The 57,671-nt window shown below is 57.5% G+C and carries 54 protein-coding genes and 1 pseudogene (1 of these 55 only partly in view); 12 read left to right on the top strand and 43 right to left on the bottom strand.

The window, feature by feature from the left end:
• Positions 1 to 20: 20 nt before the first annotated feature.
• Positions 21 to 965, bottom strand: coding sequence for an IS481 family transposase (locus tag LN244_RS05110; protein WP_239040410.1), 945 nt, complete (start codon positions 963 to 965; stop codon positions 21 to 23).
• Positions 966 to 1,047: 82 nt separating this feature from the next.
• The gene (locus LN244_RS05105) at positions 1,048 to 1,311 is read right to left on the bottom strand and encodes a hypothetical protein (RefSeq protein ID WP_239041769.1); all 264 of its coding nucleotides are present in this window, start codon (positions 1,309 to 1,311) and stop codon (positions 1,048 to 1,050) included.
• A 243-nt stretch (positions 1,312 to 1,554) separates the two neighbouring features.
• On the opposite strand from LN244_RS05105, the gene LN244_RS05100 reads away from it, so the two are divergent.
• Complete coding sequence (locus LN244_RS05100) at positions 1,555 to 2,037, top strand: site-specific integrase (protein ID WP_338037884.1); 483 nt, start codon at positions 1,555 to 1,557, stop codon at positions 2,035 to 2,037.
• On the opposite strand, the gene LN244_RS05095 is transcribed toward LN244_RS05100, so the two are convergent.
• The 6 genes from LN244_RS05095 to LN244_RS05070 all read right to left on the bottom strand — a co-directional run bounded on the left by LN244_RS05095 (position 1,989) and on the right by LN244_RS05070 (position 7,939).
• Entirely contained in the window at positions 1,989 to 2,360 is a 372-nt protein-coding gene (locus LN244_RS05095; protein ID WP_239041767.1) for a thiol-disulfide oxidoreductase DCC family protein, read from the bottom strand. The genes LN244_RS05100 and LN244_RS05095 overlap by 49 nt on opposite strands.
• Positions 2,361 to 2,537: 177 nt before the next feature.
• Complete coding sequence (locus tag LN244_RS05090) at positions 2,538 to 3,470, bottom strand: bifunctional OB-fold nucleic acid binding domain-containing protein/MaoC family dehydratase (protein ID WP_239041766.1); 933 nt, start codon at positions 3,468 to 3,470, stop codon at positions 2,538 to 2,540.
• Between the two features lie 3 nt (positions 3,471 to 3,473).
• Entirely contained in the window at positions 3,474 to 4,685 is a 1,212-nt protein-coding gene (locus LN244_RS05085; protein WP_239041765.1) for a thiolase family protein, read from the bottom strand.
• 17 nt (positions 4,686 to 4,702) lie between these two features.
• Entirely contained in the window at positions 4,703 to 6,532 is a 1,830-nt protein-coding gene (locus LN244_RS05080) for a long-chain-acyl-CoA synthetase (protein WP_239041764.1), read from the bottom strand.
• Between the two features lie 38 nt (positions 6,533 to 6,570).
• On the bottom strand, positions 6,571 to 7,200 hold the full coding sequence (locus LN244_RS05075; protein ID WP_239041763.1) for a nuclear transport factor 2 family protein: 630 nt from the start codon (positions 7,198 to 7,200) through the stop codon (positions 6,571 to 6,573).
• A gap of 7 nt (positions 7,201 to 7,207) precedes the next feature.
• Positions 7,208 to 7,939: an SDR family NAD(P)-dependent oxidoreductase gene (locus LN244_RS05070; protein ID WP_239042366.1), complete on the bottom strand. Its 732-nt coding sequence runs from the start codon at positions 7,937 to 7,939 to the stop codon at positions 7,208 to 7,210.
• A 221-nt stretch (positions 7,940 to 8,160) separates the two neighbouring features.
• Between LN244_RS05070 and LN244_RS05065 the strand changes: the two genes are divergently transcribed.
• Positions 8,161 to 8,991, top strand: a complete 831-nt coding sequence (locus tag LN244_RS05065; RefSeq protein WP_239041762.1) for an alpha/beta fold hydrolase — start codon at positions 8,161 to 8,163, stop codon at positions 8,989 to 8,991.
• 51 nt (positions 8,992 to 9,042) lie between these two features.
• Positions 9,043 to 11,172, top strand: coding sequence for an oxidoreductase (locus LN244_RS05060; RefSeq protein WP_239041761.1), 2,130 nt, complete (start codon positions 9,043 to 9,045; stop codon positions 11,170 to 11,172).
• A 95-nt stretch (positions 11,173 to 11,267) separates the two neighbouring features.
• Here the strand turns inward: LN244_RS05060 and LN244_RS05055 are convergent, their stop codons facing one another.
• Positions 11,268 to 13,028, bottom strand: a complete 1,761-nt coding sequence (locus LN244_RS05055) for a sensor domain-containing diguanylate cyclase (protein WP_239041760.1) — start codon at positions 13,026 to 13,028, stop codon at positions 11,268 to 11,270.
• Between the two features lie 363 nt (positions 13,029 to 13,391).
• On the opposite strand from LN244_RS05055, the gene LN244_RS05050 reads away from it, so the two are divergent.
• Complete coding sequence (locus LN244_RS05050; protein ID WP_239041759.1) at positions 13,392 to 13,841, top strand: DUF2846 domain-containing protein; 450 nt, start codon at positions 13,392 to 13,394, stop codon at positions 13,839 to 13,841.
• 7 nt (positions 13,842 to 13,848) lie between these two features.
• Here the strand turns inward: LN244_RS05050 and LN244_RS05045 are convergent, their stop codons facing one another.
• The 9 genes from LN244_RS05045 to LN244_RS05005 all read right to left on the bottom strand — a co-directional run bounded on the left by LN244_RS05045 (position 13,849) and on the right by LN244_RS05005 (position 23,751).
• Positions 13,849 to 15,522: a methyl-accepting chemotaxis protein gene (locus LN244_RS05045; RefSeq protein ID WP_239041758.1), complete on the bottom strand. Its 1,674-nt coding sequence runs from the start codon at positions 15,520 to 15,522 to the stop codon at positions 13,849 to 13,851.
• Positions 15,523 to 15,676: 154 nt separating this feature from the next.
• Entirely contained in the window at positions 15,677 to 16,810 is a 1,134-nt protein-coding gene (locus LN244_RS05040; RefSeq protein WP_239041757.1) for an acyl-CoA dehydrogenase family protein, read from the bottom strand.
• Positions 16,807 to 18,015: an acyl-CoA dehydrogenase family protein gene (locus LN244_RS05035; RefSeq protein ID WP_239041756.1), complete on the bottom strand. Its 1,209-nt coding sequence runs from the start codon at positions 18,013 to 18,015 to the stop codon at positions 16,807 to 16,809. The genes LN244_RS05040 and LN244_RS05035 overlap by 4 nt, the downstream gene beginning before the upstream one ends.
• Before the next feature lie 24 nt (positions 18,016 to 18,039).
• Positions 18,040 to 19,206 carry an acyl-CoA dehydrogenase family protein gene (locus LN244_RS05030; RefSeq protein WP_239041755.1) on the bottom strand — a complete coding sequence of 389 codons (1,167 nt, stop codon included), beginning with the start codon at positions 19,204 to 19,206 and terminating at the stop codon, positions 18,040 to 18,042.
• 9 nt (positions 19,207 to 19,215) lie between these two features.
• On the bottom strand, positions 19,216 to 20,391 hold the full coding sequence (locus LN244_RS05025; RefSeq protein WP_239041754.1) for a lipid-transfer protein: 1,176 nt from the start codon (positions 20,389 to 20,391) through the stop codon (positions 19,216 to 19,218).
• A 16-nt stretch (positions 20,392 to 20,407) separates the two neighbouring features.
• Positions 20,408 to 20,809, bottom strand: a complete 402-nt coding sequence (locus tag LN244_RS05020; protein ID WP_239041753.1) for a MaoC family dehydratase — start codon at positions 20,807 to 20,809, stop codon at positions 20,408 to 20,410.
• Positions 20,799 to 21,932 (bottom strand): acyl-CoA dehydrogenase family protein, encoded by a 1,134-nt coding sequence (locus LN244_RS05015; RefSeq protein WP_239041752.1) that lies wholly within the window; start codon positions 21,930 to 21,932, stop codon positions 20,799 to 20,801. The genes LN244_RS05020 and LN244_RS05015 overlap by 11 nt, the downstream gene beginning before the upstream one ends.
• 9 nt (positions 21,933 to 21,941) lie before the next feature.
• On the bottom strand, positions 21,942 to 22,913 hold the full coding sequence (locus tag LN244_RS05010) for an OB-fold domain-containing protein (protein ID WP_239041751.1): 972 nt from the start codon (positions 22,911 to 22,913) through the stop codon (positions 21,942 to 21,944).
• 55 nt (positions 22,914 to 22,968) lie between these two features.
• Positions 22,969 to 23,751, bottom strand: a complete 783-nt coding sequence (locus tag LN244_RS05005; RefSeq protein WP_239041750.1) for an SDR family oxidoreductase — start codon at positions 23,749 to 23,751, stop codon at positions 22,969 to 22,971.
• A gap of 137 nt (positions 23,752 to 23,888) precedes the next feature.
• Here LN244_RS05005 and LN244_RS05000 point away from each other — a divergent pair, with 137 nt between their 5' ends.
• Together LN244_RS05000 and LN244_RS04995 are read left to right on the top strand one after the other, a co-directional pair.
• Positions 23,889 to 24,680 (top strand): enoyl-CoA hydratase, encoded by a 792-nt coding sequence (locus tag LN244_RS05000; RefSeq protein ID WP_239041749.1) that lies wholly within the window; start codon positions 23,889 to 23,891, stop codon positions 24,678 to 24,680.
• 77 nt (positions 24,681 to 24,757) lie between these two features.
• A complete protein-coding gene (locus tag LN244_RS04995) occupies positions 24,758 to 25,510 on the top strand; it encodes an SDR family NAD(P)-dependent oxidoreductase (protein WP_239041748.1) in 753 nt (250 codons plus the stop codon).
• 92 nt (positions 25,511 to 25,602) lie between these two features.
• Here LN244_RS04995 and LN244_RS04990 read toward each other — a convergent pair whose 3' ends face one another.
• Complete coding sequence (locus tag LN244_RS04990; protein ID WP_239041747.1) at positions 25,603 to 26,496, bottom strand: LysR family transcriptional regulator; 894 nt, start codon at positions 26,494 to 26,496, stop codon at positions 25,603 to 25,605.
• Positions 26,497 to 26,611: 115 nt separating this feature from the next.
• On the opposite strand from LN244_RS04990, the gene LN244_RS04985 reads away from it, so the two are divergent.
• Entirely contained in the window at positions 26,612 to 27,406 is a 795-nt protein-coding gene (locus tag LN244_RS04985; protein WP_239041746.1) for a glutathione S-transferase family protein, read from the top strand.
• 177 nt (positions 27,407 to 27,583) lie between these two features.
• Positions 27,584 to 28,321 (top strand): class I SAM-dependent methyltransferase, encoded by a 738-nt coding sequence (locus LN244_RS04980; protein WP_239041745.1) that lies wholly within the window; start codon positions 27,584 to 27,586, stop codon positions 28,319 to 28,321.
• 56 nt (positions 28,322 to 28,377) lie between these two features.
• Here LN244_RS04980 and LN244_RS04975 read toward each other — a convergent pair whose 3' ends face one another.
• From LN244_RS04975 to LN244_RS04915, 13 genes are all read right to left on the bottom strand, one after another.
• Positions 28,378 to 29,619: an NADH:flavin oxidoreductase gene (locus LN244_RS04975; RefSeq protein WP_239041744.1), complete on the bottom strand. Its 1,242-nt coding sequence runs from the start codon at positions 29,617 to 29,619 to the stop codon at positions 28,378 to 28,380.
• 11 nt (positions 29,620 to 29,630) lie between these two features.
• Positions 29,631 to 30,827 carry an acyl-CoA dehydrogenase family protein gene (locus tag LN244_RS04970; protein WP_239041743.1) on the bottom strand — a complete coding sequence of 399 codons (1,197 nt, stop codon included), beginning with the start codon at positions 30,825 to 30,827 and terminating at the stop codon, positions 29,631 to 29,633.
• Positions 30,824 to 31,990 (bottom strand): acyl-CoA dehydrogenase family protein, encoded by a 1,167-nt coding sequence (locus LN244_RS04965; protein WP_239041742.1) that lies wholly within the window; start codon positions 31,988 to 31,990, stop codon positions 30,824 to 30,826. The genes LN244_RS04970 and LN244_RS04965 overlap by 4 nt, the downstream gene beginning before the upstream one ends.
• A gap of 58 nt (positions 31,991 to 32,048) precedes the next feature.
• A complete protein-coding gene (locus tag LN244_RS04960) occupies positions 32,049 to 33,428 on the bottom strand; it encodes a DUF1329 domain-containing protein (RefSeq protein WP_239041741.1) in 1,380 nt (459 codons plus the stop codon).
• Positions 33,429 to 33,445: 17 nt separating this feature from the next.
• Positions 33,446 to 35,074 (bottom strand): DUF1302 domain-containing protein, encoded by a 1,629-nt coding sequence (locus tag LN244_RS04955; protein WP_239041740.1) that lies wholly within the window; start codon positions 35,072 to 35,074, stop codon positions 33,446 to 33,448.
• A 128-nt stretch (positions 35,075 to 35,202) separates the two neighbouring features.
• Positions 35,203 to 36,033, bottom strand: coding sequence for an SDR family NAD(P)-dependent oxidoreductase (locus tag LN244_RS04950; RefSeq protein ID WP_239041739.1), 831 nt, complete (start codon positions 36,031 to 36,033; stop codon positions 35,203 to 35,205).
• A 78-nt stretch (positions 36,034 to 36,111) separates the two neighbouring features.
• Entirely contained in the window at positions 36,112 to 37,269 is a 1,158-nt protein-coding gene (locus LN244_RS04945) for a helix-turn-helix transcriptional regulator (RefSeq protein WP_239041738.1), read from the bottom strand.
• 104 nt (positions 37,270 to 37,373) lie between these two features.
• The gene (locus LN244_RS04940; protein ID WP_239041737.1) at positions 37,374 to 38,309 is read right to left on the bottom strand and encodes an electron transfer flavoprotein subunit alpha/FixB family protein; all 936 of its coding nucleotides are present in this window, start codon (positions 38,307 to 38,309) and stop codon (positions 37,374 to 37,376) included.
• Between the two features lie 11 nt (positions 38,310 to 38,320).
• The gene (locus tag LN244_RS04935) at positions 38,321 to 39,070 is read right to left on the bottom strand and encodes an electron transfer flavoprotein subunit beta/FixA family protein (RefSeq protein ID WP_239041736.1); all 750 of its coding nucleotides are present in this window, start codon (positions 39,068 to 39,070) and stop codon (positions 38,321 to 38,323) included.
• Positions 39,071 to 39,085: 15 nt separating this feature from the next.
• Positions 39,086 to 40,183, bottom strand: coding sequence for an alkene reductase (locus LN244_RS04930; protein ID WP_239041735.1), 1,098 nt, complete (start codon positions 40,181 to 40,183; stop codon positions 39,086 to 39,088).
• A gap of 10 nt (positions 40,184 to 40,193) precedes the next feature.
• Positions 40,194 to 40,964, bottom strand: coding sequence for an SDR family NAD(P)-dependent oxidoreductase (locus LN244_RS04925; protein ID WP_239041734.1), 771 nt, complete (start codon positions 40,962 to 40,964; stop codon positions 40,194 to 40,196).
• A gap of 206 nt (positions 40,965 to 41,170) precedes the next feature.
• Positions 41,171 to 42,211: a ferredoxin--NADP reductase gene (locus LN244_RS04920; RefSeq protein ID WP_239041733.1), complete on the bottom strand. Its 1,041-nt coding sequence runs from the start codon at positions 42,209 to 42,211 to the stop codon at positions 41,171 to 41,173.
• A gap of 10 nt (positions 42,212 to 42,221) precedes the next feature.
• Positions 42,222 to 43,493: an acyl-CoA dehydrogenase family protein gene (locus tag LN244_RS04915; RefSeq protein ID WP_239041732.1), complete on the bottom strand. Its 1,272-nt coding sequence runs from the start codon at positions 43,491 to 43,493 to the stop codon at positions 42,222 to 42,224.
• A gap of 220 nt (positions 43,494 to 43,713) precedes the next feature.
• Between LN244_RS04915 and LN244_RS04910 the strand changes: the two genes are divergently transcribed.
• A complete protein-coding gene (locus tag LN244_RS04910) occupies positions 43,714 to 44,694 on the top strand; it encodes a WD40/YVTN/BNR-like repeat-containing protein (protein ID WP_239041731.1) in 981 nt (326 codons plus the stop codon).
• 2 nt (positions 44,695 to 44,696) lie between these two features.
• Positions 44,697 to 47,153, top strand: coding sequence for an efflux RND transporter permease subunit (locus LN244_RS04905; RefSeq protein WP_239041730.1), 2,457 nt, complete (start codon positions 44,697 to 44,699; stop codon positions 47,151 to 47,153).
• Positions 47,154 to 47,183: 30 nt separating this feature from the next.
• Here LN244_RS04905 and LN244_RS04900 read toward each other — a convergent pair whose 3' ends face one another.
• Positions 47,184 to 48,077 carry an alpha/beta hydrolase gene (locus LN244_RS04900; protein WP_239041729.1) on the bottom strand — a complete coding sequence of 298 codons (894 nt, stop codon included), beginning with the start codon at positions 48,075 to 48,077 and terminating at the stop codon, positions 47,184 to 47,186.
• Between the two features lie 285 nt (positions 48,078 to 48,362).
• Here LN244_RS04900 and LN244_RS04895 point away from each other — a divergent pair, with 285 nt between their 5' ends.
• Complete coding sequence (locus LN244_RS04895) at positions 48,363 to 48,785, top strand: cupin domain-containing protein (RefSeq protein ID WP_239041728.1); 423 nt, start codon at positions 48,363 to 48,365, stop codon at positions 48,783 to 48,785.
• Between the two features lie 48 nt (positions 48,786 to 48,833).
• Here the strand turns inward: LN244_RS04895 and LN244_RS04890 are convergent, their stop codons facing one another.
• From LN244_RS04890 to LN244_RS04880, 3 genes and pseudogenes are all read right to left on the bottom strand, one after another.
• Complete coding sequence (locus LN244_RS04890) at positions 48,834 to 49,280, bottom strand: nuclear transport factor 2 family protein (protein WP_239041727.1); 447 nt, start codon at positions 49,278 to 49,280, stop codon at positions 48,834 to 48,836.
• A 180-nt stretch (positions 49,281 to 49,460) separates the two neighbouring features.
• Entirely contained in the window at positions 49,461 to 49,826 is a 366-nt protein-coding gene (locus LN244_RS04885) for a hypothetical protein (RefSeq protein WP_239041726.1), read from the bottom strand.
• A 50-nt stretch (positions 49,827 to 49,876) separates the two neighbouring features.
• Positions 49,877 to 50,755, bottom strand: a pseudogene (locus tag LN244_RS04880) (IS3 family transposase); the annotation flags it as partial.
• A gap of 636 nt (positions 50,756 to 51,391) precedes the next feature.
• Here LN244_RS04880 and LN244_RS04875 point away from each other — a divergent pair.
• Positions 51,392 to 52,342 (top strand): IS110 family RNA-guided transposase, encoded by a 951-nt coding sequence (locus LN244_RS04875; RefSeq protein ID WP_239040020.1) that lies wholly within the window; start codon positions 51,392 to 51,394, stop codon positions 52,340 to 52,342.
• Positions 52,343 to 52,379: 37 nt separating this feature from the next.
• Here LN244_RS04875 and LN244_RS04870 read toward each other — a convergent pair whose 3' ends face one another.
• The 7 genes from LN244_RS04870 to LN244_RS04840 form a co-directional block, all read right to left on the bottom strand.
• Complete coding sequence (locus LN244_RS04870; protein WP_239041725.1) at positions 52,380 to 52,892, bottom strand: hypothetical protein; 513 nt, start codon at positions 52,890 to 52,892, stop codon at positions 52,380 to 52,382.
• 8 nt (positions 52,893 to 52,900) lie between these two features.
• On the bottom strand, positions 52,901 to 53,281 hold the full coding sequence (locus LN244_RS04865; RefSeq protein ID WP_239041724.1) for a hypothetical protein: 381 nt from the start codon (positions 53,279 to 53,281) through the stop codon (positions 52,901 to 52,903).
• 473 nt (positions 53,282 to 53,754) lie between these two features.
• The gene (locus LN244_RS04860; protein WP_239041723.1) at positions 53,755 to 54,198 is read right to left on the bottom strand and encodes a nuclear transport factor 2 family protein; all 444 of its coding nucleotides are present in this window, start codon (positions 54,196 to 54,198) and stop codon (positions 53,755 to 53,757) included.
• A 4-nt stretch (positions 54,199 to 54,202) separates the two neighbouring features.
• Entirely contained in the window at positions 54,203 to 54,595 is a 393-nt protein-coding gene (locus LN244_RS04855; protein WP_239041722.1) for a nuclear transport factor 2 family protein, read from the bottom strand.
• A 61-nt stretch (positions 54,596 to 54,656) separates the two neighbouring features.
• Positions 54,657 to 55,535, bottom strand: a complete 879-nt coding sequence (locus LN244_RS04850) for an SDR family NAD(P)-dependent oxidoreductase (protein ID WP_239041721.1) — start codon at positions 55,533 to 55,535, stop codon at positions 54,657 to 54,659.
• A 122-nt stretch (positions 55,536 to 55,657) separates the two neighbouring features.
• A complete protein-coding gene (locus LN244_RS04845; protein WP_239041720.1) occupies positions 55,658 to 57,265 on the bottom strand; it encodes a FadD3 family acyl-CoA ligase in 1,608 nt (535 codons plus the stop codon).
• Between the two features lies 1 nt (position 57,266).
• A protein-coding gene (locus LN244_RS04840; RefSeq protein ID WP_239041719.1) for an SDR family oxidoreductase crosses the window boundary here: on the bottom strand, positions 57,267 to 57,671 show its 3' portion. It continues 354 nt past the right edge of the window; 405 of the gene's 759 nt are visible here — the last part of the coding sequence; its start codon lies beyond the right edge, outside the window — the gene reads right to left on this strand; its stop codon occupies positions 57,267 to 57,269.

Here is a 57,671-nt window from a genome sequence, read left to right as displayed (position 1 = left end):
TCATCGACTAGGTGTGAATACTAAACACCTTGTTCACGCAGCTTCGGTATTCGAGACACCGGCGGTAGATTTCCGATACTGCCATGAGGGCGCTGTTTATTGTAGTGGTTGATCCAGTCTGTCAGCGCCCAGGCCCTTGATATGTCGTTTGCGTAGGGCACTGCATATGCCCACTCCCTGATCATTGTTTGTATAAATCGCTCCGCCTTGCCGTTCGTTCTGGGCGTGTATGGGCGCGTGTATACATGCTTGATCCCTTCCCGTTGTAAAACTGCATTGAACCGACGGGAACGATAGGCTGGACCGTTATCGGTCATCAGGCGTTTCACCTCTACACCTATTCCGCGGTAGGCCGCTAGAGCGTTTTCCAAAAAGCGCGTTGTGGTGCCTTGCTGCTCATCTGGTAGTACCCGGGCAAACGCCCAGCGGCTGTGATCATCAATACAGATATGAACGCACTCATAACCCGCACCTCGGGTATTCTGGCGACGGTTGTTTGTCACGCGGTGGCCGGGCCTGTCGAAGCGAGGCAGCTTCTTGATATCCATATGCAGCATGTCACCCGGCGCGGGGTGTTCGTAGCGCTGCGCAGGTTGCACCGGCTCCAGGTGTGAGGCTCGATTGAGCTTAAGTCGGCGCAGTACAGCTGTCACTGTGGAGTAAGCCAGACTCAGTGCCTGTGCGATCTGCTTGGCAGTCCACTTGAGTGTCAGGCGCATCTTCTGAATCAGCTCAACCCACTGTTTCGGCATCTGCCTCGGTGAGGCGTGGGGACGGCTGGATGCTGACTCAAGACCAGCCTCACCTGCCTCTCGATAACGAGCAATCCACTTGTACACAGTGTGCGTGCTGATACCAAAAGTGCTGGCAATGTCTCGCACCGGCTGCCGCTTACGGAGGGCTCGATCAACGATCAGGGCTCGAATATGAGGCGTAGTTCGGGCATTCTTGTGAGGGTTGTTCATGTCGGTTGTTCTGTGCTGTTTGTTTGGCGATAACCAGCATCTCGAACTTAACCGGCGTGAACAACCTCCTTAGCACCCACAACTAGGGTTGCGGTAAAGTAAGGATTTTCGCCGCATTCAAATGTCCAGTTTTTCTGTCATGTCGCACTTCTAATAAGTTGCGATGAGCCTTACAGTTTTTTCTATAAAAGCATGAAACTATCTCGTCATCAGATAAGCCATGCTTTGCTACCAATGCCTGCAACATTAACTCTAGATTTTTATCGGTGATACTTCCTGATGGGATCATCAATTCGCTGACCTGGTCTAAGCCGTTCATTCCACGAATACGCCAATACCTTTTCATCTACGCATCCTTGTGCTGAGCATTAACATTTTAATACTGCGCATGCCTATTTTTGCTCAAATAAAGAGCAGTGAAGCGCTCACTAACTGACTGTATAGATTGGATAAATGATGAATCACAGCCATTCTCCTCCGTTGAAAACGAGCATGCGCAATTGCTTGAAAGGGTGTGCGCAGTATCCCACAACACAATATCCATAATTACCTGATACAGAACAATATTGCGTGTTGATTCTAGTCGCAAATGAGCACTCTCCTGCATCGGTTCGCACATAGGCATTCGACACACAAAAATACACTGTATACAAATACAAAATTATGCAATCAGTTATGCACAGGAGATGCTGACATGGGACGGAGCCTATTTCTGAACCATATTCGTCAAGAAATCAGGTTGCGTGGATACAGTATACGCACGGAGAAGACATACCTTCACTGGATCAAGCGTTATATCTACTTCCATAGGCTGACCCATCCGGAACAGATGGGAACACTGGAAGTACGTGCCTTTCTTACATGGTGTCTAACGAGCAACATGTATCTATCAATACACAGAAAACCGCTTTGGATGCACTGGCATTTCTTTACCACACGGTACTCAATAGTGATCTTGGCGACTTCGACCTTCTACGTGCCAGTAAACCCTTCCCGCGCGTGTCTGCTGGATTCACTATATGCTTATAGCCGTCCAGCCTTTCGCAGACGCCGGTTCACAAGCCAGCGGTAAAGACGGCTGGCAAGAGGCCGTATCAGCGGCCAGCCAATGAGGCGACCGAGCAATCGGTACCGTGGGATGCGGGCCATCAAAACGCGGTAGGCATCGAGTTCAGACAGGATGCGGCCATCGGCCGTACGGATATGCAGTTCGGTCAGCGCTTTGTGTGGATCGATGCCCAATTTCAGCAAGGCCTGTTCTTGACCAGTAATGTCAAACCACACGACCTGATTATCCGCTTCAGAATCGAGGTGTTCGTAATGTGCCCGATCACGAATGCACCTGGGGCAGGCCCCATCGTAAAAAACGGTAATCTGGTTGTCGGAGGCTGGCATGGTTGACTTCACTTCGGTGACTCGATTCATCCTTAAGAATAGTCAAATCTACCTGCCTGGGCGTTGAGACGGTGTGCTAACCAAACATCCAGCAAAATGCTGCCGCATTCCAAACCAAAAAAGCCGCCCCTCTCGCGAAGGGCGGCAAATCAAAGCACAGCATGAACAAGACAACGGTCAGCGATACAGGATCACAAGATCATTGATCACTGAAGGGCGGTCATTACCCACAACGTGGATATTGACCTCGAGCGTCAGCGCAGTGCCCTTGCGGGACTGCTGCACTGACTTCACCCGCGCACGGGCCTGGATCTCGGATCCGGCCGGAACGGGCGACGGGAAGCGCAGACGGTCAGAGCCGTAATTGACCATGGTCTGGAATCCCGTAATTTCAAACGGCAGCGCAAAGTTGAGGCGCGACTGCAATACCTGCACCAGCGAGCCGTGGGCGATGGTGGTGCCGAAGGGGCTATCCTTGGCGGCACGCTCCGGATCGGTGTGGATCCAGTAGTTGTCACCGGACAGCTCGGCAAAGGTGTTGATCAGTTCCTGATCGACCACAATGCTGTTGCTCCAGTCGGTGTATTCGTCGCTTACCAGTGCCTGCAAGGCGACCGGGTTGTCGACGCCGACCTGTACCTGGCCCTTGTCGTTGCGCGGCAGGCTGTCCAGCGGATTCACATACGGCAGGCTATCCAGGGCCTTGTCCGCAGCGGTGAAGCGCAGCAGGGTGTTGCCCTTGGCATCGACCTGATCCAGCACCGGCTTCAGCGCCATGCCGACCTTGATCTCGTCTTCGGCCAGCCCCACCAGGGTGGTGTTGACGCGCACGCCCTGTTCCAGCTCGACCACCGCCAGTGCCTGCGGCATTTCGTCGGCAAACTCCGGCAGCGTTGGAATACGGGTCAGCGTGTAGCTGTACAGCGTGCCCTTGCCGGACACCGGCTTCCACTCAAGATCATGGGCCAGGCAGTGCGTGCAGTGACGGCGCGGGTAGAACACCCAGCCGTCACAGGCGTTACATTGCTGGATACGGATCTCGCCTTCGTTCAGGCCCTGCCAGAAGGGCTTGGAGATCTCGGTCATCTCTGGCATCGGTTTCAGACTCATGACTTAGCCCCCCTGCAGAATCAATGCACCCTGTTCACTCATCACGCCGCCGGTTCCGGAGACGAACACCTGATCGCAACGCTTGAGCTGACGTGCATCGGCACGACCGGCGATCTGGGTGTAGGCTTCGATCACCTGCGAGAAGCCACCGGCACTGCCAGCCTGACCGAAGCTGAGCTGACCGCCGTGGGTGTTCAGCGGGAAGTTGCCCTTGAAGGTCAGGTCGTTCTCCTTGATGAAGCGCATCCCCTCACCTTTCGGACAGAAACCGGCATCCTCCAGCGACAGCAACACGGTGATGGTGTAGCAGTCGTAGATCTGCGCCGCGTCCATATCCTGCGGTTTGACGCCGGCCATTTCGAAGGCGCGCTTGGCCGCAGCCGCAACCGGGGTCACGGTCATGTCGTTGGCATAGGACGGTGACTTGAACGACAGACGCTCGCCAAAGCCCTTCACGAACGCCGGGCGGTGTTTGGTCTTGGCCGCCAGTTCCCTGGACGTCACGATCACGGCGGCACCACCGGCTACCGGCATGACGATTTCCAGCACGTGCAGCGGGTCAGCGACCATCTTCGAACCAAGGACCTCTTCGACCGTCAGCGGCTTGCCGAAGAACATGGCATCCGGGTTGGCCTGGGCATTGGTACGCTGATCAACACAGATCTTGGCCATCGCGGCCTGGTCGTAGCCGTACTGCGCCGCATAGCGCTGGGCGATCATGGCATAGCCGGTGTTCTGGCCCATGTGGCCGTAAGGCAGATCGAACTCGGCCTCCGGTGCACCGAAGGCGGTGCTGTGACCACCAAAGCGCATGGCACGGGCCATCCAGGCCGGATCTTCGCTCGGGCCGAACGGTGCAAGGCGCATCGGAATCACGCAGAGTACCGCCTGACACAGCCCCATCTCGATGGCCGCTGCCGCGCGCCATACCATGCCTACCGGGGTGCAGCCCCCCAGGTCGACCACTTCGGCGAAGTTCAGCTCAATGCCCAGATACTCGGCCGCCATGGCCGGTACGAAGACAGACGCTTCGTGGAACTGGGGACCGTTGATCACCAGACCATCCAGATCACTGGCCTTGAGTCCTGCATCTTCCAGTGCCTGGGCCGCCAGATCGGCCACCTGCTCGAGGTGGAACATCTGCGGCGCCGTGGCATATTTTTCAGGCTTGTACTGCGCCGCGCCCACAATCGCGGCATCTCCTCTCAATCCCATTGTTATCTCCCGACGCCTTATTGGTATTCGAACGGTGGCAACCCGACTGCGGCCAGTGCGTCAGCCGAGTAAGGCTTATAGGTGCCAGCCTTGTCATCACGTATATAGAGCGGATCCTTGCAGTGCTCCGGGCTGTAGCCCTGACGCTGCAGATCCACCTTGCGCAGCTTGAACGTGGTGGTCATATCGGCCGCTTCACTGACACGCACGAACAGCGGTGCCGCATAGCGGGGGATACGCTCTTCGGTCAGGTCATAAAACGCCTGGGGATCGAACTCGGCACCTTCCTGCATGACGATCGCCGCCATGCCGCCACGTCCTTCATGGTCAGGCACCCGCACGCCGTAGACGTTGATCAGCTCGACACCGGTGAAGTCACCCAGTGCAGCCGCCACTTCCTGAGTGGATACGTTCTCGCTCTTCCAGCGGAAGGTATCGCCGACACGGTCAACGAAGTAGAAGTAACCGTCTTCGTCATAGCGCAGCAGGTCGCCGGAACGCCACCAGCTGTCACCTTCGCTGAACACGCCACGCAGAATCTTCTGTTCGGTGGCGTCCCTGGACGTATACCCTTCAAAACGACCGCCACCGATTTCAGGATGGTTGATGATCATACCAACGGCTTCACCCACTTCACCCGGCTGGCACTGGACACAGTAGCCGTTCTCATCACGGACATAACTGTCGCTTTCCACGTCGTAACGAATCAGGCGCAGGTTGGTCTTGTTCCAGTCCGGCACGCGACCACAGGAGCCGATGTAGTTGTCCACGTTGATCAGGTTGGTGTTGGCCTCGGTCGAGCCCCAGCCCTCGTAGACATCCATCTGGCCGAAACGCTCGATCCAGCGGGACCAGGTCTCGTTCGTCAGACCGGCACCGACCATGGCTCGCATCTTGTGCTCACCACAATCGGTTTCCTGATTGAGCAGATAGCGGCAGATCTCGCCGATGTACTGGCACACGGTCACATTGTGCTCACGGACGTCAGACCAGAAACGGCTGACGCTGAACTTGCGGCGCAACAGGATGGTGGAACCGGCCTTGAGCGCGGTGGACGTCAGTGACGTCGCCGCCGCACCATGATAGAGCGGCAGGAAGCAGTAGAAGACGTCGTCAGGCGTGGCCGCGACGGTCACCTCCATGACATCACCGGAGCACAGCCAGCGCATGTGGCTGTAGATTGCCGCCTTGGGCAGACCGGTGGTGCCGGAGGTGAAGATCAGCAGTGTCGGCGTTTCCGCGGTAATATCGGCACGGTGCGACTTGTCCACCTGCTCGCGTGAAGCGGTTTCGAGCGCATTGATGTAGTCACGGCTCAGACCGGCCAGGTCTGCTTCAGCGGCAGGCTTCTCGGCATCCGGCAGCAACCACTGGGGCACGTTAAGATCCGGAGTCTGGGCGAACAGGTGAGCACATTCCTCACCGACGATCACGGCCTTGGCGTCGGTGGACTCCAGCGCGTGCTGTAGCGGACGCCCGTTGATCTGGTTGTTGATAAAGGCAACGACCACACCTATTTTGGTCAGACCGAACCAGGTGGTGAAAAACTCGGGACGGTTTTCCATCGCCATGCCACAGACATCGCCGGACTTGAGGCCGCAGGCCAGTGCCGCATGGGCGACCTGGTTGGCCCGGGCGTTCAGCTCGGCATAACTCAGGCGGGTATCACCGTAGATGATGAACGGATGATCCCCCAGCGTCTCGGCCTGCTGCTCGACGCGATCGGCAATCGTGTAGCGGTCCGCCGGCTTAATCAAAGCGGCCGCCTGGGATCGACGGTCCAGCTTGCGCTGGGTCTCCTCGCGCGGCACCACCGCCGGTGACGGCGCAGTTTGATTGGAACTCATGCGCTTATTCCTTCTTTTTATGTGACGGTCCGCTGAACTCAGCGTACCCGAATTCTCGGCGCGGGCGTATCACCGCGCATGGTCTGCAGGAAACGCTCCACGGGCGCCGGCGGCGCAACCTCTGGCAGCTCACCTTCCGGCGGGCGCTGACTCCAGAACTGCTGCCAGGACGGGAACAGGCCGTGGAACGTACCCTCGTAGGGTTCACGTCCCGGCCAGCGCATTTTCATGTCGCCGATGGGCGGCTTGTTCAGATCGGTGGCATACCAGTAGCAGGGCAGACGACGGCGGAAGTACCACTGCCCGTCGATGCGCTCATAGTCGTCCCAATACAGCATCTGCATGATCACCCACTCGGGGCCGGTCTCATGCTCGTTCTTGGAGTAGACGACGCCGATGGCATGATCGGCATCGACAAACTCGATGATATGCTGCCCCAGGTGGTGCGAGGTACCGGTGAACTGATCACGCAGCGTGGTATCTACCCACGCCTTGAGGTGCTCACGCCCGACCTTTTCACGTCCGACACGGATATCGGGTGCAAAAAGGTTCACGTGTGCATCCAGGTCGCGCATATCCAGCGACAACGAATATTTGCCCGCCAGCTGACGAATCGCCTCGATGGACTCAAGACGATCAATACGCTGTTCCAGTGTCATATCAGCCATGGTCACCTCAGATGAAAACCATGCCGCCGTTGACGGCAATGTTCTGTCCGGTGATGAAGCCTGCGTCGTCGCTGGCCAGGAAAGAAGCGACCTTGGCCACGTCTTCCGGCTCGGCCATGCGGCCCATCGGGATGGTGCTGATCATCTGCTGCATCCACTCTTCGGGAATACCGGCCATCATCGGTGTGTTGGTTGCACCCGGAACCAGGGTGTTAACGCGGATGCCGTTGGGCGCCAGTTCACGGGCGATACTGCGGGTCAGGCCCATGACACCGGCCTTGGACGCCACATAGTGGCTCGGGCCTTCTCCGGACATGACCGCAGAACTGGATACGTTGATGATCGCTCCGCTGCCGTTTTCGGCCATCAGGCGTGCGCCTTCACGACAGCACAGGAAGGTACCGGTCAGGTTAACGCCAATTACGCGCTCCCAGTTGTCATCCGGCGTATTGAGAAACTCGTCGACAGAGCCGATACCGGCGTTGTTGACCACCACATCAAGACGGCCAAAGGCGTCTTTGACCTGCTGCATCGCGCCCTTGACCGATTCGCTGTTGGAGATGTCACAGGCGATCGCAATGACCTCACCCTCACAGGATGCAGCCGTGGCTTCCGCGGCCTCCTTGTTGATATCGATGGCTGCCACTTTGGCGCCTTCGGCTGCAAACTGCTTCACCACAGCCTGACCCATGCCCTGACCGGCACCGGTCACGAATACCACCTTGCCTTGATGTTTCATCACACATCCTCCTGTGCACCCTCAGGCACACCGCTTTCAGGTTCTTGTTGTGTGATGCATCTTTGACCAGCCATGCAAGTCGAACATCGTCCATCAAGACTAAGCCGACCGGCCCCATGCTGGTCTGAACGGACGATGTCCTGACACCCTGCCGGTTAGAGGATAAGCAGGACTCGATCTATAGGCGGCCTGTGCGCCGCCTCCATAATAAGGAGAACACCATGGATCATCAGGACCTGCCACTGCCAATCGGCCATTACGCCCAACTCGAAAACGGCCTGACATTACACTATCTGGACGTGGGTGAAGGCCCGGTCGTGCTCTGGCTGCACGGCAGCGGCCCCGGTGCCAGCGGTTTCAGCAATTTCAAGACCAACTATCCCGTCTTTGCCGAAGCCGGTTATCGCAACATCGTGTTGGACCTGCCGGGCTTTGGACGTTCCAGCAAGCCGGAAGACGCCCATTACAACCTCGAATTCTTTGTCGAGTGCCTGAACCAGTTCCTGCAGGCCACCGGCATCGAGCGCTGCAGCCTGCTGGGCAACTCACTGGGTGGCGCCATCGCGCTGGGCCAGGCATTGGCCCATCCGGCTACCGTTGAACGCCTGGTGCTGATGGCACCCGGCGGTGTCGAAGAGCGTGAAACCTACTTCCAGATGGAAGGGATCAAGCGCATGGTCGAAGTCTATGGCCAGGGGCCTATGGGTGTGGAAGAGATGCGTCAGGTGATGCAGCTGCAGCTCTATGATGCGTCCCAGCTGGAAGATGCACTGCTTGCCGAGCGTGCTGCGGTTGCTGTCACTCAGCCGGCCAACCTGTTTTCCACCATGATGGTGCCGAACATGACCGAGCGTCTGGGTGAACTCACCTGCCCGATCCTTGGCTTCTGGGGCAGCAATGACCGTTTCAACCCGGTCGAAGGCGTGTTCAAGTTCCTCGACAAGGCACCCGAGGCCCGATTCCTCATGCTCAACCGTTGCGGTCACTGGGTTCAGGTCGAACATACCGATCTGTTCAACCGCACCTGTATCGACTTTCTGCAGCAGGGTTGAAGCCGGCTTTGCCGCACCTTCATACTCTGAGCAGATTCAGGAGTGATGCCTATGGCCGCTTATCAACACCTTTTTACCCCGGGCAAGATCGGCTCGCTTGAGCTGAAAAACCGCATATTGATGGCCCCGATGGGGTCCAACTACGCCGAGCAGGATGGCACCTGTGGCGAACGCATTCAGGCGTTCTACGAGGCCCGTGCCAAGGGTGGCGCCGGCATGCTCACCATGGGCGTGTGTTCCATCGCCTATCCGGCCGGCACCGCCGAGCCGTTTCAGGTGGGTGTATCGTCTGATGATTTCATCCCCGGGCTCAAGCAACTGACCGACCGCGTGCACAAGCATGGCGCCAAGATCGCCATGCAGCTTCAGCATGCGGGCAAAACATCGGTACGCGATCTGGCCGAAGGCCGGGAGCTTTGGGTACCGTCCATGCCGCCGGCCGCCAATACCGACATGTTCGCATCGCTGACGCAGTCGGAGCTAGGCCGCTTTATCAGCTCATCCAAGGGCCGGGAAAAATCCGGTGTCCGCATCCGTGTGATGGACAAGGATGATATCCGACAGATGGTGACCTGGTTCGCCGACGCCGCGGAGCGGGCCAAAAAAGCCGGTTTTGACGGGGTCGAGATCCATGCAGGTCACACCTACATCATTGCCGGTTTCCTCTCGCCCTATTACAACAAGCGCGATGACGAATATGGTGGCCCGCTGGAAAACCGTGCCCGCCTGCTGCTTGAAGTCATCCATGCCATCCGTGAACGTGTCGGTCGGGACTACCCGGTGTGGATGCGCATGGATGCTCTGGAACTGGACCTGCCCGGCGGGATCAGCCTTGAAGACGCGACCCTCACCGCGCAGATGGCGCAGGAGGCCGGTATCGACCTGATCAGCGTTTCGGCCTACGCCAACCTGAGCAGCGGTAACGCCTTCACCAAGGCACCGATTCCGCAGCAACGGGGCATGTTCCTCGACTGGGCTGCACACATTCGCAAGGCGCTGAATATTCCGGTGACGGCCGCGGGTCGTATCGACCCGGAAATGGCCGATAAGGCCATTGCCGATGGCAATTGCGACTTCGTTGCCATGGGACGCAAGCTGCTGGCCGATCCTGACCTGCCCAACAAGCTGAAGGACAATCGTGCGGCCGATGTGCGCCCCTGCATCTACTGCTACGCCTGTGTTAGCCAGATTTTTGTCAACGAGCGGGTCAAGTGTGCCGTCAACCCGCAGACCGGCCACGAATCCGAGTTGCAGCTGATCGCCAGCGACAGCCCGAAGAAAGTGCTGGTGGTCGGCGGTGGCCCCGCCGGTCTGGAAGCCGCCCGCGTCAGCGCCCTGCGCGGCCATCAGGTAACCCTGGTCGAGCGCAGTGGCCGTCTGGGCGGCACCCTGTTCTTTGCCGCCCTCGCCTATCCCGAGAACGGGGCTCTGCTCGACTATCTGATCAAGCAGGTACGTGATCTGCCGATTGATGTCCGGCTGAACACCAACGCGGACGATGCACTGGTCAAAGAGCTGCAACCTGATCAGGTGATTGTGGCCGTAGGTGCGCGCCGCAATGCCCCGGATATTCCCGGTGCCGATCAGAAACATGTCTGGTCAGGTGATGAGCTGCGTAAACTGATGACCGGTGAAGGTTCCGACATCGCCAAGCGCAAGCTCAGCGTCACCCAGCGCATGATGATGAAGTCCGGCTCACTGGTCGGCGTCACCAACAGCACCGAAGCAATGCAGAGCCTGTCCAAGCTGTGGATGCCGCTGGGCAAGAACGTCACCATCATCGGTGGCGGGCTGGTCGGCCTGGAGCTGGCCGAGTTCCTGGTCGAACGTGGTCGTAATGTGCATGTCCTCGAACCCGGCCCTGATCTGGGCGCCGAGCTTTCAATCGTGCGTCGCTGGAAGGTGCTGCACAATCTTGAGAGCCACGGCGTGCGAATGGAGAAAAACACCCAGGTGCACACCATTGGCAAAAAGGCGCTGAACTACTCGGATGCCGAAGGCAACAGCCACGAGCTGGCGGCGGATTCGGTGGTTCTGGCAATCGGTGCCGACACCAATCGCTGCCTGAGCAGCAGCCTTGAAAAGCAGGGTATCGAGGTGGTCAATATCGGTGATGGTGACGAAGTCGCCTATATCGAGGGCGCCCTTCGCTCGGGCATGAAAGCCGCTGTTAAGCTCTGACAGCAGACCGCATCGGGAGCCCTGCCGGGCTCCCGCATTACGGCCCTGGACGGATAGGACCGATTGTCAGCCGCGTTTCACGGTAGCGGCTTCAGTCAGGCGTGTGCCACGCACACACGGTTTCGTCCTTCATGCTTGGCACGATACAGCGCTTCATCTGCCGCACGAATCAGTTCCTGGGTGGTATTGATTTCACCCGCAAGACTGGCGACCCCCAGGCTGATGGTGATGCTGATCGCCTCGTCGCACTCAGACACCTGTGGTATCAACAGTTCCGCGACACGCTCCCGCAGACGCTCTGCCAACTCTTTTGCACTGGCCGCATCGGTCATGGGCAGCACCAGCATGAACTCCTCGCCACCGTATCGGCCGGCAATATCGCTGGTACGAATGAGTTGCCCGGTCACTTTCGCCAGGTCATGCAGCACACGATCACCCGCCTGGTGCCCATAGTGGTCGTTGACTTTCTTGAAGTGGTCCGCATCAAACATGATCAGGCTCAGCGGGTTACCATAACGCGTGGCACGTGCAACCTCGGTATTGAGCTGTTCCATCAGGACCCGGCGATTCAGCAATCCGGTAAGCGCATCATGACTGGCCAGGTTCTGTAAATCATCACGCAGGCGCTTTTCTTCGGTGACATCCGTTGCCACACCCAGCAAAAACCTGACTTTACCCGCACTGTCCCTGAGCGCGATCTTGCGCGCATGCAGATCACGTGGCCCTGCTGGCGTGTCGATTCTCAAATCCACCACGACTTCACGACGATTGGTCACCAGTTCGCTGTCCATGGAAGAAAAGCGGCTCGCCTGATCATGCGGGAACAGATCATATACCGTTTTGCCGATGACCTGATCTCGACTCAACCCCAGCAGGTTTTCTCCGGCCTTGTTCAGCCGCACGAACTTGAGGCTATCGGCATCTCTGAGGAACAACATGGCGGGCAGATTCTCGACGATGGCGTCGAGTTCCTGGTTGAACATCTGCAACTGTTCCTCGGCGACTTCTCGAGCCTCGATATTGGCCTCAAGCTGGCTGGACAGGTGATTCAGTGCCAGCGACAGTTGCGCGATTTCATCATCCCCCTTTATGGGCAGTGTGACGCCATAATCCCCTTTGTGGATCGACCGGATACCCACCATGACCCGATTCAGCGAACGGGTAATCCAGTGCGAATAGCTGATACCTGCGACACCTGCCAGCAGAATCGAAAGCCCTGATAACGCCAGCGCCAGATAGAACACCTCTTCCAGCGACGCAATAAAGCGCGCACTTTCCTCTTCAGCCTCTTCCTGAGTGTCGTCCCAGAGTTCCTGCAGGTTCAACTGCAGCTGGCGTGAAGGGTTTTCGAGCTCATGCTCAAAAAACTCATACATTTCCGACAGACCATCGGGCTTCTGCTGATAAAGGCTCAACAGCTCCCGGCTGGCACTAATGAAAGAGGCCAGCTGTTCCTTGACCTCCTGTAATTCCTCAAGCTCCTCGCGCTCATCTTCCACCAGCGCTTCGTCAAAATCATCCGAGTGGGAGAGGTCTCGATTGACGATCTCCAGCCAACTGGCACTCAAGTGCTCTAATTCAGCCAGTGATTCCGATACGACATCAAGGGTATAGATGATCTCATCCGTCTCCACTCCCACAGCTGCTTCAACGATGAGTTCACGCAGATTGGATTTGGTTCTCTGCAGCAACATGCTGGTTCTGGCGGCGTGATAAGTCTCCTGGCTGTTGATCTTCACCAGGTTATCAAAGCCACGCATGGCAACGACTTCTTTGCGTGCGATCACCAGACTGAAGGCACTCATGACCGCCGCGATCGCGACAAAGCCGAAGATAAGACGATATTTTAGAGTCATGCCAATCTCGTCGGAGAATCTCGATTATAAGTGTCTTATTTTAGCGACATTGGGATGTTTTTCTATATGGTCATTAAACAGTCAAAAGACCAAGAAATACATGTTTTTGTTACAGAACAGCAGCTTTTGAGACGAACTGGGCGGTATTCGCTGACACTTGTACGTAATGCACAGATAAAAAGTCTCATTTCTCCAGGCGCTGCGTCATAAAAGATGAGTGCAGTCTTGGGCCATGAAAATAAGCGCCCCCGATTGCCAGCGATAGCGGTTGCTCAGGATCAGGAAAAAACGTCCACAACCGTGCAAGTTTCGCCGGACTGTACCAAGCTCTGAGAGATACCACGTCAACAAGGAAGCACGGCCATGTCTATCCGATCTGTCTTCGCTGTTATCTCAGTCTTGTGGGTGATGCTGCTGGGCGGGTGTGCCAGCGTTCCCATGGACTCCATGAGCAGCGACAGTGAATCCAAGCAGTTCATTGTCCCCGCCGATAAATCGAGCATTTATGTCTATCGCAACGAGACCTTTGGCGGTGCCATTCCGATGACGGTGGCGCTGAATGGGCGAGTGGCCGGTCAGACGGGACCCAAAACCTACTTCCACTGGGTCGTAGACCCGGGCCGGCACGAAATATCCTCTATTACCGAGAACACATCGACACTGGTGATCGATACCCAACCCGGTGAAAGCTATTACATCTGGCAGGAAGTGAAGATGGGACTGTGGATGGCGCGATCGCTGCTGCAGCAGGTTGATACCCCCACCGGACAGGCGGGGGTACTGGAGTGCAAGAAGGCACACTCCAACCTGTAGCGCTCGCTTAGACCTTGAAGGTCATCACCAGCTGGCTCAGGCGCTGCTCCAGCTGCGCCATGCCGGCGGTGGTGTCCGCAAGAATACTGGCGTTGTGATCGGCCTTGTCGGCAATCGCCGCTACCTGCTGCACACTGCCGTCGATCTCATTGGCAACCGCTGTCTGCTGTTCAGCCGCGCCCGCAATCTGGGTATTCATTTCGCTGATCGTCGCCACTGAAGCGGTGATCTGCTGCAGTGAACGGGTCGCGTCCTCGGCACGCTCGGTCGTGGCGGCACTTTGCTCACGGCTGCGGCTCATCACCGTGACCGCTTCGCGCGCACCACTTTGAAGACGCTCGATCATGCGCTGAATTTCTTCAGTGCTCTGCTGCGTCCGACTGGCAAGCGTACGGACCTCATCGGCGACCACCGAGAATCCCCGCCCCTGATCACCCGCGCGCGCCGCTTCAATCGCAGCGTTCAGGGCCAGCAGATTGGTCTGTTCTGCAATCCCGCTGATAACCGACACGACACTGCCGATAGCGTCGGCATCGACACCCAGACGGGTAATGACCTCGGCCGAGCGGTGGACATCATCTGCCAGCTGGTTGATCGATCGAATGGTCTCCTCCACAACACGATCACCGTTGCGGGCGTTGGCATCTGCCTGCTGTGCCGCCTCGGCCGCCATGGTGGCACTGGACGCGACCTCCTGAACTGCGGCAACCATCTCCTGAATGGAGGCGGCGGTGCGTCCGGTATCTTCTCGCTGCTGACGGGTATCAGCCTGTGTCTGATCTACCACCTGGGTCATGGACGCGGTGGACTGGCTCAGTGAGCCCACCGCCACCTGAACTTCCTTGACCAGCTGATGAATTTTTTCGACAAAGCCGTTGAAGCCCCGCGCCACATCGCCGACTTCGTCACGGCTGTGAACATCCAGACGGCGCGTCAGGTCCCCCTCGCCTTCAGCAATATCCAAAAGAGCCTGAGCCGTCAGCTGCAGCGGTCCCAGTATCCGTCGTGACAACAACAGGTTGACCGCACTGACCAGCACGGCCAGTACCAGCCCGGAGGCCAGAATCCAGATCATCGTCTGAGTCACGGTATGGCCGATATTGGCCTCTCGCAGCGCAACCTGAGATTCAATGTCATCAATGAAGAAGCCGGTTGCAATCACCCAGCCCCAGACTTCGATTTCACGGGCATAAGTGAGCCTCAGCGCGGGCTCGCCACCCGCTTCTCGGGGCCAGCGAAACTGCACGAAACCGCCACCGTCCAGTGCTGTCTCGATAATGTCGCGAACGAAGGGTTTGCCATCCGGGTCTTTCAGATCCAGCACCGATTTGCCGATCATGTCGGTATTGCCGGAGTGGAAAACGATATTGCCATCGAGGTCATAGCCATAGATGAAACCGCCCTCACCAAAGGTCATGCCATTCAGCACTTCCTGCGCCTGAGCGATTTTTTCCTGGTAACGCATATCCAGGCGATGCTGCAAGGGACGAATCGCGCCCATTGCCATATCGATATAGTTTTTCAGTTCCTGTTGGCGAGTTTCCATCATCTCGCTACGGATCGTGTCGACTTCCTTGTTTTCAAGCTGCTGCAGCTGCCACTGCACCACCAGCATGACGGCCAGAACGACAATGATCATGGGTACGATCGAGATGGAGAGAAATTTTGTTCTTATTTTCATTCTTGTCCCTCTTCAGTGACACCTGAGTCATCGGAACGGCCAGCAATCCGGGCCTTAAAGCCCGAAGCACACAGGCATCGGAAAAAGGCCTCCACAGCATAGAAAGAGGCCACCAAGAGGCAGAGGAGACGAGCGCTCCCCTGCCGACAGGGTCTCAGGCAGATTCCAGCAGTGAAGCCGACCGGTCCAGATGGTAGTCAGCATCACCCAGCAGTGCCTGCAGCACACGGATGCGTTTGAAGTAGAGGCCCACATCCAGCTCATCGGTGACACCGATGCCACCATGCATCTGGACGGCCTCGCCACTCACCTTGTCCGCCATCTGACCGACCTTCCACTTGGCCAGGCTGACCAACTGACTGGCCTGGGCATCACCGGCATCCAGTGCTTCCAGCGCCGCCATCAGGCTGGAACGGGCCAACTCGATATCGACATGCATCCAGGCGGCGCGGTGCTGAAGTGCCTGGAAGGAACCGATAGGCACATCGAACTGGACACGGGTACGCAGGTAGTCGAGGGTGATTTTGAACAGTTCTTCACAGGCACCCTGAAGTTCTGCGGCAATGCAGGCGCGGCCACGGTCCAGTGCACGGTTCAACACCTCGGCACCACGATCCAGTTCACCGATCAGGTCATCAGGCGCAACCTGTACCTGGTTGAATGCCAGGCGAGCAGTATTGCGTGAGTCGATCAGGTTCTGGCGTGTGAGAGTTACGCCCTCGGCACCCGCCGGAACGATAAACAGACTGATGGCGTTCGCCGCATCACCGGTACGGGCGGCAACGATCCAACCGTCCGCGCCCAGACCGTCGACGACCATGACCTTGTTGCCGTTGAGCTCAAAGCCACTGTCATTGCGGCTGGCCGACAGCGCAATCTGCTCCGGGTTATGACGAGCCCCCTCGTCAACGGCCAGTGCAAGACGCTTGCTGCCGCTCATCAGCTCACTCAGCCAGTTTTCCTGCTGGGCTTCGCTGCCGCCAAGCTCCAGTACGGAGCCGCAGAGCACGATAGACGACAACAGCGGAGAGGCGCTCAGATGGCGACCGGCGGATTCGAACACCGCGCCCATGCCGGCATAGCCGAACTCGAGACCGCCGAGGCTTTCCGGGAAAGGTATCGCGGTCCAGCCCAGTTCGGTCATTTCCTGCCAGAGGTCCGGCTCGAAACCCAGCTCATCGCCGCGATCTCGCATCGCCCGCAGGGCCGACACCGGGCTACGCTCGGCAAAGAACTCCTGCGCCGTATCCAGCAGCATGCGCTGCTCTTCGTTATAAATCAGGCTCATTTGGCGCCTCCTTTGGGAGCATCGGGCAGATCCAGTACACGCTTGGCAATCACGTTCAACTGCACTTCCGATGAGCCACCGGCAATGGTCTGGGTGTAGCTGAGCAGCCAGGCCTTACTGATCGCCTGCTCTTTTTCGCTGAACTCCTCACCGTCCCAACCCAGAGCACGGTAGCCCATGGCATCGACCAGCAGCTCGAACTTCTGCTTTTCCTGTTCGCTGTGGACCAGTTTCATGATCGCAGCAATACCACTGACATCCTGACCGGCACGTGCCTGCTGGCCCATGCGCTGTACGGTCAGATTATAGGCATGCTCGTCCATGGCACAGGCACGAGCGCGGGCACGCAGGGCGATGTCAGATGGAGACTCAGACTGAGGCAGATAGTCCCCCAGAATGCTCATCAGATCGAAGTGGGTCGGCAGACTGAACTCACCGAACTTGGACATGGCGCTGCGCTCATGCTGCAGCAGGCGCTTGGCCAGAGTCCAACCGCCGTTCAGCGGACCGATCAGGTTTTCTTTGGGCACCTTGACGTTGTCGAAGAACACCTCGCAGAAGGTGGACTTGCCACTGATCAGGTCGATCGGGCGCGCCTCGACGCCTTCGGCATGCATATCCAGCACCACCAGACTGATGCCTTCCTGCTTCTTGGCGCTGCTGTTGTCCGTGCGCACCAGACAGTACATCCAGTCGGATTTATCGCCATAGGACGTCCAGATCTTGCTGCCGTTGACCACGAAGTGATCACCGGCATCCACGGCCGAGGTGCGAATATTGGCCAGATCAGAACCGGCGTTGGGCTCACTGAAGCCCTGGCACCAGCGCACTTCGCCACGGGTCATCGGCGTCAGCAGACGCTTTTTCTGTTCTTCCGTGCCGAATTCCAGCAGCACAGGCCCCAGCATCCAGATACCCAGGTTGATCTGTGGCGGGCGGCATTTAAGGCGCTTCAGCTCCTGCTGCAGAACAGCATCCTGTTCCGGTGTCAGGCCGCCACCACCATAGGCTTCGGGCCAGTCCGGGCAGAACCAGTTCTTGTCGCGCATGCGTTCGAACCAGAGACGCTGGTCTTCACTGCCAAACTCAACCTTGGAACCACCCCAGACCAGTTCGCCAGCTGCCGCCGCACCACGCAGAGACTCGGGGCAGTTAGCCTCGAGCCAGGCGCGGGTTTCGGCGCGAAACTCTTCAATCGTGCTCATTCTTATTCTCTCCTCGTCTCCGGCTCAACGACCACGCTGCATGCCGAGACCGAACTGGGCGATCAGCTCACGCTGGATCTCATTGGTACCGCCACCGAAGGTCAGCGTCACGGACGCACGCACTTCATATTCCAGTTCACCCATCAGCAAAGACGCAGCGGAGCCTTCGCGGATCATACCGTTGGCACCGACGATGTCGACCAGACGGCGCAGGATTTCGATCGCTGATTCAGAACCGTACACCTTGGTGGTGGAGGCCAGCGCCACATCCATCTGGCCCTTTTCCAGATCCGACGCGATGCGGAAGTTGATCAGACGCATCGCCTCCAGACGCGAGTAGCACTCGGCCAGCGCGGAGCGGACCCAGGCCTGATCCATGGCACAGCGACCATTCTCATCCCTGGCCTTGGCCCACAGGTAAACGCGACGGAACAGCCCCACCACCTTGTCAGACCAGGAACCCAGACCCAGACGCTCGTGGTTCAACTGGGAGGTGATCAGCTTCCAGCCGCCATTCAACTCGCCTACCAGCATCTCTTTTGGCACCTTGACGTTGTCATAGTAGGTGGCTGCTGTCGGGTTGGAGCAGGTCGGGATCACCGTGTGCGAGAAGCCCTCGGAGGTGGTGTCCACGATCATGATGGAGATGCCCTTGTGACGGGGCAGATCCGGATCGGTGCGAGCCGCCAGCCAGACGAAATCGGCAGACTCGGCACCGGAGGTCCACAGCTTGTTACCGTTGACCACAAAGTGATCGTCTTCGACACGGGCATGGGTTTTCAGCACCGCCAGGTCCGAACCGGCATTGGGTTCAGAGTAGCCGATGGCGAAGTTGATCTCGCCACTGGCGATACCCGGCAGGAATTTCTCTTTCTGAAAGTCGGTACCATATTCCATCAGCGCCGGGCCCACGGTACTGATGGTCACGAACGGCAGCGGCGCGCCCGCGATGTTGGCTTCTTCGAAGAAGATCAGCTGTTCGGTGGCGGCATAGCCCTGACCGCCATGCTCTTTCGGCCAGCCCACGGCCAGCCAGCCATCCTTGCCCATCTGGCGGATGGTATCGCGGAACTCGTCACCGCCTTCCTTGCCGCGCAGGGAGCTGCGCAGCTCCGGCGTCATCAGGTTGGTGAAGTAATCACGAATTTTCAGTCGCAGCGCATGCTGCTCGGGTGTCAGATCGACAAACATGTGACCTCCTTAGCTTGCGCTCAGAATCAGACCGCTGGTTGGCACACCGGTACCGGCAGTAACCAGGACGTTTTCCACGTCATCCACCTGGTTGACCGAGCTGCCACGCACCTGGCGCACGCCCTCGGCTACACCGTTCATGCCATGGATGTAGGCCTCGCCCAGCTGGCCGCCGTGGGTATTGATCGGCAGTCTGCCACCACGGGCATGATGGCCGGCGCGGATGAAGTCCTTGGCCTCGCCTCGCTTGGCAAAACCGAACTCTTCCAGCTGCGGCAATACAAACGGGGTGAAGTGGTCATAAATGACCGCGGTCTGGATGTCATCCGGCGTCAGACCGGACTGACGGTACAGCTCACGAGCGACGACACCCATTTCCGGCAGACCGGTGATGTCTTCACGGTAGTAAGACGTCATGATCTGCTGACCATCGGCGATACCCTGAGAACCGGCCTTGATCATCACCGGCTTCTGTTTGAGGTCCTTGGCGCGGTCGGCGCTGGTGATGACCAGTGCGACGGCCCCATCGGACTCCTGACAGCAGTCCAGCAGGTGCAGAGGCTCACAGATCCAGCGTGAGTTCTGGTGGTCTTCCAGCGTGATCGGCTTCTCGTAGAAAAAGGCATTCGGGTTGGTGGCCGCGAAATCGCGCACCGCAACTGCTACACGACCGAAGTCTTCAGAGGTCGCTACATAGGTGTGCATGTAGCGCTGCGCGAACATGCCGACCCAGGCCGCCGGGGTATGGAAACCGTGCGGCATGTACCAGCCGTAGTTCACGTTCTCGAAGATCGGGGTATCGGCAAAGCCGTAGCTGCCGGTGCCGAAACGGTACCAGGAGCGCTCGTTCATGGCGCGGTACACCACCACGGTCTTGGCCACGCCAGTGGCAACGGCCATGGCCGCATGCATGATCGGTGCACAGGCGGCGCCGCCACCGTGCGGGATCTGGGAGAAGAATTTCACTTCCTTGCAGCCCAGCAGACGAGCGATTTCGTACTCCGGCACCTTGTCTACGGAGTAGCTGCTGAAACCATCCACTTCGGACGGGTCGATACCGGCATCTTCCAGTGCTGCCAGGGTGGCTTCCATCGCCAGACGCAGTTCCGTACGGCCGGAGTTCTTGGAAAACTCGGTGGCGCCAAGGCCGACGATCGCGGCCTTGTTGCTGATGTTATCGTTCATTCTTGTCTCCTCCGGCTCAGGGCAGCGTGACCGCTACCGTACCTGTGACGTGGTTGCCCATGGAATTCTTGCCCTTGAGCGTCACTTCCACACTGCGACTGTCCGCATCCAGGGCAGTGACTTCGCCCTGAAACTTCATGCTGTCGCCGGGATAGTTCGGCGCGCCCAAACGGATCTTCAGATCCTGGAAGCGACCTTCAGGCCCACACCACTGCTCGACAAAACGCTCCACCAGACCACTGGTGGTCAGGATATTCATGAACACATGGGGCGAACCCAGTTCCTGAGCCGCGTCCTTGTCGTGATGCCCCGGAAAGTAGTCACGGGTTGCAATCGCACCACCGGCGATCAGTGCCACTGTGATCGGGATTTCCAGCGGCGGCAACTGATCACCGAGGCTGACATCTTCAAATCGCATTGTTTTCTTCGAGGTCATATTTCCATCCCAAGGTATCGTGAGTTGCCAACCAGTCGCCAAGACGTTCCAGAGTTGCCCGGCTGCCGCCCAGGCCCAGACTCAGAGCGCGGCTCCAGTAGAGAAAACGGTGAATCGGATAGGTCAGATCGACACCGATGCCGCCATGCACGTGCTGGGCGGTATGGCCGATCTTGTGCCCGGCTTCGCAGGCCAGCCAGGCCGTAGCCAGTGCTTCGGAAGGTGCCGGCAGACCGGCATCGATGCGATAGCAGAGCTGCCACACTGAGGAGCGCAGGGCTTCCAGCGCAACCTTGCAGTCAGCCATGCTCATCTGAACCGCCTGAAACTGCCCGATGGCGCGCCCGAACTGAATACGCTCGTTGACGTACTCCACGGTGCGGCGGATCTGCTCCTCGCTCACGCCCAGCTGCAGGGCCGCCTGAGCGGCGATGGCGCGGGTTTCCAGCCAGTCAGTGGCCGCAACAGGCAATACCGCAGCGGCAGCCAGTTTGACCTTATCGCACTTGATATCCGCTACGCTCTCGCCCTGCGTCAGCACACCCGCTACGCGATTAACGCCCGCTGCATCGAATTCAACACAGGCTACGCGAGCGCCTTCAGCAGTATCGACCAGCACCAGCGCAGCGGCAGCTTCGACGGCACCCGGGACAGCATGCGCGGTGCCGTTCAGCACCCAGCCGTCATCAACCTGCTCGGCTTTCAGCGCCAGACCGGTCGCGCGGCTGCGATCACCGGCACTCAGTGTCAGTACCTTCTCGGCACCGGCCGCGGCTTCCAGCAGACCCGCGAACGCGTCGGCGGCAAACTGGGCCAGAGTGGCAGCCGCAACCTGATGACGCCAAAGCGGTACCAGACCCAGACCTCGCCCCTGTGCTTCCAGCACCAGCATTAGCTCGGTCATGCCCAAACCACTGCCACCCGCTTCTTCCGGGATATACAGAGAATGCAGGCCGGTTTCGACACAGGTCTGCCAAAGATCCTGCATGAGGGTGGCACCGCTTTCATCGAAGTCGCGCATGCGCTCATCGGTGCAGAAATCGGTGAACAGTCCGCCCGCCATTTCGGCAATGGCGCGCTGATCTTCTGTCAATGTAAAGTCCATGCTTCCTCCTCAGGCGGATGCCGGCCGGAACAACGGCAGCGTGAGTTCATCGTCAAAGGTCTGGAACTCGACCTCTACGCGCTGACCGATTTCAAGGTCTGCCGGATTGATGCCCGTCAGGCCTGCCGGAATGCGGACGCCTTCGTCCAGCTGAATCAGACCGATCGGGTTGGGGTATTCAAACGGCGGTACTTCCGGGTAGTGCATCACCACGAAGGAGTACAGTTCTCCCTTGCCCTTGCTGATCTGGTAATCCAGCTCGAAGCTCTGACAGTGGCTGCACACCGGTGCAGGCGGATGCTGCAGCCTGTTGCAGCTCTTGCAGTGCTGAATGCGCAACTCGCCTGCTTCACAGCCCTCCCAGAAGAAACGCGTATCGTCGCTGATACCCGGGCGCGGACGCTTGATCTTGGGTACTGCCGATTCGCTCTTCTCCACCGGCTTCGGCTGCTGTGCCGGCTTGAACTTGATCACGCGAAACAGCAGTTCACCGACCTTCTCGTCGCCTTCCGGTTTCTCGGAGAAAAAGGACATCACCTGAGTCACGAAGAAACCGGTGCCCAGGGCCGTGGTTTTCTCTTCGCTGACTTCTTTGATCAGAGTGGTGTAATAGAGCTTTTCACCCATGCGCACATAACGATCAAAGGTCAGCTCCGAATTCACTGCCACTACGGCCGGATAGCCCTGAGCCTCGATCAGACCCAGTACTTCATAGGGATTTTCGTCGGTAGAGCCCGGCGGATAGTTGTTCATGTGCAGCCCTTCCAGACACCAGGCCTGCAGCATGGCAGGGGGCGCAACGATTTCACCAAACTCGGTGGTCGCGGCATAGTCAGGATCGGTATAGAGCGGGTTGTCCACCCCCATGACCTCACACCACTGCCGAACCATCGCCGGGTTCACTTCGTCCCATGCATAGATGCGGCCATATTCCCGCCCCACCATGGAACGCACTTCCGATAACCATTCGTAATCAGCCAAGATACGTCTCCTTTACGATATGGGGCCACCCGGTCGCGGGCGGCGCCGGGTTGTTTCAGTTGTTGGCCTTACCGGCCTGAAGAAATGCGGGCTTCTCGCCGCCACCATTGAGCAGCAGATTGCTGCCGCTGGCATAGGATGCGATCGATGAAGCCATATAGAGGCATGCATTGCCGATATCGTCCGGCGTTGCCATGCGGCCGGCCGGGATCGTTGCGGCTACCGCCGCGATACCGGCTTCGTCGCCGTAGTGCAGGTGAGACTGCTCAGTCTCGACCAGCCCTGGGCTGACGGCCGTCACGCGCACCTTGGGTGCCCATTCCACCGCCAGCGAGGATGCCAGCGAGAGAATACCGGCCTTGGCAGCACCGTAGGCAGCAGTACCGGGAGAGGCACGCAGCGCGCTGATGCTGCCGATAAAGATGATGTTGCCGCCCTGCTTCTGCTGTTGCATGTGGCGGTTGGCCAGCTGCGCAAGGTTCAGCGGAGCAATCAGGTTCAGGCGCAGAATGCCTTCATGGAAGCGCGGCGATACGTCTGCCGCCAGCGCATGGGGTGCACCGCCGGCATTGTTGATCAGCACATCCAGACGGCCATATTCATTGACGATGGTCTGCAGCATGACGTCGGCTGCTTCATAGTCACGCACGTCCAACGGCATGAACACCGCTTCGCGTCCATTTCCGGATGGCATTTGCTCAGGAGCGTTGCGACCGCATACAATCACCGTCGCACCCGCTGCCAGAAACGCGCGGGCAATACCGGCACCAATCCCCTTGGTTCCGCCGGTCACCAGAACCACCTGGCCGCTGTAATCAAAGTATGCTGACTGCGTCATAAACGCCTCCTTATTCTTCTTGATGCTTGCAGTCTAATAAGCCCGGCGAACTTCACTCTTCGTCTGAATGGACGATGTTTATCTGGTGCCAGCTGACAGAATCGCCCTCAATATCCACTCTCTCTGAGGCGATGGCCGTGACTGATCAACAACGTCCTGAAGACACACTGCTGCTGGAGCACCCCGAACCGGGTATTGCTGTGCTGCGCTTGAACCGCCCACACGCCACCAATGCACTGAGTCTGGAGCTGCAACAACAACTCAATCGCCGCTTCACTGAACTGGCTGCTGACGATCAGGTGCGTTGCATTGTGCTGACCGGTGGCGAGAAAGTATTTGCGGCCGGTGGTGATATCACCGGCCTGATCGACGCTGATCCTATCGAGATCTACAAGCGCCACACCGAGCGCGTCTGGGCACCGATTCAGCACTGTCCAAAACCGGTGATAGCAGCGATCTGCGGCTATGCCTTTGGCGGCGGATGCGAGTTGGCCATGCATGCCGACATTCTCATCGCAGGCGAGAGTGCCAGTTTTTGCCAGCCCGAGATCCGCATCGGCATCATGCCGGGGATTGGTGGCACCCAGCGCCTTGTCCGCGCCGTGGGCAAGACCAAGGCGATGAGCATGGCGCTGACCGGTCGTCCGATCAGCGCACAGGAAGCCTGGGTGGCGGGCCTGGTCAGTGAGGTTTGCCCGGATGATCAGGTGATGGAAACGGCGCTGAAAACAGCCCGCACCATCGCCCGCATGCCGCCGCTGGCGGTTGAACAGATCAAGGAATGCATCCTGCACGGTATGGATGCTTCACTCGAAAGCGCCCTGTCCCTTGAGCGCAAGGCCAACGCCATGCTGTTTGCCTCCCGCGACCAGCAGGAAGGGATGCAGGCCTTTCTGGAGAAACGGCACCCCAACTTCACCGGCGAATAACGCCGGGTTATCAAGTTAGCCGATTCGTTCAGCTGCACTCGTCACCCATATACAAGCACAACAAGGAGACGCCATCGATGGAACCGCTGTTTTCACTCAAGGGTAAAAATGCCCTGGTTACCGGTGCCGGTCGCGGCATGGGGTTGGGCGTAGCCCGCGCACTGGCTCGTCAGGGCGCCCGTGTAGCCATCAATGATTTTTATCAGGAGCGCGCTGATGCCGCGGCCGAGCAGCTGCGCAGCGAAGGCTTTGATGTCATCGGCGTCGCCGCCGACATTACCGACCCGGCCCAGCTGAAACAGATGGTTGCCCGCGTGAATGAGGCCTTCGGCAGTGTGGACATTTTTGTCGCCAATGCCGGCGTACCGACCGACGGCATGGGCTATGGCAAGTTCCTGGAATCCGATCCGGCCCAGTGGCAGCAGTTTCTGGACCTGAACCTCAATGCTCTGATGCACGCTGCTCAGGCCGTACTGCCCGGCATGCTTGAGCGTGGCTGGGGGCGTTTCATCTGCATCACGTCTGAATCCTGGCGCGCCGGGGTGCCCATGGGCATCGCCGCCTACGCCGCCTCGAAAGCCGGGGCCGTGGGCTTTATCCGCCAGCTGGCCGCCGAAACCGGTCGTCAGGGCGTTACCGTCAATGGCCTGTCCCTTGGCACCATGAACAACTGGGAAGGTTCCGAGAAGATTGCCGCCAAGAGTTGCATGGTCCCTCGAGCCGGTTCCCCGGAAGACGTGGGTGCCGGTGTTGCCTACCTGGCATCGACCGAAGCCAGCTGGGTGACCGGCCAGATTTATCCGCTCAATGGTGGCAGCCTGACCGCCTGATTATCCGAATTGCACTCCACCATCTCACATGGTCTTTGGCTCCCGGCGGCCGCACACCCCGGGAGTCTTTTTTTATCCAGTCACTCATGGGCTCAGGTATCCGACAGGGCCAGTCTGTTAATCACAAACTCCACAAAAACCTTCAACTTGGCTGGCTGATGCTTGCGATGGGCATAAACCAAATGCACCTGCTGCCGATCTGTCTGATAGTCCTGTAGCAACGGCACAAGCCTGCCCTCGTTAAGATCCTGGTCGACGATGAAAGAAGCCAGCCTGGCAATCCCTCCTCCCAACAGGGCATAGCCGTGGAGTGCTTCAACGTTATCCGTTATGAATCCCCCCTTCACGTCCATACGGTATTCACCATCGCCCCCTCGAAAACGCCACTGATTAAACGCCTCGCTGGTATTCAGCCTTAAACACTGGTGATTGGCGAGTTCTGATGGGTGCAGGGGCATTCCATATCTATGCAGGTATTCCGGGCTCGCACATACAATGCGGGGGCTCTCGCACAGCCGTCTTGCCACCAGACTGGTGTCTCTTAACTCCCCCAGCCGGAACGCCAGATCGACCTGCTCTCTGACCAGATTGACCGTTTGTCCGGTCAGATCAAGCTCGATAGTGATACCGGGATACAGCTGCTGAAATTCGATCAGTAGGGGCATCAATTGATGCCGGGCATAACCGGGGGTGCTATTGATACGCAATTTGCCCTTGGGCAGCTGGCCCAGATCACTTATCAAATCTTCAGCATCTTCAACGTCCGCCATAATTTTCACACAGCGACGGTAGAACTGCTGCCCGGCTTCGGTGGTTCTCACCGAGCGGGTTGTGCGATGCAGCAAACGCACCCCCAATCGCTTTTCGAGGCGTGTAACCTGCTTGCTGACTGCTGACGGGGACAGTCCCAGCTCACGCGCCGCAGACGAAAAACCACCACTGCGCACGATTGCAACAAACACCTGCATCTCGCCTAGCTTATCCATCTGCCCCTCTAATTATTGAATCGTTTTCACAAATCCAGTGACAACTTTTATCTTTTTCCACAACTCGCACAAGCCTACAGTGACTTCGTGAGCTTTTCCCAAACGGAGCAGACCCATGTTAGAACTATATACCCACCCCATGTCCCCCTGTGCCCAGAAAGTACGCATCGTTCTGGCTGAAAAAGAGCTCGACTGGCGCAAACATCATGTCGACCTGGCACAGAAGGAAAACCTGCGCGCGGACTACCTGAAACTCAACCCACTGGGAGTCGTACCAACCCTGGTCCATGATGGCAGGCCCGTGATTGAGTCCAGCATTATTTGTGAATATCTTGACGACACTTGGCCGGAACCCAGCCTGAAGCCTGATGATCCTTATGCCGTTGCCAAAATGCGCTTCTGGATGAAACACGTGGATACCAAGCTGCACCCTTCCTGTGGTGCCCTGCAATGGCCGTTGGTGATGCGACCGGGTCTGATGGAGAAGTCTGAAGCAGAGCGTCAGGCCCTGTTGGACCTGATTCCTGAAAAGCCTCGCCGCGAGCGCCAGAAACGGCTGGTCAAAATGGGACTGGAGGCACCAGACGTTGCCGATGCCGTACGGGTTTATCGTAATACCATTCTGGATATGGAGGCCGCACTGGAAACACACCAGTGGATAGTGGCAGACAGCTTCAGCCTGGCTGATGCCTGTCTCGCGCCCTATTTCCAGACCATTCTCCAGTTTGGCTGGACAGACATGTACAGGGATTGCCCCAGGGTCCAGGACTGGTTCGACCGCTGCCGTCAGCGCGCTTCTTACCAGCAGTCGGTAACAGCGGATTTCCCGCCGGAAGTACAGGCAGACCTGCTGGCGAAAGGTGAACGAGCCTGGCATATTATCCAGACTCACCTTGAGAAGTCTGCCTGAATGCCGTTATAAGCCAGACACCGGAAAAGATCCTGAATACCTGGGATTATGACCTGTTTGTCATCGGTGCTGGCCCCGCCTTTTGATGCGGTTGCCTCACAGTTACATCTGTCATGACTAATGCGGCAGGGTTTCTCTGAGAGAGATGCTCTGAGGCTCAAAGGGTTGTCAAAAGACATGAACGAACACGACCAGTACATGCAGGACTTCATGACGATCTTTTCATCACTGGATCGCTGGGGGCCCGGCTCCGAAGAGGACACGCTGAGTGCGTTACATCAGGTGCCTCATACCCCCAGGAGATTGCTTGAGATCGGCTGCGGTAATGGTGTGGCGACACGTCTGCTGGCACAGCATACGACGGCCGCGATTACAGCGGTGGACAATGCAGCCTCCGCACTGGAGAAGCTCACGGCAATCGCAAGGCTTAACGGGACTGCATCACGCATTGAAACCGTGTGTGCCAGCATGACCGACCTGCCGTTTGCCGATGCCACCTTCGATCTTGTCTGGGCCGAGGGCTGCGCCTACATCATGGGGGTTGAACAGGCACTTGAGTGCTGGCGTTCCCTGCTGGAACCGAACGGCATTCTCGTCTTGAGTGATCTCGTGTGGCTCACGGGAACGCCCAGTGGTGAAGCCATTGAGTTTTGGCGCAATGACTACCCTGATATGACCTCGACCGAGAGACGCGTTGAGCAGATGGACAAGGCTGGATACCACCTCCTGAACACGTTCAGTCTGAGCCGGCAGGCCTGGGATAACTATATTGTGCCCTTGCGTGCCCGCATCGATGAGCTGCACACGCACATGCCGAATTCAACCGCACTGGCCGACCTGGATCGAGAACTGAATATCTACCAAGACTGCCTGGGTGAGTTCGGATACCAGTTCTTCATCCTGCAAAAATGCTGAAGGATTCACCCCGGTGCACGTTTCTCGTGACAACCGGGGTGTTTCAGCTCAGCACATCAGCCGGTGGAGCCCAAACGTGCCGGACGCTGATTTAACGCCACATCATTCGGCGCGTTTTCGATGCAGCGGGTACCGCCTGGATGATAGATGTAAGGTACGCAGCCGTTACAGTGCGTACAGCCACTCCTGTTGACCAGCCCCTGCTGGAACTTGCGCACCAGCTCGGGATCGTGCAACAGGGGACGCGCCATGACCACCGCCTCAAAGCCTTCCACCATCGCCTTCTCCACGTCATCCATGGATGAAACGCCCCCCAGATAGCCCAGCGGTATATCCAGCGCCGCACGGATCTTGCGGGAATAGTCGAGGAAATACATGGGGCGGAACTTCACCTGAGGTACGCCTTTCTGTGACAGCTTGATCATGGTCAGCGTCAGCTTCTGATCAGCCAAGACCTTACTCATCTCGTCCAGATTCATGTTGCTGCCGAACATGAACCAGCCGGATTCGATGTTGCGCCCGCCAGACAGCACCAGCATGTCGGCACCCGCCTCCCGCAGGAGTCGGCCGGTGACAATGGCATCCTCAACCGTGGCACCTCGGCGCACGCCGTCAGCCACGTTGATCTTGGCCAGAATGGCCAGGTCCTGTCCGACCGCGTCTTTTACCGCTCTGAGAACGCGAGCGGGGAAACGAGCCCGATTCTCGGCACTGCCGCCATATTCATCCTTGCGCTTGTTGGACAGTGGCGAGATGAACTGGTTAAGCAGATAACCGTGCCCCATGTGCAGCTCCACGGCATCGAAACCGGCATCACGGCAGACTCTGGCAGCCGCGACAAACTCGTCGATCACCTGTGCCATGTCCTGCTCTTTCATCGCCCGCTGCAGGAAGTTGCCACACAAGAGTCCAGCCTTGTTGATGCCGGACGAAGCGCTGATGGTACGGCCCTTCACCTTGATCGAGGTGATGAAGGACCCACCGTGGGTCAGCTGCATGGAGATCTTGCCACCTTCTGCATGGACCGCATCGGTCAGTGCCTGCAGGTCAGGAATGATCGCTTCGCGCAGCCAAATCTGGTTGGGCAGGGTCCGGCCACGTTCGGACACGGCACCGTAAGCAACCGTCGTCAATGCTACTCCGCCACGGGCCATATCACGGTGGTGTTTGACCATGGCCTGTGTCGGCGTGCCATCCAGGCTCATCGCCTCGTTGGCCCCGGCACGGATGAAACGGTTGCGCAGCGTAATCGGCCCCAGCTTGAACGGGGTAAACGCCTGCTGACGATGATCGGACATGAGGCCTCCTGTTAACGCCATTTGGGTTCACGCGGCATCTCCAGCCCGCGTTCAGCAATGATGTTGCGCTGAATCTGGTTACTGCCACCGTAAATCGTGTCAGAGCGCACGAACAGGAACAGCGACTGCAGACGGGTCAGTTCATAGGGTGCCGCCTCCAGCAGCTGACCTTCCTGACCACACACATCAATCGCCAGCTCACCCAGTGTACGATGCCAGGTGGACCAGAACAGCTTGTAGATCAGCGCCTCGCCCTGAAGGCTGCCATCACTTCCGCTCTGACCAGACAGCATGCGCAAGCTGTTATAGCGCATGATCTTCAGCTCGGCGTGAGCCTGTGCAATGCGCTGACGAATCGCCGGATCACGATCCCTGCCGTTTGCCTTGGCTACCCTGATTACTTCGTCGAGCTCGTTCTGGAACTGCATCTGCTGCCCCAGGGTAGAAACGCCACGCTCGAAGCCCAGCAGTCCCATCGCCACCTTCCAGCCATCGCCGGGGGCTCCGACAATATCATCAGCCTCACACTCGGCATCATCGAAGAATACCTCGTTGAACTCCGAGGTACCGGTGATCTGCTCAATGGGGCGCACCTCCACACCGGGTTGATCCATCTTCACCAGAAAGAAACCCAGTCCCTTGTGCGCCACGGAGTCAGGATCGGTACGGGCAATGACAAAGCAGTAATCCGACTCATGCGCCAGCGAGGTCCAGACCTTCTGACCGTTGATGATCCACTTGTTGCGCTCGGTATCGAAACGGGCCTTGGTCTTGACGTTCGCCAGATCGGAGCCGGCTCCAGGCTCGGAGTACCCCTGACACCAGAGTTCACTGCCTGACAGGATGCCGGGAAGGTATTTGGCCTGTTGTGCCGGCGTGCCGAAGGCGATGATCGTCGGACCGGCAAGCCCTTCGCCGATATGCCCCACACGCCCCGGCGCACCGGCTCGGGCGTACTCTTCGAAGAAAATCACCTGTTGCTCGATACTGCAGCCACGACCGCCGTGCTCCTGCGGCCAGCCAACACAGGTCCAGCCACCTTCGGCCAGTTTTTGCTCCCAGCGTTTGCGCTCTTCAGGGAAACTGTGTTCGTCACCGGGGCCGCCACGGAACTTCAGTTTGGCAAACTCCCCTGTCAGATTGTCCGCCAGCCAGTCGGCCACTTCGGTACGGAAACTCTCGTCTTCGGCGCTGAAGCTCAGTTTCATGCGTTGGCTCCTCCATCCAGTAACAACTTGGCCAGGGTTTCACGATGCTCGCTGGCCGTGCCCAACATCAATTCGCTGGCTTTGGCACGCTTGAAATACAGGTGAACGTCGTATTCCCAGGTGAAGCCGACCCCACCGTGCATCTGCAGCGCCTCACCAGCGTTTCGGAAATAGGCATCAGAGCAGTAGGACTTGGCGACCGCTCCGGCCTCAGGCAACTCGGCGGCCATGGCGCCTCCCTGCCAGGCTTCATCGGCGATGCAGGCGGCGTAATAACAGGCGGAACGGGCCACCTCAGTGCGCAGCATCATGTCCGCGGCCTTGTGCTTGATCGCCTGAAAACTGGCGATGGGGCGATTGAACTGCTCACGTTCGAGGGTGTACTGGACGGCCAAGTCCTGTACCTGCTGGGCACCACCCATCTGCTCCGCTGCCAGAGCGATGGTGGCGAGCTGCTGCACCTGTTCCAGTACAGCCCCGGCTTCGCCAGAGTTGCCCAGACAGGCCTCAGCCTGCAGCATCAGGTTGTCGACCTGTATCCGACCCAAGTGCCGGGTCTGATCCAGCGTCGGTGTCCACTGACGTTCTATCCCCTGGGTACCCGCATCCACTACGAACAGACTGATACCTTCTCGACCTTCCGTGCCGGCCTGTCGTGCAGCCAACACCAGAATGTCGGCGCTGTGGCCATCCACGACCAGACGGTAGTCACCGGACAACAGGAAGCCATCTTCGACCGCCTCACAGGTCGCTGTCACGGCCTCGCAACCGGGCTGCTCCTGCCCAATCCATGCCAGGGTTGCGGTCTCCCCGCCCAATATCCGTTCCAGCCAGGGGCCTGACACAGCCTCGGCTCCTGCCAGCTGCAACGCGGGAACCGCCTGACAGACTGTGGAAAAATAGGGTGCACACACCAGATAGCGCCCCATCTGCTCCATGACGGCAATCAGTTCGACATATCCCAGCCCCATACCGCCAATGGACTCTGGCAGTGTGATCGCGTGCAGATAAAGGTCGTCACAGATCTGCCGCCAGAGCGACAGGTCATAACCACGCTCGGTGGCCATCGCCTCTCGCACTGCGGCGGAGGTCGAGCAGTCGGCGAAGAAACCGGCCGCGGTTTCACGAATCATCTGCTGCTCTTCTGTAAAGCGGAACTCCATGGTTCATCGCTCCCCGTTGGTTGTGAAGATGGGCACCCCGAAGGGTGCCCGTTAAGGCTTAAAGCCCGGCTCGACGTGCGGCCTGAGGCCCGAAGTCACGGTCGGACAAGGTGCCACGATTCAGCGTGTACGCCTTGGGTTGCTCGTTAACCAGGTTAAACGCCAGGTAGCTGCCCGCCTGCAGGTCGTGGTAGAAGCCCACGCCTGCCTGCCAGGTCTGTACCTCATAGGCGTAGAAGTAATTCACCATCGAGGTACGCCAGAGGCCTCCACGCGCGTCATAGTTATCAGCCATCACCATGAACCAGGTGTCGGCATCGATATACATGTGACGCTTGCCGTAGATATGGCGGTAGTCGCCCTTGAGGTTGCCTTCCAGCACCCATACGCGCTGCAGCTCGTAACGCATGTGTTCCGGGTTGGCGTGGCCCGGCGTCAGCAGTTCGTCATAGCTGATGTCAGCAGAATGCAGGCGGTAGGTGTTGTACGGGATGTACATCTCCTGCTGACCGACGATCTTCCAGTCATATCGTTGTGGCGAACCATTGAAGATACGTACTTCATCCACGGTGATGGAGCCACCGGTACCCGGGAAGGACATGTCGTAACCATATTCCGGAGACTGGCGGACACGACGGGTGCCCGGGTCATAACGCCAGCTCTGGCGGGGTTCGGCGGTATGGTTCCAGAACTCCATCCCGGTATTGATCTCGCCACGATCACGTTCAGGCAGGATGGTTTCGTTCAGGTAGAAGGAGGACTGACCTTCAGTCGGGCCGCTGGTACCCGGCTTCAGGTGCGGTGCCAGGTTACGGGACTTCACTCGGCCCCAGTTGATGTTGCCATCTTCCAGGACGTAGGCGTTGTCGGAGATCAGCTCTTCAGTCCACGGACGGTAAGTGAAGATGGAGGATGTCCACAGCAGTTCCAGACCGGTTTTCGGGAAGGGGAAGAGAATGCCACCGGTTGTGGCCTCGACACCTTCACCGTTATCCACCAGCTTCGCCGTTTCGGCATTCTTGCGGGTAACGTCACAGACGTTATCCGGGAAGCGGAAATCACGGCGCGAGGGATAGATCGGCATTGTGAACGTATCCGGATACTTGTCGAACAGGGCTTTCTGCCCCGCCGACAGCTTGTCGGCGTACTGATCCATGTTCTGTGCCGTAATCACAAACAGAGGCTTGTCTTCCGGATAGGGATCGATCGGATGGTTGCCGGTGCCCTGGAAGTTGACGTGTTCAGGCACGCCCTGCCACTTGCCGCTCCACTCGGGAATCGTGCCCTCGGCGTTGCCCGCCTTAAGAGCCCCCACACAGGTACGCGTGGTTCCCAGCTCGGCCAGTTCCTCAGCCGTAGCTGCTGCCAGCGCCGTACCCGCGATCAATGTCGTCTGCAGCGCAACGCCCGCTGCCAGCATGGTGTACTTCAATTTCATATCATCATCCCTGCCGATTAGAAGGTGTATTTGGCGCTGAGCGAAACATAGTCGCGGTCAGCCATGGTGCGGCCCTTGTCGAGATTGGCCGAGCTGAGGTAGTTCACCCAGGTCAGACCTACCTGCATGTTGCCCAGGTATTTGAAGTCGGCCCCCAGCGTCAGGCGCTTCTCATCACGGCCCAGACCGGCACCGGCAAAGCCGCTGCCATCCAGATTCTGGGTCCAGATCGCCTTGGTGGTCAGATCCCAGCCACTGAACAGGTTGGGGTAATCCATGAAGACGGCGGCAGCCAGCACAGCGTTATCGCGGGTCTGTCCGTCGTATTCAGCCAAATCGTACTCTGTGGAACCTGCGCTGGAAGTGATCGTAAGTTTGTCGATATCGTGAATACGCTGGTGCACCACTTCAGCCATCAACGTGGTCTGATGTGCCAAGGCACTTGGGCCGAGGATATACACACCGTTCAGGTTGGTTTGCAGATAACTGCCACGAGTGGGCTCAGGAGGGAGAAGACCACTCACAGAAGATGCGACATACACCGGGGCGTTATCGCGATAACTGATATCACCGCCGATTTGAACATCGCCCACTTTGGAACTAATGCTGACACCGGTCAGTTTGATATCGTCAAAATATCCAAGTTGGAAACAACCTAAATCGCTTGATGTGCATCCTTTGAAACTATCGAATGATGAATAGCGCGTGCTTCCATTATCTGAAATATCTGTAAGTATGGCCCCGACGCGATCATGGTATCGATAGTGGAACAGGCCAATCTCGGTGCTGTCCCCCATAAGGTAACGGGCACCAATACCCCACTGACCACTGTCGCTGGGTTTTATTTCGCCAGCATAGTTAATGTTTCCGAAGTCAGTGCGAATAAATTCTGCCCCCGGCCCATAGAAATCACTACCAAAAAAGTCCCCCACCGGATTCAGGCGGGTTTTCTCCCAGTCGTACTGGTAAAAACCGGTCAGGGTCAGGTTATCGGTCAGGGTCAGGCTGGCCGACAGCTGGCCCACCGGCAGATACCCTTCCTTGGCTTCAGTACCCGGTACGTTGAACACCGCCGCGTCCACCGGCAGCTGTCCCTGGCTGATATTGGGGAAGAACAGGCTCTCGCCCCAGGCAACGATATGACGACCGGCTTTGACCGACAGGTAGGTATCATCACCAATGACGAAATTGCCGTAGACGAAGGCATCCAGCAGACGCGGATCATAGCCGCTGATTTCACGAGTGGTATCGGTAAACCGGTTAACGGCACCGATCTTGTTGATGGTATCGACCGAGTCGTTGTCATTGCTGCTGCGATAGACATCATCGTAGAACACGCTGCCACGCAGCAATGCACCGACGTTGTCATGACGCAAACGAATTTCACCCAGTGCGTTGACGCGATTGTTGATCAGGCTGCCCTGATCAAAGTTGCGAGTCGCATCGTCGTAATTGGGATTATTCAGATATACATCTGAAGGTGAAGAGGTTCTTGCAGAGGCGGTATAGGAAAGAGTGATCGACGCATCCAGAGTCGTGTCATCCCCCAGGTAGACTGTCTCGAATGCCTGAGCCTGACTGACAGCGAGCGCCAGCGCCAGAGGGGCAAACCCCTTGGGTCCGGCGAAGGTCCTTTTGTTAATCATTCGTGCCCTCCAATGAGCATGATTTTTTTTGTTGTAGTGCGGCTATAAAACGCCACGACAACATGCTCGGGGAGGTGACCGCCCGCCTCATCGTTCATCCAGACTAGAGACACCCCGATCCTCTCGCATCAGCCTCCAGGCAGAATCCCCTTCTCACGAGCAAGGGGCTGTGCATTGATCGTTTGATAGCGGTATTCGTTTGCCTCCGGATGTTGAGCCAACCAGAGCAACACGGCGGCGGGCAGCTCCGGCGGTGCCGAGCCATTGCGCAGGGCAATCAGTCCCTTGTCACCGATCGTAGCCTTGAGAGTTTCGGTGGTAACGACACCCGGATTGACGGTGAAGGCGCGAATGCCCTGATCACCCAGCTCCCGACAGAGAATGCCGGACAGACGGGAAACGGCTGCCTTGCCGGCTCCATAGGCGTAACCCCAGCCACCCTTGCCAGCCGCTACCGGCGGGTCACTCTCGCCAGCCCCGGAAGTCATGTTGATGATGGTGGCACCACCCTGCTCCAGCATCCGCGGCATCAGCCTGCGGGTCAGCAGAAAAGGCGCAAGAATGTAGCCTTGGGCAACCCGTTCCAACGTTTCGGGCTCCAGAGACATGAACGGCAGGTTGAGATCACTGCCCTGATAGACAGCGTTGTTGATCAGCACGTCGACTCGACCAAAATGTTCCAGCACCTGATCGGCTGCCTGAATCACCGAATCGGAATCCAGCAGGTCCATCCGGAACACCTTCACGTCCACACCGTATTGACGTGCTTCAGCGGCGGTACGGTTAAGACTGCCGCCCAGTGCCGAGCCGTCAGCATGGCGTACAGCATGAGTATGGGTTTCCCCCTCTTCGAGGGTGCGGGCACTCAAAGCCAGATCATAGCCGGCACGAGCAAAAGCGATCGCGGTGGCACGACCGATGCCGCGACTGGCACCGGTGATGAAAGCAACTTGTCCCATGGCTGTCCCTCCTCTGTTTTACAACAGAGTGCAACAGCCCGGGATCATTCACATACTGCAACAGGACGAGGTTTAAATTCAGTCTTCCTGATCACCTTGTCCCAGAGCAGCAACGCTGTTGAGGAAGATACGCACCAGCTCCGTCTGGCGACGCACCCCGGTCTTGGAGAAGATCGCTCGCAGATGCGCACGTGCGGTATTGCGGCGAATGTTCAGCGCTTCTGCCGCTTCCTCCAGCGACAAACCATTGGCGAGCTGGATCGACAGTGCGGTCTCGGCGGGCGTCAGTCCGAAGAGCTTTTTCGCCACCTCGTTACTGGCCTGAGACTTCCCGACCGCATCGCGAATATAGACAACGGCGGCAGGCTGCCCCTTGCCTTCAGCCCAGGCTGTCGAAGGAATGGATTCAATCACCACACCGAGGCTGACTTCGCCTGAAGGCCGAGTGATCGACATCGCCTCGGGCAGCTTGTGGCCATTCTCGCCAGGCTTGGATTCGAACGCTTCCTTGATCAAACGGCGCAAGTCACGGTTATCACTGGGGTAACTGGCCTCGAGACGACCGCCCACAAGTTTGAGGCCGTCGCCACTTTCGAGGATTTCACGGGCAAATACGTTCTGATCCAGCACCTGCCCATTCTCGTCGATCAGCACTGTGGCAATCGACAGGCGGCTGATCGCCTTTGAATAGAGTGAGCCCAGAGTCTGGCTGCGATCCAGCAGATTACGGATATTCAGCGCACGTCTCAGGTGCGGCAGCAGGAAAGCACACAACTCCTTGTCATCGGCGGTAAAAGGGGGGGAGGCTTCGCCGCGGGTGACTCGAAAACGCAAGGTACCCGAGTCAGGCGTGGAAATATCCACTGCCATCACGTGGTAAACGTCGTTTGGAGCGCACCAGTGGACACGATAGGGACTGTCGTGCCACTCCTCGGACGTCATCAGATCTTCTTCAGTAAACACCTTGTCCGGCGGCTGGTTCACGAAGGGTGTCAGGTTGTGGCGATACGGGAAGTACACCACTTCTCCTGAGTCCTTCATGTCTCCAACCGATACCATCAATCCAAGATCATCTTCATCCTGGGTATCGGGCATTTTAAGAATCAGGGTTACATAGTTGGCAGAAAACAATGCACGCAGCTGCTCCAGCGGATCAGCCCATTGGCTGTTGTCCAGAGTGGCTTCGTACAAAGCGGATAGCAGACTGTCTAGCTGCTCTACATCCATTCGGTTCATGTAATGTACCCCTGTTATTGTAGTCGTAGGGTCTGACGAGCCCGTGCTGTTGGTCACACATTGCACTGAAAGGGCAGCGGGCTCGTGTTAAACGTTATAGCGCGTTAAAGCTGGCGGGTCAGTTCAGGCACGGCTTCGAACAGATCCGCCTCCAGACCGTAATCTGCGATCTGGAAGATCGGCGCATCTGCATCCTTGTTGATGGCGACGATCACTTTGGAGTCACTCATGCCGGCCAGGTGCTGGATGGCCCCCGAGATCCCCACCGCCACATAGAGCTGTGGCGCGACGATCTTGCCGGTCTGGCCGACCTGATAATCATTGGGTACAAAGCCGGCATCCACTGCAGCACGGGACGCCCCCAGAGCAGCCCCCAGCTTGTCGGCCAAGGGCTCAAGCACCTGACGGTACTTGTCACCGTCACCCAACCCGCGGCCGCCGGACACTACCACGTCGGCAGAACCCAGCTCCGGACGATCAGACTTGCTCAGTTCACGACCCACCAGTGCCGAAACACCGACAGACGCAGATGCGGTTACACTGACGATCTCGGCAGAACCACCCTGAGCCGCCGCATCGAATGCGGTCGGACGCACGGTCAGCACCTGTACGGGCTCCGCTGACTCCACTGTCAGCATGACATTACCAGCATATATGGGGCGCACATAACTGCCACCCCCTTTAATTTCAATAACATCCGAAACCTGAGCCACATCCAGCAGAGCCGCGACACGCGGTGTCAGGTTCTTGCCGGAAGTCGAACTCGGCGCCAGAACGGCCTGATAGCCACCCTGCTGTACCGTTTCGACAACCAGCAGCGCCAGCTCTTCGGCCAGCTGGCCAGCGTAATGCGCAGCATCGGCCAGCAGGACACGATTGACGCTGGCAACCGCAGCGGCCTGTTCTGCTACCGTTTGACAGCCTTCGCCCGCCACCAGGATATCGATCTCACCGCCCAGACGTGTTGCAGCCTCGACGACATTCAGCGTCACCGCGTTCAACTGCTGGTTATCATGTTCTGCAACTACAAGAATTTTCATCATCATCACCTTCAGATCACACGGGCTTCCTGGCGCAGCTTTTCGATCAGCTCGGCCACATTTTCAACCTTGATACCACCTTTACGCGCAGCCGGCGGTGCATAGTTGACCGCCTTCAGGCGCGTCGCCACATCGATACCCAGTTCGGTGACCGGCCTGGAGTCCAGCGGCTTCTTTTTCGCCTTCATGATATTGGGCAAAGAGGCATAGCGAGGCTCGTTCAGACGCAAGTCGCTGGTCACTACCGCTGGCAGGTTAAGTTGAAGGGTTTCCAGACCACCATCGATCTCGCGGGTCACCTTGATCGCATTACCTTCCGGGGTCACTTCTGATGCGAAGGTTCCCTGCGGCCAGCCCAACAGCGCCGCCAGCATCTGGCCGGTCTGGTTGGAATCGTCATCAATTGCCTGCTTGCCACAAATCACCAACTGGGGCTGCTCGTCGGCAACGACCTGTTTGAGACACTTGGCAACGGCCAACGGCTCCAGATCAACATCGCTTTCCAGATGAATGGCGCGATCAGCGCCAACCGCCAGAGCGGTACGCAGCACTTCCTGACTGGCCTTGGGACCGATGCTTACCACGACCACTTCCGTTGCCGTGCCGGCTTCTTTCAGGCGCACCGCCTCCTCAACGGCAATCTCGTCGAACGGATTGATCGCCATTTTGACATTGTTCAGGTCCACGCCCGTGCCGTCTGACTTCACACGTACCTTTACGTTGTAGTCGATGACACGCTTAACCGGTACAAGAACTTTCATAGTGTTTTCCTCGGATTACTCAGCCGCTGCGGGGTAGTCGGTATATCCGGCTGCCCCCGGGGTATAAATGGTTTTGCGATCGAAGCGAGACAGCGCCAGCCCCTTGCGGATACGTGTGACAAGGTCCGGGTTGGCAATAAAGTGACGGGCAAAAGAGACCGCGTCACCCAGCCCTTCATCAATGGCTGCTGCCGCTGTCTCCGGTTCAAAGCTGTCGTTCAGAATCAGAGCGCCGTTGAAATGCTCACGCGCCAGTGCAAACGCATCGATCTCGGGCACCGGCGAGCGCATGATGTGGACAAAGGCCACACCAATGCGAGCCGCTTCCTGCATCAGCGCAGCATGTGTCTCGGCACTGTCTTCATCAGACGTATCGTTGTAGGTATTGCCTGGATTGATGCGGAAACCGACCCGATCAGCGCCAATCGCATCGCTCATCGCCTGCAGGCACTCTGCCGCGAAACGCACCCGGTTTTCCAGGCTGCCGCCATAACGGTCCGTACGCTGGTTGGTGCCGCTGCACATGAACTGCATCGGCAGATATCCGCTGGTGCAATGCAATTCGACGCCGTCAAAACCCGCCTCACGGGCATTGATTGCCGCCTGACGGTGTTCTTCAACAACCGCTGCCACCTCGTCGGTCGTCAGCTCACGTGGCATGTCATAGGGCTGCATGCCGGCGGCATCGGTAAAGACTTCGCCCTGCGCCTGCATGGCAGACGGTGCAACCGTCTCCACCCCTTCAGGCTTGATCTTGCTGCTGCCGACGCGACCGGCATGCATGACCTGCAGGACAATTCGGCCGCCGCGGGCATGAACCGCGTCGGTAACCTTGCGCCAGGCGGCGATCTGATCGGCGGTTTCGATTCCGGGCTGACGGCAGTAAGCCTGGCCGGTCACGCTGGGCCAAGTCCCTTCGGCCACGATCAAGCCGGCTTCGGCACGCGCCGCATAATGCTCAACCATCAGGTCGTTGGGCATGCCATCGGCATCGGCGCGATTGCGGGTCATGGGTGCCATGACGACGCGGTTTTTCAGTTCGATGGCGCCAATCTGAACCGGTGAGAACAGAGGCTCCGTTCCCACCAGTGTGTCCTGTTTGACTGCTGACATAAGGCCTACCTCAATCCAGCGCTGTAACCAGTACAGCCGAACGACCACCATCGACCGGCAAGGTTGCGCCGGTGATGTAGGACGCCTGGTCGCTGGCCAGGAACAGAATCGCGTTTGCCAGCTCTTCCGGCTGACCAACACGTCCCATCGGAATCAGTTTTTCGGTACTCTTGCGCGAATTCTCATCCGCCAGCATCCCCTCGGTCGCCGGGGTTTCCACCACCGCCGGAATCACCACATTGACGCGCACACCGTAAGGCGCACCTTCAGCAGCGGCAGCGCGGGAGAAGTTGGTGACCGCAGCCTTGGATGCAGAGTAACCGGACATCCAGGGGGTACCAAGCTCACCACAGATGGAGGACAGATTGACGATGGAACCGCCGTGGGCCTTCATCAACTGCATCGCCGCACGCGTACCCCAGAAGGTTCCATCCACTGATGTGGTAAAGTTGGCGCGCCACTGTTCAGTGGTCATTTCTTCAATGCTGCCCCAGGTGAACGCCATGGCATTATTCACCAGCACGTCCAGCTGGCCATACTTCTCAGCCGTCGCCTTGAGCGCCCCTACAAACGCCTCTTCGTTACTCACATCCACCTGCATCGCTTCGGCTTCACCTCCACCGGCTCGGATACTGGCGACAACCTGTTCCAGTGGTTCCAGACGGCGGCCACAGATGACCACCCGCGCACCTTCCTGTGCAAAACGTTCAGCCGTAGCGGCACCGATACCACTGCCACCACCGGTAATAAATGCGACCTTGCCCTGTAGACAGCCCTGCATAATGTGTCTCCTGAGTTGTTGTTATCCAGAGAACAGACTCGCTGCCGTGTGCCCACTGCACGCGACAGACAGGCGGTTACACCTGCGCAGTCAGTGATTTCAGATTAAGAGGGAGGCAACGGGCTGCCATCGTCCAATAAGACTAAACCGAAAAGACCGGCATAAGCCGGTCTCAAGTGTTTGAATATGATGAGGAAATATGAACGTCAGGTGTATTTCAGATGAACCCGGGTAGTCGTCGGAACCGCCTGACAGGTCAACGTAAGCCCCTTGGACAGATCACGTTCATCCAGTACATCATTGTGCAGCAGTTTCACCTCGCCTTCGGTCACCTCACACATGCACGAGGCACACATGCCCGCCATGCAGGAATACGGCAACTCGATACCGGCCTTTTCCGCAGCATCCAGAATGGTTTCATCCCCCTGACACTGAAGCTCGTAGTGGTGACCATCCAGCTCGATACTGACCTGAGCCTGGTCGATCTCCGCAGACTCAGTCAGCGCCTCACGCTGTTCCTGATCTCTGGATTCTTCAGATGGCAGGGAAACAAAACGCTCCACATGGACCCGCTCGCCCGGCAGTTTGAGTTCCTGCAGCGCCGCTTCCGCCGCATCCATGAACGGACCGGGACCACAGATAAACGCCTGCGCAGACTCCATGCCTCGGGCCAGACGGCGCAGCAGACTGACATTGGGCCGCCCCTGCACCGAATCGAGCAGATGGATCACATCAAAGCGATCGGCATACTGCTCGCCCAGCTCCTTGAGCGCCTCACGGAAGATGATCGATTGCTCGTCGCGGTTGGCATAGATCAGGCGAACCTGACCACGCCCTCGCAACAACACTGAACGCAGGATGGAAAACACCGGCGTAATGCCGCTGCCACCCGCAAACAGCAGGAATTCACCATCCAGTGTTTCTGGCACGAAAACACCGGCCGGCTGCATCACCTCAATCTCGTCACCAGGACGCACATGGTCGCAGATCCAGTTGGAGCCACGCCCCTCTACCACGCGCTTCACGGTCACCCGCAGCTGAGCATCCACCGTCGGCGCACTCGACATCGAATAGCAGCGCAGCAGATGCTCACCCTGCCAGGGCAGGCGCAAGGTCAGGAACTGGCCGGGCCGGTAGCGAAACCGCTCGACCTGATCAGCCGTGAGAGCGAATTGCAGTGATACCGCATCGGCGGTCTCCTGCACGACCTGCTCAACGCGCAGGTTATGATAGCGGGACGTACTCATGGTGGACTCCTTAGATGTACGGGTCGGTGTTCGGCAGACCCAGCATCATCGCGCCACTGGCACGGGCATAGGCATCAGAGTTGTTGGCGATGTGGCCACGCGCCTGATGGATGTCACGGAAGATCCGCTCGATCGGGTTACTGCGATAGAGACCGGACGCCGCACAGGCACGCAGCAATTCACTGACGCGCTCGGCACACAGCTTCGGCACCAGCGACGCCTGCGAACGCTGCATCAGACGCTCTTCAACCGGCATCTTGTCCCCGGTCTTGGCGCAATGCACGATACGAGCATAGTTGCGGAACAGCACCAGCTTGAGCTGATCAACCGCGATCATCGCTTCAGCTACGGCCAGCTGTGCATTGGGATCTTCAGCGGTTTTTGCACCGTGTTTGCCTATGTGAGCGGCCGCACGGGCACGAAACTCTTCGATCGCACCTTCGGTAGCACCCAGACAGGCAGAGGAAACCGCACGCTGGAACACCTGGGTGAATGGAATCTTGTAGATCCAGCCGGTGTTGATTTCACGACCGGGGCAACCGGCGTCCGAATGATCGTTGGTACGGTGGGTGCGGTGCTCCGGCACGAACGCATCCTCAACGACAATATCGTGGCTGCCGGTCGCGCGCAGACCCAGCACATCCCAGTTTTTCTCGATACGGAAATCACTGCGCGGCAGCAGGAAAGTGGTGTGTTCCAGCTCTTCCGGGTTGTCCTTCTTAGGCAGCAGGCCGCCCAGGAAGATCCATTCGCAGTGATCGACACCGCTGGAGAAGCCCCAGCGACCGGAGAAGCGGTATCCGCCGTCCACTTTCTCCACCTTGCCGACCGGCATATAGGTAGATGCAATCAGGGTACCGTCATTGCCATTGGCCCATACATCCTGCTGCGCCTGCTCCGGGAACAGCGGCAGCTGCCAGTTATGTACGCCGATCACGCCGTAGATCCACGCCGTTGACATGCAGCCCTTGGCCAGCGCCATCTGCACGCGGTAAAACACACGCGGGTCCAGCTCATAACCGCCCCAACGCTTGGGCTGCAGAACACGGAACAGACCCGCTTCCGCCATCTCCTTGACCGTTTCCCGCGGCACCATGCCCACTTCGTCTGCGCCCTGAGCACGCTCCCTCAAACGCGGAGCCAACTCCTCGGCCGCCTGGACGAGGCGCTTGGCCTCAGGAGTCATGTAATCTTCGTCTTCTTGTGACGCTGCAATAAAGTTGTTCACTAACACGCCCATCGCACGAGTCTCCTCGATTCTTATTTTGGATTCTTCGGGCATGACCGGCTGCTCCGACCATCTCCTTCACGACGCAGATTCACACAGCGCACAAGCCCTCTCATCGTCAATTCGGACTAACGTATTCGATCGACCACTAGCCCATTTGGACGATGTTGCTATCGCAGTGCTGAGAATAATGGGAAGCGTACTCTTCGAGCTCCAGGCCAGTAGTACAAAAACAAAACCTTGCCTGAAGGCCTCAACACATAGGAGTTTTGCCATGCGCGTAACCCTGGGCATTGCTGTTTCACTGTTAGTGGCAGTCGCCGGCATTTTCGCGTTCTCGCACCGGGATACCCCATCACTGGGCCCCCGCCAGATACCGGTGAATAACATGAACCTGACCAGCATCGTGCAAACCGATGCCGGGCTGGTAGCTGCCGGAGAACTGGGCCATATCCTGATCTCGTCCGATGAGGGCAAGAACTGGACACAGGCCTCCCTGTCGCATCAGCGGCACGCACTGATCACGCGCCTGCACTTCAAGGACGAACGGACCGGTCTTGCCATCGGTCACGAAGGCTGGATTCTTAAAACAGATGACGGTGGCCGACACTGGAAAGAAGTCGCCTTTAATCCCGGTGGTGAGCCGCTGTTGAGCGTCAATCACCTGCCGTCCGGCATCTGGATGGCGATCGGCGCCTTTGGTCAGGCCGTTGTCTCCAGCGACGAAGGCGATACCTGGTCCAATATGCCGCCACCTAACGGTACCGATTGGCACCTGAACAACCTGCTGCCGTCTGAAGATCACCGTACCTGGCTGATCGTGGGCGAGTCAGGCACCCTGTTCCGTTCGCTGGATGCCGGAGAAAGCTGGGAGCCCATTCCCGAGTTCTACAACGGTTCACTCTATGGCGGCCTCAACCTGAACGGCGATGTCTGGGTCGTCTATGGTATGCGCGGCAATATCTTCCGCAGTGAAGACAACGGTCTGACCTGGACGTCAGTGGGCGGTCAGCTGCCGGCGTCCCTGTTTACTCACCAGACGCTCGATAACGGTGACATTCTGCTTGGCGGCCAGGGCGGTATCCTGCTGCTCAGCAAGGATCAAGGCCGCAGTTTCCATTTCGCGCATAAGGCCGGTCGCATGTCCGTTACCGACATTGCCCGTCTCGACTCGGGTGAACTGCTGATGAGCAGCGACCGCGGATTGCTGCCGCAGATTTCGCCTGAACAATTGAAACAGCCGTCTGGAGCCTGATCATGTCGCATCAACACTCTTCTGCCGTGCAAAAATTTGTTGACACATCGGCACGTTTTCTGATCATCGGCCGCAAGCCGCTGGGCTTCCTGTTCCTGCTGATCACCGTCATGCTCGGATTTTCCGCGCTGCAAACCCGCTTCGATCCTGGCTTCAACAAGCTGATCCCGCTCAAGCACGAGTACATGCAGGCCTTCCTCAAGCACTCGGCCGAGTTCACTGGCGCCAACCGCGTGATGGTCAGTCTGGAATGGACTGGCGAAGGTGACATCTATAACGCCGAGTTCATGGACAAACTGCGTCAGGCCACTGACGAAGTCTTCTTTACCCCCGGTATCAACCGCACCACGGTACGCTCGCTGTTCACGCCTGAAGTGCGTTATATCGAAGTCACCGAATACGGTTTTACCGGCGGGGTAGTCATTCCGTCACGCTTTACCGCGGACGAGGAAGGCCTGGCTCAGGTACGTTCCAACGTCTACAAGTCCGGTCAGATCGGCAATCTGGTGTCCAACGACCTGAAATCAGCGATGGTGCAGGCCGAATTGCTTGAGATCGACCCCGAAACCGGTGAAAAAACCGATTACGCTGCCGTGGCGCGGCATCTGGAAAAAATTCGTGCACAGCTGAGTGATGACCGCATCAACATCCATATCATCGGCTTCTCCAAAGTGATGGGCGATGTGATGGATGGCCTGATGACCGTGGTGATTTTCTTCGCCGTTGCATTCTTTATCACCTTCGCCCTGCTGTGGATCTACTCACGCTCCATACGCCTTACCCTGCTGGCGATTGTGGTCGCCTTGCTGCCCGTGGTCTGGCTGCTCGGTATCCTGCCGCAGATCGGCTACGGCATCGACCCGATGTCGGTACTGGTGCCCTTCCTGATCTTCTCCATCGGCGTTTCCCACGCGGTGCAGATGACCAACGCCTGGAAACTGGACGTACTGGCTGGAATGAGCGCCATCGAAGCCGCCGAAAGCTCCATCCGCAAGCTGGCTATTCCCGGCACCGTCGCCCTGCTGGCCAACGCCCTGGGCTTCATGGTGATCATGGTGATCGACATCCCCATCGTACATGAACTGGGCGTAACGGCCTGTCTGGGCGTTGCACTGATGATCGTTACCAACAAGATGTTCATGCCGATCATCCTGTCTCACCTGCGACTGGAAAAAGTGGCGCTGAAGGACAACGGCAGCAGTGAACGCCACCCGCTGTGGTGGTCAATCTCCGCGCTGTCACAGCCGAAACCGGCACTGTTCAGTCTGGCTGTCATGCTGATCCTGCTGGTTGCAGGTACCTGGCAATCCCGTTCCCTGCTGACCGGCGATATAGGTACCGGTGTTCCTGAACTGCGTGCGGAATCCCGCTACAACCAGGACAACGACAAGATCATCAGCGACTACTCCATCGGTATGGACGTGCTGTCGGTGTACGTGGAAACCGAACGTGAATCCGAAGCCTGTCTCGACTGGAATGTCATGAACGCCGTGGACAAGTTCGACTTTCACATGCGCGGCGTACCCGGCGTACAGTCTGTGAGCACCGTCGCCGGCATGGCCAAGCTGTATGTCTCCGGCAACAACGAGGGCAACCCGCTGTGGCGCACGCTGCAGCGCTCCGAAATGGCACTGCGCTCCGGCAGCCAGGCCGCCAACCCGGAGCTGGGTCTGAACAACGACCTGTGTAAAACCATCAACCTGATGGTCTATCTGGACAACCACCAGAACGACACCCTCAAACACGTGATCGGTGAGATCAACCACTACATTGAAACGGTCAACGTGGAGGGCGTGGAGTTCCGTCTGGCAGGCGGTAACGCGGGTGTCGCAGCAGCGACCAATGAAGCGGTTGAAAAGGCCGAGGTACAGATGATCGCCTCCATCTTCGGCGCCATCACCCTGCTTTGCTGGCTGACCTTCCGCTCCTGGCGTGGTGTGCTCTGCGTCATCGTCCCGCTGATGCTGGTGACCATCCTCTGCAACGCCCTGATGGCGCTGCTGGGCATCGGCCTTAAAGTGGCCACTCTGCCGGTGATTGCACTGGGCGTCGGTGTCGGTGTGGACTACGGCATCTACATCTACGAGCAGATGCAGCACTCGCTGAAGCGTGGTGTCGACCTGCGTACATCCTTCTACGAAGCGATGCGTCAGCGTGGCACCGCCGCGGTCTTCACCGCCGTGACCATGACCATCGGTGTGGGCACCTGGGCGTTCTCGGCGCTAAAATTCCAGGCCGACATGGGCATCCTGCTGGCGTTCATGTTCATGGTAAACGTACTGGGTGCCATCTTCCTGCTGCCGGCACTGGCCTGCTGGCTGAACGTGCAGCCGAGCAAGGTTGAGGCTGATGAACAGGCAGAAGCGGTGGACAACCCTCTGACGCCGAAGACCAAACCGGCTACCGCATCCACTTCGGCTCAGCGCCAGCCCCGCGCAATGGCGACCAGCGATAGCTGATCCGTCCGCTAGACTCAAAAGGTGGCGTCCTCAGGGCGCCGCCTTTTTTGTTACAGCCTCAGTAGCGACATCATGCTGCTGGAAAAATCCAAGCATATCCTCAAACACGGGCCGACGATCGCGCATGAACCAGGTCAGACTGGCCATAATCCCCACATGATCAATCCCCTTGTAGGTACGTGTTGTCACTCGCCCGGAGGTGTCCCGAATCCGCTGACTCAACTGATCGATATTGCGCTGCCAGACCACTGAGTCCTCTTCCCCCCAAAGCAGCAACATGGGCGGTTCTTTACCGTCGATAAAGGTGGTGGTCTGCATCTGTGGATAGCGCTCAGGCGGGCCGAACATATCGATCAGATCGTCCTCGTGAGGCACGAAATCATAGGGACCCGCCAACCCGGCAAAGGCCTGAACGATATTCGTCGGCTTGCCCTGTGCCTGAAGGTAGCGCTCATCCGCCGCCAGCAGCGAGGCGATATGGGCACCTGAGGAATGACCGGCGAGGAACAACCGATCAGGATCACCGCCAAAGCGGTCAATATGATCATGCACCCAGGCCAGCGCACTGGCACCGTCATGGACAAACTCAGGGAAGCGTACCTGTGGATACTTGCGATGATCCACAATCACCGTGACATACCCCCTGCCGGCAAAAGCCTCGCCAACAAAGGGATACATCGACTTGTCACCATCGGTCCAGCGACCGCCATAAAAAAACACCAGCACCGGCGCATCACCCTCCGCTTCTGCCGGCCGGTAGATATCCAGCCGGTGCTGCTCATCCGGCCCGTAAGCCAAGTCGTGGGTCACCCGCGTATCACTGAGCCTGGCGGGCAAATTGGCCAGGCTTACCCCAAACCTGAGTCCAATCTGAGTACAACCACTGAGTAACAGTGCTGCCAGTGAAACTGAGAGTGCTTTCATCTTCCTGCGTGCATCCGAATGCCATCAATCACTACTTGTACTCTATAGGCAGGCGGTTGGAGCTGCGCAAGTGATTAGCGGAGACACAACAAAAGATCTGATGACAGGTGACGCGGCACTGGACCGGGAAGCGCGGCTTAACGTTTCGCGGGTAGCATTTCGGCGTTGCTCCTGCCTTGCACCTGAAATAGCGCATTGCCATGGCACTGCCTATTATTCATAAGCTCCCTGCACGGCTTACATCATCGCTGGAGCACCCTGAATAAAAAGAAGGATGATATGACCATGCGTATTACCCACTACTGCGTTGCTGTATGCGCAGGGCTGATAGGCTCTGCACCGCTCATGGCCAACGACGAAACACCCCCTGAAAAAGCCATGGGCATCAGCGGCGGTGCTGAAGCCGTCGGCCTCGTTGACCTAGCCCCGCATGAGCTGCCAGGTTCGGTCGGTGACTATGATCTACGTGCCCGACTTGTCGGCATTGCACCCGGCGGCGCCATCCATAATCACCCGCACCATGGACGTCCGGGTATCGTTCGCGTTACCAAAGGCACCGTCATCGAATACCGTGGGGAGTCCAGCCGCACCCTTCAAGTCGGCGATGCCTGGTATGAGAATGCGGATACAGTCCACTGGTTCCGTAACCCCAGCGAAACGGAAGATGCCGAGATCTGGGTGGTAGACCTGGTGCCCAAGGCACAATAGCGGCACCGATTTAAATGCTGCTGGGCCTGGATTTGAAAGCAGTTGCCTCTAGTGAATTGATGTCGTGAGGTGGTGCCTCAGATTCCCGATATGATCCACCAGTGTGTAATCGCGAAAGCTGAAGCGCCACTCACCTTCAACGCATTCAAACTCGTCATGGTAACGACCGGTAATGATCGGCTGCAGCGGCAGGTCATCGGTGGCTTGAAAGACGGTGTAGTAAGAACGGCAGCTCGCCCTACCCGCCACCTCATCCACCTCAACAAGGGGGTTGGTGATCATATGCCTGGTACGGGGGGTACCACAGGGATAGAGCTTGAGCATCGATTGCCAGGTTTGCAGCAGGCCATCAGCATTGAGGGGAGACTGCTCACTGCCGGTATGAATACGCGCATGCCGGTACAGCTCAGCTGCGGCAGCCAACTGGCCGCTGTCGATCAGCTCGGCATAGCGGTAGAGAAGATTACAGATTTGTACATGGGCGGGCTGAGCCATGTTGGTGATCTCCGATTAGCCAAGGGGCAAACATAAAGATCACCAACATAGCGGGCGTGCGGGGTTAGGCTCATCGACCATCTGTACCAGGAGTGTCTACTGTTCGTGGGTAACTCGGATAGCTAACGCCTTGGTAACATGCACCGCCAGGCGTCATGTTGACCAATTTGTTAGAACAATTTACCAATCACGCCACAAATCAGCTAGCCCCGCGCCATCTGCGTAGTTTTTAGGGTCTAGACCTACAGCTTTTGTAAACTCATCAACAAGCTCACAAAGATCCTCACGCTCTCCGGTTTCTATAAAACAGTCATCCAGTTCTTCATTTAAAGAGTTAAGGGCCTCAACACATGATTTAAATAGTTCTAACTTTTGTTCTTCTGTTGCAGATTCACCAATAGATATTAGCTTATCTATTAAGTTTAAAAATATCGATTCTGCTTTTTGACAGTTTTCTTTTGTATACTGCTCTAAACCAAATTCGAATCCTGTTTCATGCCATCTTTTAAATGGCAACTCAATTGATCTCAGTTTATCGCCATACATTCGCTTACTCTCCTTAGTTTGGTACTACCCACAAAAAGTAGACACTTTGATTATGCGCATTTGCGCTCGTACTCTGCTGGGCTGACATAACCCAAAGCCGAGTGCCTACGTATGCGGTTATAAAATACTTCGATGTATTCGAAGATCCCTGATTTCGCTTCGTCTATCGTCCGATACTGTTCAGCATAGATCAGCTCGACCTTCAGTCGGCTGGAAAACGATTCCATGACGGCATTATCCCAACAGTTTCCTTTCCGGCTCATACTCCGTTTGCAACCGTGTTGCTCCATAAGCGCCTGATAACGATTGGATCGATACTGGACTCCACGATCCGAGTGAATAATCAGTCCCGGCTCGATAACACGTCGCTTGAACGCCATATTCAGGGCATCCGTGATCAGTTGTTCTGTCATGCTCGTATCCAGCGACCAGCCGACGATACTACGCGAATACAGGTCCATCACCGTTGCCAGGTATAGCCAGCGATCACGCACCCAGATGTAGGTTATATCGGTCGTCCATTTCTGGTTCGGACCGTCCGCGTTGAAACGACGCTCGAGAAGATTTTCGGCGACGCCTGTCATCGCTTCCGTGGCCGGCGTGTACTTGAACGCCTTGCCGTTACGCGCCCGTGTGCCGTTGTGTTTCAGGATGTTGGCGACATAATTAACCGAGCAAGGGATGCCCAAGGCATTAAGCTCCTTGGCGATTCGGGGTGCCCCGTAGCGGGCTTTGTAGGTGGCAAAGGTATCCATGACCTGCTCTTCCATGAACTGCCGCCTGAGCCCCCGTGTGCTAACCTCACGACTCAACCAGCGATAAAATCCTGAAGCCGATACATCCAGAACTCGGCACATCAACCGTATCGCGTACTGCCCCCGATACTCTTGTATCAGAGCGTACTTTACTCGTGCTGACTCGCAAAGTACGGGGGCGGCCTTCCGTCAGCTGCCTTTTTTAGGAACTCAAGCTCCTTTTTCAGCGCATCCCGTTCGCGCTTCAGCTGCCGGACTTCATCACTCTCCGGCTTGGAGTAGTCCACCCCGTTCAAGCTGTTAAACTGCTTCTCGACAGCCGGGTAAACTGACGTCTCCAGTTGTAAATCTGACCGGGATGAATCCCCAGCTCCTTGTCACTGAGGCCGCTGTATTTCCAGGTTGATCAGCACGCCTGACGGCCTCGCGCCGAAACTCTTCGGTGTAGTGCTGGTACTTTTTCCTGGCCATCTTGCACCTCCTCGTCAGGGGTAAACCTAACTATAGAAGGTGTCTACTGTTCGTGGGTAACTCGGAATCTTAACGCTGCGCTCTGCGGCGAATTTGGAGCGCAGCGGAAAATTTGTCCGACAGCAGCGCCTTGTATGGATAATTCCGTGTGTTTTCCGGGTAAATTGGGACCCACCCTCAACGGCCATTGAGGGCCTTCATGCAGCAGCTCGGTGTAGCGCCGGCTCCTCTTGCGAGAGACCGATAACAAGTGTGTAGCGCTGCATGACTCTTTAGCGATAACTCGAACAGTCATCGGGGCCCCGAGCCCGCATAGCAAGGCAGAGTCAGCTTATTACCATGAACACGGAAAGCCAAATCAGCATCAACGTCGGCGTAGACGTCGGCAAATCCAAACTCGATATCGTCCTGCATCCGCTGGACCTCCATTTTCAAATTCCGAACGACGAGGACAGCATTCTCAAGGTCGTTCACGTGCTGAAAAAGCGCAACATCGAACGCATCGTGGTCGAAGCCACAGGGCGCTATGAACACGCCTTCGTGTTTGCCTGCGACCAGGCGAATCTACCCATTGTCGTCGTCAACCCCATCAGTGTCAGACGTTATGCGCAGGCCATTGGGGTACTGGCCAAAACGGACAAGATTGACGCCGGTGTCATCGCTCGCTTCGCGGCCACCATACAGCCCGAGATCAAGCCGATTCCAGACAAACAATCCCGTCTTATTAAGGACTTGCTGATTCGACGCGGCCAGCTCCTTGAGATGCAGACGATGGAAAAAAACCGTCTCCAGATCCTACCCAAGGCGCTACACCGCTCCATCAAAACCTTGCTGCGCTCCTTACAAACTCAGATCAACACCATCACCAAACAGATCGATGAAGCGGTTATGCAGGTCAAGCACTGGCGTGTCAAAACCGAGATCCTGACCAGTGTACCCGGCGTTGGAAAAGTCCTCGCCTATACCCTGCTCAGCGAGCTGCCAGAACTCGGCAAACTCAACCGCAAAGAGATCGCTGCCCTGGTTGGTGTCGCCCCCATGAACCGCGAAAGCGGTACCTGGAATGGCAAGCGACGCATCCGGGGAGGTCGTCACCGTATCCGCACAGTCATGTTTATGGCGATGCTGTCATCAATCCAATGTAACCCTGTGTTCAAACGCTTCTACGAGCACCTGAAGGCGCAAGGTAAGCTGCCCAAAGTGGCCATCATTGCCTGCATGCGCAAGCTCATTGTCGTGCTCAATACCATGCTCAAAAACGAAGAGCTCTGGCGTCAAAAAACAGCCTGATTATTTATGCTGGACACCACAGTCACTTGTTAGCGCTTTACCCAAAGATCTTGGAAAAGAAGCCTTTTCTTTCCCCATGTGCTGCTGATGCAATGCTTAACCTGTCTATTGTCTGCGAAAACTCTGATAAGAATTCATCTGTTTTCAAAGAACCGCCGAATGTAGAAGCTTTGCTCTGGGCAATTCTTAGAAAATCTCTATAAGACTCTTTTGATTGCTCTGTAATATCAGAATCCAAAGCATATGCATAAACGCAGACACTACAAACACCTGCCGCACGAACGATCTTTACAACCCGCTCCACTTCGTCGAGTGAATCTGCTTGATCCCATAATGGAAAGTCACCATAGAGGCTGGCGCCAGCAAATATTCCATCAGATACATGGACCGCAGCTAGCGCCTTTGATTTTTTCCCTCCACCCTGCTGTCTCTGCTCAGCTTGTAGATGAATAAAATTTCCACCAAATAATGAGGAAATCACTTTGGCCTCTTGTTCCGGAACACCGCTTTTTGTGTAGTAGCCTTCCAATGCCATATTTTCAAAACTCATACATTCCCCTATACAAGATAGTAATCTTCAATTTTCGTTTTGCTTGAAAAGCCAAATCCGACTTGATTTATAGCTCTGTCAAGAGCTTTAAGTTGGTTCTTAGCTTCAACACACCCGTACTTCGTGATTTCGCCACCTGCTTTAGTAAATAGCTCAGAGACCCACAAGCATTTCTCCCCAAAAAAGCCCGAGCCTGCATATATCTTATGCAATCTAAAAATTACTTCTCTCGTACCTGGTTGGGTCCAATCATCGGTGGATATATCAACAAAGCCCTTTGAGCAATTACCTTCGTCTAATGTCCCTACAAAACCTTTTTTCTTCCAGTTCTTGACTATGTCATTGACTAGGTAAATGTCTTTATCTGAATATTGAAGATGAGTCTTCACGCTATCTCCTTCTGAGCGCTAACAGTCTGTTAATGAGGTCTCCGACCTCATAATAATTATTATCGGGTATACCTTTTAATTCTGACCAGCACTGAATAACTCATTGAAATAAATGGATTTTATACCAAGAAATCCGAACAAAAAGGTACTTTTCTCGGATTCGAACCACCGAGCGGGTACGCCCATCTCAAGCACGTGCACACTTTGGAACATACCTCGCTTGAAGGCAGTACAGTGGCACTTGAGATACAGAAACAGGCAATGAACTAAAGTATTGATACGGTAAGACAACGCTTCCATCTCCCTTCCGTTGAAAATGATCAGGCGTACATGTGTTGTCGGGCTATTCGCAATGAAGCAGGCCCTTGAATCCTTTAAGCCTCAATCCTGCCCCATTAGGGTCTACTTTTCCAGACATTACTTGGGCTACTACACACAGGAAATAGCCGGTGCAGGCACCGGCCCTGCTGCAATCAGGTAACGGCGGGAGATGCCAGCTCTTGCAGCCGCTCAAACCGCGTAGCCACGATCTTCCAATGGCCATCAAGGCGCCGATAACGGTCGTAATAGACCCCGCTCAGCTGCAGGGTTGCGCCGCTTTCCGCATCCAGATTGAAGTAGAAGAGCCCCCAGCGGCCTGTCGCTTCGGTGTCGCTGATCAGCTCAATTTCCGGGTTGCTGCCGTGATGCAGATCCTTGACCCGCTCATGGCAGGCCAGCTGCCGGTAGAGTTCGATAAAACTGTCACGGTCGCTGAATCGACCAATGGGACCGTAATCGATATCGATTTCTCCTTCCGCAAAACATGCCCGGATGCTCTCCACTTCCTTGAGATCACAGGCATTCAGATAGCGGTGTTTCAGCGTGCGGATCGCGTCCAATGCCTCGATGCGGGTGATGCGCTGTTCAAGATCCATGGCATCAGTCTCCCTGGGGCTGGGTCGTCAGGTTCTGCTCGCCCCAGTAGGCTTTCATCGATTTGATCCGTCCCTTGTCATCGAACTCCATCACATCAATCACGTCGATCCGGGTCACCGGATCGGCATTGGTCACGGTGACACTGAAAGGCATGGCACCCCAGCCACTATCAGTGGCGCGGATCGGGCCTTGCAGCTCGGCCCTGACCTTCATCTCGCCCAGCCCATTGCGGTAGAAGGCATCAATCGCATGACGGCCAATATGGGGAGGCTGACCAACCGGGTCTTCGACGATGGCATCGCTGGCATAGAGGGCCAGGATTGCGTCAACATCACCGCTGCTGACCAATTCCAGGTAGCGCGCCATGATGGTGTGTATCTGTTCAGCATTGATCATGTTAATTCCTTGTTGTTATTCGTTAGCCTGCAGGTGATATTGCCGTTGGCGTTCACCCACATCAGATGATGCGTACCGGGTTCCACGCCAGCGGAGCCCCCAGCAGTGTGCGAAACGAGGGGGGCTGGCGACCGTTGTCATCCGGGATGCCGGAGTCCTGCGCCAATTCGGCACTGATCAGGGTCTTGCCGGAATATGCCTCAAGCTGAGGGTCCTGCAGCAGCGCCAGAATCACCCGTCCGTTGAATTCGGGACTTTCGCCGATCTCCATGATGTCGCCGTAGGAATCCGGTCTGGCGACAGCAGCGACCGCCGAGCGTTCGGTCTTTTGCGGTCCCAACCACAGGGAAACGCAGCTGACGCCGGTCCCTTCAAAGTCCACCGCCATATCGGCCGCCATCTTGTCGCCACCGGCCTTTTGCGCACCATACGCAGGACCGTGCATGTAACAGGCACCGCCATAGGAGGAGGTGAAGACAACCAGCGCCTGTTCACTTTTCAACAGCAGCGGCGCAGCGTAGTAGCTGGCGACATAGGAGGAGCGCAACCCCACATCGATCAGGTTGACCAGTTCAGGCGGCTTTTCCCAGAAGGGACCGGGATCGATCAGGTTGTCATGCAGGGCGATGGCATTGTTGACCAGCAGATCGAGCCGCCCCTGCTCACGCTCGACCTGATCAAACAGCGCCTTCACCTGCTGATCATCGGCGTGATCACAGGCAACGGCGATCCCCTGCCCTCCGGCACGCGTGACCGCTTCGGCCGTTTCCCGCACCGTACCAGGCAACACTTGCCCCTTGAGTGACGCCCGACTCTCGGTGGCAGAACGCCCGGTGACGTATACCGTCATGCCTGCAGAGCCAAGTGCTATGGCGATGCCCTTGCCGACGCCACGACTGGCTCCTGTCACCACCGCCACGCCTCTCGTTGTGTCCGTCATATGCTTTCCCTCCGTTAGTTTCGATCTTCGAACGGGCGATCGCTGAAAACAAAAGGGCCGGTGAGAATCCCACCAGCCCTTGTTCTACTCAATCTTGCCCGGTGTGAGACAGGCGCACAGGCTCAAGCTCCTTCAAAGTCACGCTTGAGCGCCAGCTTGTCGACCTTGTTGGACGCATTCACCGGCAGGGCGGATACAAAGCGCACCATGCGCGGCACCTTGTAGTTGGCCATGTGGGCACGGGACCACTGGATAAGGCCCTTCTCATCCAGTTGACTGCCATGACGGCGGACGATAAAGGCGCAGCCGACTTCACCCATGCGCTCATCCGGCACGCCGATCACCGCAGCCTGAGCCACTTCGGGGTGCTCCACCAGCGCCGCTTCGATTTCAGCCGGGTAGCAGTTGAAGCCACCCACGATGAACATGTCCTTGAGACGGCCGGTGATACGCAAGTAGCCGTTCTCGTCCAGAGTGCCGATATCGCCCGTATGCAGCCACTTGTCGGCATCGATGGTCTCGGCTGTGGCTTCGGGGTTCTGGAAGTAGCCCTGCATCACGTGGAAGCCTCGAATGCAGATTTCGCCACTCTCGTTGGCGGCCAACCGGTTGCCATCCTTGTCCAGAATCGCCACTTCGGTACCGGGAATCGCCTTGCCACTGGTGCCGGCGATGGTCTCTGCCGGATCATTCGGATCACAGATGGTGGCCAGGCCACCGCACTCGGTGAGACCATAAGCCGTGGTCACCACATCAAAGCCCAGTTCGTTGCGCATCCGTTCGATCAACACTGGAGGGATGGTGGACGCGCCAGTGGAGGCTACGCGCAGACTGCTCAGGTCCTTACGGTTCAGCTCGGGATGCGCCAGCAGCGACAGGTAGAGTGTCGGCGGCCCCGGCAGGACGCTGACCTTGTCGTTCTCGATGCGTGCCAGTACCTCGTCAGCATCGAAAACCGGATGCGGCAGGATCGTGGCACCGCTGAGCAGACAACTGAGCCAGCCGGCCTTGTAGCCGAAGGTGTGGAAAAACGGGTTGACGATCAGGAAGCGGTCACCGGGTTTCAACGTCAGGATGCGGACAAACTCGGAGAAGGCACGCAACGCCGCACCATGTGCGCTCATCACGCCCTTGGGCTTACCGGTAGTGCCGGACGTGAACATCAGGTCGGACAGGCTGTCTGCCGTCAGTTCACTGGCGCGCACCCGCGCCGCCGATTCGGTCACCCCCTGCCCATGTTCGATAAAACTGTCCCAGTCGAGACTGTTGGCCAGTGGCTGCCCCTTGCGCTCGCTCATGACGATGGTCATCTCGAGCCAGTCACCGCAGCTGTCGGCAATCATGGCCGGGTAGTCGGTATCAAGGAAATCGCCCACGGAGAACAGGATACGACTGCCGCTTCGGGTGATGATGTCGCAGGCTTCGGCCGCTTTCATCCGGGTATTGATCGGTACCAGGATGGCGCCCGCCATCTGCAGGCCCAGTGTCGCCAGTACCCAGCGGGCACCGTTGGGGGCCCAGACCGCGACCCGGTCACCGGCCTGGACGCCAAGGCGCATCAGGCCACGGGCCACTTCGAGTGCACGGGAAGACAGGTCGGCATAATCGATCACCTCGCCGCCATCTTCAATGGCCGCGCGACCGGCAAAGCGGCGCGAAGCCTCGAACACCAGCTCGGGAATGGTCTGCGCTTGCAGAGGAATGTCTAGTTGGGTTTGCATGCTGGTCATATCAGATACTCATGATGAATTGGCCGCTGTCCACGCGCAGTTCGATGCCGTTGATCGCCCGCGCCTCATCAGAGGCCAGAAACGCCACCGCTGCGGCCACGTCTTCGGGTTGGCACATGCGGTTCATCGGGTCCTTGTCGATGGTGAAATTGTTCGGGTCGATCCCTTCCGGATAGGAAGCCCGGGTCATCGGCGTGAGTACTCCGTCCGGATGCACGGAGTTACAGCGCACGCGATACTTTTCATGTCGGCAGTGTGCCGCCACCACGCGGGTCATCGCCGCGACCGAGCCCTTGGAAGCACTGTAGGCCAGGTAATCCGGTCGCCCTGCCAAGGCGGCGATGGAAGACACGTTGATGATCGCGCCCCCCTGCTCTTTCAGCAGCGCCAGCCCTTTCTGGCAGCC

Origin of the sequence: Marinobacterium sediminicola (assembly GCF_022343685.1) — a bacterium.
Classification (GTDB): domain Bacteria; phylum Pseudomonadota; class Gammaproteobacteria; order Pseudomonadales; family Balneatricaceae; genus Marinobacterium; species Marinobacterium sediminicola.
This window is presented reverse-complemented; position numbering and strand designations above follow the sequence as displayed.

Coding starts and splice junctions, on each gene's coding strand:
- LN244_RS05110 (WP_239040410.1), bottom strand. CDS start 965: ATGAACAACCCTCACAAGAATGCCCGAACTACGCCTCATATTCGAGCC.
- LN244_RS05105 (WP_239041769.1), bottom strand. CDS start 1,311: ATGAAAAGGTATTGGCGTATTCGTGGAATGAACGGCTTAGACCAGGTC.
- LN244_RS05100 (WP_338037884.1), top strand. CDS start 1,555: ATGAGCACTCTCCTGCATCGGTTCGCACATAGGCATTCGACACACAAA.
- LN244_RS05095 (WP_239041767.1), bottom strand. CDS start 2,360: ATGCCAGCCTCCGACAACCAGATTACCGTTTTTTACGATGGGGCCTGC.
- LN244_RS05090 (WP_239041766.1), bottom strand. CDS start 3,470: ATGAGTCTGAAACCGATGCCAGAGATGACCGAGATCTCCAAGCCCTTC.
- LN244_RS05085 (WP_239041765.1), bottom strand. CDS start 4,685: ATGGGATTGAGAGGAGATGCCGCGATTGTGGGCGCGGCGCAGTACAAG.
- LN244_RS05080 (WP_239041764.1), bottom strand. CDS start 6,532: ATGAGTTCCAATCAAACTGCGCCGTCACCGGCGGTGGTGCCGCGCGAG.
- LN244_RS05075 (WP_239041763.1), bottom strand. CDS start 7,200: ATGGCTGATATGACACTGGAACAGCGTATTGATCGTCTTGAGTCCATC.
- LN244_RS05070 (WP_239042366.1), bottom strand. CDS start 7,939: ATGAAACATCAAGGCAAGGTGGTATTCGTGACCGGTGCCGGTCAGGGC.
- LN244_RS05065 (WP_239041762.1), top strand. CDS start 8,161: ATGGATCATCAGGACCTGCCACTGCCAATCGGCCATTACGCCCAACTC.
- LN244_RS05060 (WP_239041761.1), top strand. CDS start 9,043: ATGGCCGCTTATCAACACCTTTTTACCCCGGGCAAGATCGGCTCGCTT.
- LN244_RS05055 (WP_239041760.1), bottom strand. CDS start 13,028: ATGACTCTAAAATATCGTCTTATCTTCGGCTTTGTCGCGATCGCGGCG.
- LN244_RS05050 (WP_239041759.1), top strand. CDS start 13,392: ATGTCTATCCGATCTGTCTTCGCTGTTATCTCAGTCTTGTGGGTGATG.
- LN244_RS05045 (WP_239041758.1), bottom strand. CDS start 15,522: ATGAAAATAAGAACAAAATTTCTCTCCATCTCGATCGTACCCATGATC.
- LN244_RS05040 (WP_239041757.1), bottom strand. CDS start 16,810: ATGAGCCTGATTTATAACGAAGAGCAGCGCATGCTGCTGGATACGGCG.
- LN244_RS05035 (WP_239041756.1), bottom strand. CDS start 18,015: ATGAGCACGATTGAAGAGTTTCGCGCCGAAACCCGCGCCTGGCTCGAG.
- LN244_RS05030 (WP_239041755.1), bottom strand. CDS start 19,206: ATGTTTGTCGATCTGACACCCGAGCAGCATGCGCTGCGACTGAAAATT.
- LN244_RS05025 (WP_239041754.1), bottom strand. CDS start 20,391: ATGAACGATAACATCAGCAACAAGGCCGCGATCGTCGGCCTTGGCGCC.
- LN244_RS05020 (WP_239041753.1), bottom strand. CDS start 20,809: ATGCGATTTGAAGATGTCAGCCTCGGTGATCAGTTGCCGCCGCTGGAA.
- LN244_RS05015 (WP_239041752.1), bottom strand. CDS start 21,932: ATGGACTTTACATTGACAGAAGATCAGCGCGCCATTGCCGAAATGGCG.
- LN244_RS05005 (WP_239041750.1), bottom strand. CDS start 23,751: ATGACGCAGTCAGCATACTTTGATTACAGCGGCCAGGTGGTTCTGGTG.
- LN244_RS04995 (WP_239041748.1), top strand. CDS start 24,758: ATGGAACCGCTGTTTTCACTCAAGGGTAAAAATGCCCTGGTTACCGGT.
- LN244_RS04990 (WP_239041747.1), bottom strand. CDS start 26,496: ATGGATAAGCTAGGCGAGATGCAGGTGTTTGTTGCAATCGTGCGCAGT.
- LN244_RS04985 (WP_239041746.1), top strand. CDS start 26,612: ATGTTAGAACTATATACCCACCCCATGTCCCCCTGTGCCCAGAAAGTA.
- LN244_RS04980 (WP_239041745.1), top strand. CDS start 27,584: ATGAACGAACACGACCAGTACATGCAGGACTTCATGACGATCTTTTCA.
- LN244_RS04975 (WP_239041744.1), bottom strand. CDS start 29,619: ATGTCCGATCATCGTCAGCAGGCGTTTACCCCGTTCAAGCTGGGGCCG.
- LN244_RS04970 (WP_239041743.1), bottom strand. CDS start 30,827: ATGAAACTGAGCTTCAGCGCCGAAGACGAGAGTTTCCGTACCGAAGTG.
- LN244_RS04965 (WP_239041742.1), bottom strand. CDS start 31,990: ATGGAGTTCCGCTTTACAGAAGAGCAGCAGATGATTCGTGAAACCGCG.
- LN244_RS04960 (WP_239041741.1), bottom strand. CDS start 33,428: ATGAAATTGAAGTACACCATGCTGGCAGCGGGCGTTGCGCTGCAGACG.
- LN244_RS04955 (WP_239041740.1), bottom strand. CDS start 35,074: ATGATTAACAAAAGGACCTTCGCCGGACCCAAGGGGTTTGCCCCTCTG.
- LN244_RS04950 (WP_239041739.1), bottom strand. CDS start 36,033: ATGGGACAAGTTGCTTTCATCACCGGTGCCAGTCGCGGCATCGGTCGT.
- LN244_RS04945 (WP_239041738.1), bottom strand. CDS start 37,269: ATGAACCGAATGGATGTAGAGCAGCTAGACAGTCTGCTATCCGCTTTG.
- LN244_RS04940 (WP_239041737.1), bottom strand. CDS start 38,309: ATGAAAATTCTTGTAGTTGCAGAACATGATAACCAGCAGTTGAACGCG.
- LN244_RS04935 (WP_239041736.1), bottom strand. CDS start 39,070: ATGAAAGTTCTTGTACCGGTTAAGCGTGTCATCGACTACAACGTAAAG.
- LN244_RS04930 (WP_239041735.1), bottom strand. CDS start 40,183: ATGTCAGCAGTCAAACAGGACACACTGGTGGGAACGGAGCCTCTGTTC.
- LN244_RS04925 (WP_239041734.1), bottom strand. CDS start 40,964: ATGCAGGGCTGTCTACAGGGCAAGGTCGCATTTATTACCGGTGGTGGC.
- LN244_RS04920 (WP_239041733.1), bottom strand. CDS start 42,211: ATGAGTACGTCCCGCTATCATAACCTGCGCGTTGAGCAGGTCGTGCAG.
- LN244_RS04915 (WP_239041732.1), bottom strand. CDS start 43,493: ATGCCCGAAGAATCCAAAATAAGAATCGAGGAGACTCGTGCGATGGGC.
- LN244_RS04910 (WP_239041731.1), top strand. CDS start 43,714: ATGCGCGTAACCCTGGGCATTGCTGTTTCACTGTTAGTGGCAGTCGCC.
- LN244_RS04905 (WP_239041730.1), top strand. CDS start 44,697: ATGTCGCATCAACACTCTTCTGCCGTGCAAAAATTTGTTGACACATCG.
- LN244_RS04900 (WP_239041729.1), bottom strand. CDS start 48,077: ATGAAAGCACTCTCAGTTTCACTGGCAGCACTGTTACTCAGTGGTTGT.
- LN244_RS04895 (WP_239041728.1), top strand. CDS start 48,363: ATGCGTATTACCCACTACTGCGTTGCTGTATGCGCAGGGCTGATAGGC.
- LN244_RS04890 (WP_239041727.1), bottom strand. CDS start 49,280: ATGGCTCAGCCCGCCCATGTACAAATCTGTAATCTTCTCTACCGCTAT.
- LN244_RS04885 (WP_239041726.1), bottom strand. CDS start 49,826: ATGTATGGCGATAAACTGAGATCAATTGAGTTGCCATTTAAAAGATGG.
- LN244_RS04875 (WP_239040020.1), top strand. CDS start 51,392: ATGAACACGGAAAGCCAAATCAGCATCAACGTCGGCGTAGACGTCGGC.
- LN244_RS04870 (WP_239041725.1), bottom strand. CDS start 52,892: ATGAGTTTTGAAAATATGGCATTGGAAGGCTACTACACAAAAAGCGGT.
- LN244_RS04860 (WP_239041723.1), bottom strand. CDS start 54,198: ATGGATCTTGAACAGCGCATCACCCGCATCGAGGCATTGGACGCGATC.
- LN244_RS04855 (WP_239041722.1), bottom strand. CDS start 54,595: ATGATCAATGCTGAACAGATACACACCATCATGGCGCGCTACCTGGAA.
- LN244_RS04850 (WP_239041721.1), bottom strand. CDS start 55,535: ATGACGGACACAACGAGAGGCGTGGCGGTGGTGACAGGAGCCAGTCGT.
- LN244_RS04845 (WP_239041720.1), bottom strand. CDS start 57,265: ATGACCAGCATGCAAACCCAACTAGACATTCCTCTGCAAGCGCAGACC.